49 protein-coding genes, 1 tRNA gene and 1 pseudogene are annotated in these 48,994 nt (G+C 61.9%); 26 read left to right on the plus strand and 25 right to left on the minus strand.

Features of this window, described 5'->3' with window-relative positions; genetic code table 11:
- The 3 genes from B3397_RS14380 to B3397_RS14390 form a co-directional block, all read right to left on the minus strand.
- Positions 1-581, minus strand: a 581-nt coding sequence (locus tag B3397_RS14380) for an SOS response-associated peptidase (RefSeq protein WP_296251196.1), incomplete at its 3' end; no start/stop codon positions are given.
- 22 nt (positions 582-603) lie between these two features.
- Positions 604-864, minus strand: coding sequence for a putative signal transducing protein (locus tag B3397_RS14385; protein ID WP_296251308.1), 261 nt, complete (start codon positions 862-864; stop codon positions 604-606).
- Positions 864-1,046, minus strand: a complete 183-nt coding sequence (locus tag B3397_RS14390; RefSeq protein WP_296251198.1) for a CPXCG motif-containing cysteine-rich protein — start codon at positions 1,044-1,046, stop codon at positions 864-866. Before B3397_RS14390 ends, B3397_RS14385 begins: the two co-directional genes overlap by 1 nt.
- 131 nt (positions 1,047-1,177) lie before the next feature.
- On the opposite strand from B3397_RS14390, the gene B3397_RS14395 reads away from it, so the two are divergent.
- Together B3397_RS14395 and B3397_RS14400 are read left to right on the plus strand one after the other, a co-directional pair.
- Positions 1,178-2,344 carry a 1-acyl-sn-glycerol-3-phosphate acyltransferase gene (locus tag B3397_RS14395; protein WP_296251201.1) on the plus strand — a complete coding sequence of 389 codons (1,167 nt, stop codon included), beginning with the start codon at positions 1,178-1,180 and terminating at the stop codon, positions 2,342-2,344.
- Between the two features lie 117 nt (positions 2,345-2,461).
- A complete protein-coding gene (locus B3397_RS14400; RefSeq protein WP_296251203.1) occupies positions 2,462-2,668 on the plus strand; it encodes a hypothetical protein in 207 nt (68 codons plus the stop codon).
- Positions 2,669-2,777: 109 nt separating this feature from the next.
- Here B3397_RS14400 and B3397_RS14405 read toward each other — a convergent pair whose 3' ends face one another.
- Positions 2,778-3,371 (minus strand): YajG family lipoprotein, encoded by a 594-nt coding sequence (locus B3397_RS14405; protein ID WP_296251205.1) that lies wholly within the window; start codon positions 3,369-3,371, stop codon positions 2,778-2,780.
- 142 nt (positions 3,372-3,513) lie between these two features.
- Here B3397_RS14405 and B3397_RS14410 point away from each other — a divergent pair, with 142 nt between their 5' ends.
- Both B3397_RS14410 and mqo read left to right on the plus strand, forming a co-directional pair.
- A complete protein-coding gene (locus tag B3397_RS14410; protein ID WP_296251206.1) occupies positions 3,514-3,747 on the plus strand; it encodes a hypothetical protein in 234 nt (77 codons plus the stop codon).
- 584 nt (positions 3,748-4,331) lie between these two features.
- Positions 4,332-5,843, plus strand: a complete 1,512-nt coding sequence (gene mqo, locus B3397_RS14415) for a malate dehydrogenase (quinone) (protein ID WP_296251207.1) — start codon at positions 4,332-4,334, stop codon at positions 5,841-5,843.
- Positions 5,844-5,893: 50 nt separating this feature from the next.
- Here mqo and B3397_RS14420 read toward each other — a convergent pair whose 3' ends face one another.
- From B3397_RS14420 to B3397_RS14430, 3 genes are all read right to left on the minus strand, one after another.
- Positions 5,894-6,181, minus strand: coding sequence for a PA4642 family protein (locus B3397_RS14420; RefSeq protein ID WP_296251209.1), 288 nt, complete (start codon positions 6,179-6,181; stop codon positions 5,894-5,896).
- A 69-nt stretch (positions 6,182-6,250) separates the two neighbouring features.
- A complete protein-coding gene (locus B3397_RS14425) occupies positions 6,251-6,721 on the minus strand; it encodes a hypothetical protein (protein WP_296251211.1) in 471 nt (156 codons plus the stop codon).
- 65 nt (positions 6,722-6,786) lie between these two features.
- Entirely contained in the window at positions 6,787-7,344 is a 558-nt protein-coding gene (locus B3397_RS14430; RefSeq protein ID WP_296251213.1) for a hypoxanthine-guanine phosphoribosyltransferase, read from the minus strand.
- Positions 7,345-7,503: 159 nt separating this feature from the next.
- Here B3397_RS14430 and upp point away from each other — a divergent pair, with 159 nt between their 5' ends.
- Both upp and B3397_RS14440 read left to right on the plus strand, forming a co-directional pair.
- Entirely contained in the window at positions 7,504-8,142 is a 639-nt protein-coding gene (gene upp / locus B3397_RS14435) for a uracil phosphoribosyltransferase (protein ID WP_296251214.1), read from the plus strand.
- 3 nt (positions 8,143-8,145) lie between these two features.
- Positions 8,146-9,408 (plus strand): uracil-xanthine permease family protein, encoded by a 1,263-nt coding sequence (locus B3397_RS14440; protein ID WP_296251215.1) that lies wholly within the window; start codon positions 8,146-8,148, stop codon positions 9,406-9,408.
- Positions 9,409-9,522: 114 nt separating this feature from the next.
- On the opposite strand, the gene hemH is transcribed toward B3397_RS14440, so the two are convergent.
- On the minus strand, positions 9,523-10,548 hold the full coding sequence (gene hemH, locus B3397_RS14445) for a ferrochelatase (protein WP_296251217.1): 1,026 nt from the start codon (positions 10,546-10,548) through the stop codon (positions 9,523-9,525).
- A gap of 35 nt (positions 10,549-10,583) precedes the next feature.
- The gene (locus B3397_RS14450; protein WP_296251218.1) at positions 10,584-11,486 is read right to left on the minus strand and encodes a TIGR01777 family oxidoreductase; all 903 of its coding nucleotides are present in this window, start codon (positions 11,484-11,486) and stop codon (positions 10,584-10,586) included.
- Positions 11,487-11,715: 229 nt separating this feature from the next.
- Between B3397_RS14450 and B3397_RS14455 the strand changes: the two genes are divergently transcribed.
- The 5 genes from B3397_RS14455 to phrB all read left to right on the plus strand — a co-directional run bounded on the left by B3397_RS14455 (position 11,716) and on the right by phrB (position 16,379).
- A complete protein-coding gene (locus tag B3397_RS14455) occupies positions 11,716-12,702 on the plus strand; it encodes an NAD(P)/FAD-dependent oxidoreductase (protein WP_296251220.1) in 987 nt (328 codons plus the stop codon).
- Positions 12,699-12,923 carry a TIGR02450 family Trp-rich protein gene (locus tag B3397_RS14460; RefSeq protein WP_296251222.1) on the plus strand — a complete coding sequence of 75 codons (225 nt, stop codon included), beginning with the start codon at positions 12,699-12,701 and terminating at the stop codon, positions 12,921-12,923. Before B3397_RS14455 ends, B3397_RS14460 begins: the two co-directional genes overlap by 4 nt.
- A 145-nt stretch (positions 12,924-13,068) precedes the next feature.
- Positions 13,069-14,031: a YbgA family protein gene (locus B3397_RS14465; protein ID WP_296251225.1), complete on the plus strand. Its 963-nt coding sequence runs from the start codon at positions 13,069-13,071 to the stop codon at positions 14,029-14,031.
- Positions 14,021-14,932, plus strand: coding sequence for a MerR family transcriptional regulator (locus B3397_RS14470; protein WP_296251248.1), 912 nt, complete (start codon positions 14,021-14,023; stop codon positions 14,930-14,932). The genes B3397_RS14465 and B3397_RS14470 overlap by 11 nt, the downstream gene beginning before the upstream one ends.
- Before the next feature lie 19 nt (positions 14,933-14,951).
- Positions 14,952-16,379, plus strand: a complete 1,428-nt coding sequence (gene phrB / locus B3397_RS14475; RefSeq protein WP_296251250.1) for a deoxyribodipyrimidine photo-lyase — start codon at positions 14,952-14,954, stop codon at positions 16,377-16,379.
- 80 nt (positions 16,380-16,459) lie between these two features.
- Here phrB and B3397_RS14480 read toward each other — a convergent pair whose 3' ends face one another.
- The 6 genes from B3397_RS14480 to hemA form a co-directional block, all read right to left on the minus strand.
- On the minus strand, positions 16,460-16,978 hold the full coding sequence (locus B3397_RS14480; RefSeq protein WP_296251252.1) for an acyloxyacyl hydrolase: 519 nt from the start codon (positions 16,976-16,978) through the stop codon (positions 16,460-16,462).
- Positions 16,979-17,094: 116 nt separating this feature from the next.
- Positions 17,095-17,886, minus strand: coding sequence for a glutamate racemase (gene murI / locus B3397_RS14485; RefSeq protein ID WP_296251254.1), 792 nt, complete (start codon positions 17,884-17,886; stop codon positions 17,095-17,097).
- Positions 17,879-18,634 (minus strand): molybdopterin-synthase adenylyltransferase MoeB, encoded by a 756-nt coding sequence (locus tag B3397_RS14490; RefSeq protein ID WP_296251257.1) that lies wholly within the window; start codon positions 18,632-18,634, stop codon positions 17,879-17,881. The genes murI and B3397_RS14490 overlap by 8 nt, the downstream gene beginning before the upstream one ends.
- Positions 18,628-19,458, minus strand: coding sequence for a peptide chain release factor N(5)-glutamine methyltransferase (gene prmC / locus B3397_RS14495; protein WP_296251259.1), 831 nt, complete (start codon positions 19,456-19,458; stop codon positions 18,628-18,630). Before prmC ends, B3397_RS14490 begins: the two co-directional genes overlap by 7 nt.
- 3 nt (positions 19,459-19,461) lie before the next feature.
- Positions 19,462-20,544, minus strand: coding sequence for a peptide chain release factor 1 (gene prfA / locus B3397_RS14500; protein ID WP_296251261.1), 1,083 nt, complete (start codon positions 20,542-20,544; stop codon positions 19,462-19,464).
- Positions 20,541-21,818 carry a glutamyl-tRNA reductase gene (gene hemA, locus B3397_RS14505; RefSeq protein ID WP_296251262.1) on the minus strand — a complete coding sequence of 426 codons (1,278 nt, stop codon included), beginning with the start codon at positions 21,816-21,818 and terminating at the stop codon, positions 20,541-20,543. The genes prfA and hemA overlap by 4 nt, the downstream gene beginning before the upstream one ends.
- 163 nt (positions 21,819-21,981) lie before the next feature.
- On the opposite strand from hemA, the gene B3397_RS14510 reads away from it, so the two are divergent.
- The 10 genes from B3397_RS14510 (at position 21,982) to B3397_RS14555 (ending at position 31,453) form a co-directional block, all read left to right on the plus strand.
- Entirely contained in the window at positions 21,982-23,709 is a 1,728-nt protein-coding gene (locus B3397_RS14510; protein WP_296251264.1) for a tetratricopeptide repeat protein, read from the plus strand.
- A gap of 3 nt (positions 23,710-23,712) precedes the next feature.
- The gene (gene lolB / locus B3397_RS14515; RefSeq protein WP_296251265.1) at positions 23,713-24,348 is read left to right on the plus strand and encodes a lipoprotein insertase outer membrane protein LolB; all 636 of its coding nucleotides are present in this window, start codon (positions 23,713-23,715) and stop codon (positions 24,346-24,348) included.
- A gap of 13 nt (positions 24,349-24,361) precedes the next feature.
- The gene (gene ispE / locus B3397_RS14520; RefSeq protein ID WP_296251267.1) at positions 24,362-25,210 is read left to right on the plus strand and encodes a 4-(cytidine 5'-diphospho)-2-C-methyl-D-erythritol kinase; all 849 of its coding nucleotides are present in this window, start codon (positions 24,362-24,364) and stop codon (positions 25,208-25,210) included.
- Positions 25,211-25,246: 36 nt separating this feature from the next.
- A tRNA-Gln gene (locus tag B3397_RS14525) sits at positions 25,247-25,321 on the plus strand.
- A 47-nt stretch (positions 25,322-25,368) separates the two neighbouring features.
- Positions 25,369-26,310 (plus strand): ribose-phosphate pyrophosphokinase, encoded by a 942-nt coding sequence (locus B3397_RS14530; protein ID WP_296251269.1) that lies wholly within the window; start codon positions 25,369-25,371, stop codon positions 26,308-26,310.
- A 138-nt stretch (positions 26,311-26,448) separates the two neighbouring features.
- Positions 26,449-27,054 carry a 50S ribosomal protein L25/general stress protein Ctc gene (locus B3397_RS14535; RefSeq protein WP_296251270.1) on the plus strand — a complete coding sequence of 202 codons (606 nt, stop codon included), beginning with the start codon at positions 26,449-26,451 and terminating at the stop codon, positions 27,052-27,054.
- Between the two features lie 79 nt (positions 27,055-27,133).
- Positions 27,134-27,718, plus strand: coding sequence for an aminoacyl-tRNA hydrolase (gene pth / locus B3397_RS14540; RefSeq protein ID WP_296251271.1), 585 nt, complete (start codon positions 27,134-27,136; stop codon positions 27,716-27,718).
- A gap of 21 nt (positions 27,719-27,739) precedes the next feature.
- Entirely contained in the window at positions 27,740-28,840 is a 1,101-nt protein-coding gene (ychF, locus tag B3397_RS14545) for a redox-regulated ATPase YchF (RefSeq protein WP_296251273.1), read from the plus strand.
- A gap of 230 nt (positions 28,841-29,070) precedes the next feature.
- Positions 29,071-29,940, plus strand: a complete 870-nt coding sequence (locus B3397_RS14550; RefSeq protein WP_296251275.1) for an isocitrate lyase/PEP mutase family protein — start codon at positions 29,071-29,073, stop codon at positions 29,938-29,940.
- A gap of 349 nt (positions 29,941-30,289) precedes the next feature.
- Complete coding sequence (locus B3397_RS14555; RefSeq protein ID WP_296251277.1) at positions 30,290-31,453, plus strand: type III PLP-dependent enzyme; 1,164 nt, start codon at positions 30,290-30,292, stop codon at positions 31,451-31,453.
- A 220-nt stretch (positions 31,454-31,673) separates the two neighbouring features.
- On the opposite strand, the gene B3397_RS14560 is transcribed toward B3397_RS14555, so the two are convergent.
- Together B3397_RS14560 and B3397_RS14565 are read right to left on the minus strand one after the other, a co-directional pair.
- Complete coding sequence (locus B3397_RS14560) at positions 31,674-32,429, minus strand: tetratricopeptide repeat protein (RefSeq protein ID WP_296251310.1); 756 nt, start codon at positions 32,427-32,429, stop codon at positions 31,674-31,676.
- Positions 32,430-32,431: 2 nt separating this feature from the next.
- The gene (locus B3397_RS14565; protein WP_296251279.1) at positions 32,432-33,112 is read right to left on the minus strand and encodes a Fe2+-dependent dioxygenase; all 681 of its coding nucleotides are present in this window, start codon (positions 33,110-33,112) and stop codon (positions 32,432-32,434) included.
- Between the two features lie 207 nt (positions 33,113-33,319).
- Here B3397_RS14565 and B3397_RS14570 point away from each other — a divergent pair, with 207 nt between their 5' ends.
- Together B3397_RS14570 and B3397_RS14575 are read left to right on the plus strand one after the other, a co-directional pair.
- Positions 33,320-35,632, plus strand: coding sequence for a TonB-dependent receptor (locus tag B3397_RS14570; RefSeq protein WP_296251281.1), 2,313 nt, complete (start codon positions 33,320-33,322; stop codon positions 35,630-35,632).
- Positions 35,633-35,836: 204 nt separating this feature from the next.
- Positions 35,837-38,365, plus strand: a complete 2,529-nt coding sequence (locus B3397_RS14575) for a sulfite reductase flavoprotein subunit alpha (RefSeq protein WP_296251283.1) — start codon at positions 35,837-35,839, stop codon at positions 38,363-38,365.
- 114 nt (positions 38,366-38,479) lie between these two features.
- Here the strand turns inward: B3397_RS14575 and B3397_RS14580 are convergent, their stop codons facing one another.
- Complete coding sequence (locus B3397_RS14580; RefSeq protein WP_043186365.1) at positions 38,480-38,761, minus strand: HU family DNA-binding protein; 282 nt, start codon at positions 38,759-38,761, stop codon at positions 38,480-38,482.
- Between the two features lie 412 nt (positions 38,762-39,173).
- On the opposite strand from B3397_RS14580, the gene yejK reads away from it, so the two are divergent.
- The gene (gene yejK, locus B3397_RS14585) at positions 39,174-40,181 is read left to right on the plus strand and encodes a nucleoid-associated protein YejK (protein WP_296251288.1); all 1,008 of its coding nucleotides are present in this window, start codon (positions 39,174-39,176) and stop codon (positions 40,179-40,181) included.
- A 259-nt stretch (positions 40,182-40,440) separates the two neighbouring features.
- On the opposite strand, the gene B3397_RS14590 is transcribed toward yejK, so the two are convergent.
- The 7 genes from B3397_RS14590 to B3397_RS14620 form a co-directional block, all read right to left on the minus strand.
- Positions 40,441-41,376, minus strand: a complete 936-nt coding sequence (locus B3397_RS14590; RefSeq protein ID WP_296251289.1) for a glutathione S-transferase family protein — start codon at positions 41,374-41,376, stop codon at positions 40,441-40,443.
- A 128-nt stretch (positions 41,377-41,504) separates the two neighbouring features.
- Positions 41,505-41,777, minus strand: coding sequence for a GIY-YIG nuclease family protein (locus tag B3397_RS14595; protein ID WP_296251291.1), 273 nt, complete (start codon positions 41,775-41,777; stop codon positions 41,505-41,507).
- 193 nt (positions 41,778-41,970) lie between these two features.
- Positions 41,971-43,194 carry a CynX/NimT family MFS transporter gene (locus tag B3397_RS14600; protein ID WP_296251292.1) on the minus strand — a complete coding sequence of 408 codons (1,224 nt, stop codon included), beginning with the start codon at positions 43,192-43,194 and terminating at the stop codon, positions 41,971-41,973.
- Between the two features lie 234 nt (positions 43,195-43,428).
- On the minus strand, positions 43,429-44,193 hold the full coding sequence (locus B3397_RS14605; protein ID WP_049861820.1) for an amino acid ABC transporter ATP-binding protein: 765 nt from the start codon (positions 44,191-44,193) through the stop codon (positions 43,429-43,431).
- 10 nt (positions 44,194-44,203) lie between these two features.
- Entirely contained in the window at positions 44,204-45,301 is a 1,098-nt protein-coding gene (locus tag B3397_RS14610) for an amino acid ABC transporter permease (protein ID WP_296251293.1), read from the minus strand.
- 10 nt (positions 45,302-45,311) lie between these two features.
- Positions 45,312-46,493 (minus strand): amino acid ABC transporter permease, encoded by a 1,182-nt coding sequence (locus tag B3397_RS14615; protein ID WP_296251294.1) that lies wholly within the window; start codon positions 46,491-46,493, stop codon positions 45,312-45,314.
- 64 nt (positions 46,494-46,557) lie between these two features.
- Positions 46,558-47,586: an amino acid ABC transporter substrate-binding protein gene (locus B3397_RS14620; RefSeq protein ID WP_296251295.1), complete on the minus strand. Its 1,029-nt coding sequence runs from the start codon at positions 47,584-47,586 to the stop codon at positions 46,558-46,560.
- A 469-nt stretch (positions 47,587-48,055) separates the two neighbouring features.
- Here B3397_RS14620 and B3397_RS14625 point away from each other — a divergent pair, with 469 nt between their 5' ends.
- Positions 48,056-48,712: an alpha/beta hydrolase gene (locus B3397_RS14625; protein ID WP_296251296.1), complete on the plus strand. Its 657-nt coding sequence runs from the start codon at positions 48,056-48,058 to the stop codon at positions 48,710-48,712.
- A gap of 97 nt (positions 48,713-48,809) precedes the next feature.
- A pseudogene (locus B3397_RS14630) lies at positions 48,810-48,994 on the plus strand (ATP-dependent RNA helicase RhlB); the annotation flags it as partial.

The following is a 48,994-nucleotide window of genomic DNA, read 5'->3' on the forward strand; positions in this document are numbered from 1 at the left end:
TCGTTGACCAGGTTGGCCAGGGGGCGCTCGCGCAGCGGGGGCTGGGGTGCCGCCAGCAACGATTGCAGCACGGCAAGGGGCGTTTCGGGGTCCAGCCAGGCCTGCTGGCCGGCCGTATCGAGAATCAACGGCCGACGTTGATTCATCGCCGCCTGAGTCACCACAGCGGTGCTGAGCCACACCTGCTCCTGCACCGGATACGCTTCCCACACGGCGGCAAAGAACAGCGATGAGCCCTCCCCCGGCGTCAGCCAATAGGGCCGCTTGCGCACATTGCCGCGCCATTCATAGAAACCGTTCGCCGGAATCAGGCAGCGCCGCAGGCGCAGGGCTTCACGAAACATCGGCTGCTCGGCCAGGGTTTCGGCACGGGCATGGGCCGGGGTTCGCGACAGGTCGGTGAGCCAGGGCGGCGTCAGCCCCCAGCGCGCGCGGGCCAGGGTAGAGGCACCCTGCTCCAGACGCTGGATAAGCACCGAGTCCCCCGGCGAAATATTCCACTGGGCACGCTGGTCGGCGGGAAAACCGGCCTGCGCGGCGAAGGCCGGCGACCAGCGAAACAAGGCAAAACGTCCACACATCAGGCAAAGACTCTTGAGGGGCCTAACACAGCAAGACCCCGGGAACACTGTCGGGCTCGTCGCCCGGCATCGGCAGCGCAGCATTGTACTCACCGATCAACTGACGTGCGTAGTCGGCCTGGTCATTGTCCACCAGAACACCGAGCAAACCCATGGCCGGCAGTTCGCCCATGCCCCCGACCAGATCACGGCCCGCCAGGTGCGCCACAATGCCTTCGCTCTCCAGCATACCCAGCAACATCTGGGCCTCGAGCAGGCTGCCCGGTTCATAGACCCGCTGCATCATTCGTTCTCGCTGCGTACGACCAGCGACCAGTCCTGGCCATCGGTGTCCAGGCTGAACACGATGGGACGGCAGCACACCGGGCAGTCTTCTATATACTGCTGATCCCCGCCGGACAGGTCGAGCACGGCTTCGGCAGGCTCGCCACAGTAAGGGCAATCGTAAGACTCGGTTTCCAGCATCGCGGCCTCCAACGGGTGACTTGTGCGTATAATCGGCGGTCTGTTTGCAGGTGTCCTGCGGCGCCGGCCATCGGCGCTGGCGCAGATTTTCGAACCTGCACCTTTACCCTAGCCGTTTCCTACAAGAGAGCATGATGGGCGAATTCGATGCCATCCGACCCTATGACGACGCCGAAGTACCTGCCGTTCTGGCACGGTTGCTCAGCGATCCGGCATTTCTGGATATCCTCACCCACTTTCGCTTCCCGCGACAGGCCAAGGCCCTGGGCTGGCTGCTCAAGCCGCTGATCGCGCGCCGCCTGCGCCGTGAGTTCAAAGACGTGACCGACGTCGCCAGCCTGCAGGACAAGGTCGAGTTCTACGTCGACCACACCATCGATCGCGCCACCGACGGTGTGACCTACACGGGCGTCGAGCAGTTCAAGTCCGGCAGTGCTTACCTGTTCCTGGCCAACCACCGCGACATCGTGATGGACCCGGCCTTCGTCAACTATGCCGTGTACCATGCCGGCCTGCCGACGCCGCGCATCGCCATCGGCGACAATCTGCTGCAGAAGCCCTTCGTCAGCGACCTGATGCGCCTGAACAAGAGCTTCATCGTTCACCGCTCGCTGGTCGGCCGTCGCGAGAAGCTCGCCTCCTACCAGCTGCTGTCGGCCTACATCAATCACTCGATCCGCAACGACGTGGCGTCTATCTGGATCGCCCAGGCCGAAGGACGCGCCAAGGACGGCGACGATCGCACCGATTCGGCGATCCTCAAGATGTTCCACATGAGCCGCAAGGACGAACCGTTCGGCGAAGTCATCCGCAGCCTCAACCTCACGCCCGTGTCGATCAGCTACGAGTATGACCCTTGCGACCAGGCCAAGGCGCGCGAGCTGTACATCCGCGCCACCAAGGGCGCCTACAACAAGGCGCCGGGTGAAGACGACGTCAGCATCGCCCAGGGCATCACCGGCTACAAGGGCCGGGTGCACGTCAATTTTGCCGCGCCCATCGCTGCGCTGTTCGAGGACACCAAGCAGTTGGCCATCGAAGTCGACCGGCAGATCCTCGGCGGCTATCGCCTGTTCCCGGTGCACTACCTGGCCTACGCGCAGTGGGCCGACGCCGACCCTGAGCTGCACGTGCCGGCCGCCGCCGAGCTGTTTCCCGCCGATGAGTTGGAAAAGGCCCGCGCCGAATGGCTGCGGCGCCTGCGCGAGTGCCCGGTGGAACAACGCCCGTACCTCATCGTGCAGTACGCCACCCCGGTGCGAAATCAGTATCGAGTCAAGGCTGGACTGCCGCTCTGACCGTTCGGATGACCAACGGCGCCTCAAGGGCGCCGTTTTTCATTAAAGCCCGGCGTCACACGCTCGTCATACAAACACGCCATTGTGTTGCACCTTCACACACCACGGATGTTTGTCATGCTGCATGCCCAGAACCAGGACCGCCTCTATCTCATTGCCGCCAGCGACGAACAGGAAGCGCTGATCGATGCCCTGGCGTTCAATGTGCAAGATCGTCAGTGGCTGGTGTACTGCGCGCTGGGTGGGCATCAGCATGGCGACTGGCCGGAGCTTGATGTGGCGACGGGGATAAGCGTGCTGGAGTTCTATTCTCAGGCGGCTTGAGGTATTCGGTGAATGGACTGCTCACCTCAACCCCCTCTGCCCCACCCAACCCGATCCATGAAAAAAGCCCGCGTTCAACGCGGGCTTTTCTTCGATGACCAACGAAAAATCAGAAACTACCCCGAGCCAGCGTCTGGCCGATGGTCGCGTCCTTGAACACACGCGTCAGGGCGTCGCTCAATACATCGCTGACCAGCTTGGTGTTGGTTTCCTGATTCGGCGCCATGCCGAAACGCTGGTTCAGCGAAGCGCCGTAGCGACCGCTGTAGTGACGACCGCCATTGGCGACATCCGCCTTGAAGGTGGCGCCGATGTTGGCTTCGGTCACGTACATCTTGTCTTTGGGCGACTGATACTTGAGCTCCGCCAGGGTGATGGTCAGGGTCGGCGCGCTGCCAGCACTGCCGGTGGGGGTGAAGCCCAGCAGTCGCACGGCGGCTTCGGCCTGAGCCTGCAGCTTGGGGATCACATCATTGGCCGCGACGCTGACAGCGCTGGTCTCGGGGTACAGGCCACCGCGCGTACCCAGGGTAGGCGATCCGCGACCGTCGACCACGCGCACCACCACCGGCTGGCCCTGGCCGACCGCGGCCAATTGCGACGTCAGGCGCGGCTGCGGGCTGAGTTGCTGCGGGCTGTTGGCACAACCGACCAACGTCAGACTGGTCACAGCGATCATAGCGAACAACAGGCGTTGCAACATGCTCATCTCTCCGGGGGAACAGGCATTCGATGGGGAGGGAGTATAGCGGGGGCGGGACGCAACGGACCAGCGCTCCATGTCATCACCTTGTCACCCAAGCCTGCCACGCTCTGCCCTACATCAAGCCCACGGTGAACCGCTCATGCGCCTGCTCAAATCCCTGTTCGGTACCCGCCAGCCCTATCGTTGCTACGTGGCCCTCGACGGCCAGGGCCATTGCCGCGCCTTCAAGCAGTGCCAGCAACCTCCGCAAGGCGAAGGCTGGGTCGAAGTGAACGATATTCGCCCACAATGGCTCGGCCAGGCATTGCCCGCCCATGCACGCGTCAGCTCCCATGCCACGGGCGTTAGCGCCGTTCGGGCTGCGCACGCGTGACCGACGAGTCAGTAAAAGCCATTTAAATAACGATCAATTCCCCGCGTTTCATCGCTATAATCTCCCCCCGATTATAAGGACGTCTCCTGATCGGGCCTCGCATTACCGCCAACGCAATCGCCTTGGCCTTCGCACCGCCCCCAGAGAGCCGCCCACGCAGGTCATGTACAGGCGTGCTCCCTCGCCTGCGTGAACCTGGCGCTGCCGGTTTCCAAGCAGCCTTCTTGAGGTTCACGACTCCAAAAGAGCGTGAAAAAACGGGTTTTCACAACTTCACAAGAGTGTGGCGAGCAAAATGAAAAGTCTTGCATCTGTACCAGCACCATCCGCGTCCCGAACGGCCCGAAGAAGAAGGATCGAACGCTTTCATTGAGGCGTTTCATCGCTGCTGGGGGCATTGACCATGGTCGCATTGCCCATCGGGGTCGAACGTGAGTTCATGGGCTCTGGCCTGACACCCGGTCGCGCACGCGCCGCTGCAGCGAAGCAATTGTGAAGATTCGGACATGGCGACCCAGGCCTGCACAAACTTACCGGGGTCCTATGCTGTCAATTGGGTGCTGAAGATTTTGGAGACGCGTTAAATGGCGCAAAACGAAGCAGTCGACGTGGTATTGGTAGGGGCAGGCATCATGAGTGCCACCCTGGCCGTACTGCTCAAGGAACTCGATCCGGCACTGAAGCTGGAAGTCGTCGAGCTGATGGATTCCGGTGCTGCCGAGAGTTCCAACCCATGGAACAACGCCGGCACCGGCCACGCCGGACTGTGCGAGCTGAACTACACGCCTCAGGCGGCCGATGGTTCCATCGACATCAAGAAGGCTGTGCAGATCAACACCCAGTTCGAGGTGTCGAAACAGTTCTGGGCCTACCTCACCAAACAGAGCAGCTTCGGCTCGGCCAGGTCTTTCATCAGCCCGGTACCCCATCTGAGCTATGTGGAAGGTGACAAGGGCGTCGCGTTCCTCAAGAAACGCTTCGAGATGCTCAAGCAGCATCACGCCTTCGCCGACATGGAATACACCGAAGACAAGGCGAAGATGACCGAGTGGATGCCACTGATGATGCCCGGCCGCCCTGCCGACCAGCACATCAGCGCCACGCGGGTGATGGGCGGTACCGACGTCAACTTCGGCGCGCTCACCAACAAGCTGCTGGCCCACCTGTCCAACGCGCCCGGCGCCCAGGTCAAGTACTGCAAGAAAGTCACCGGCCTGACCCGCAAGGGCAAGGGCTGGTCGGTCAGCATCAAGGACGTCAACAGCGGCAGTACCCGCGAAATCGATGCCAGCTTCGTGTTCCTGGGTGCCGGCGGCGCAGCGCTGCCGCTGCTGCAGATGTCGGGCATCGAGGAAGGCAAGGGCTTCGGCGGCTTCCCGGTCAGCGGCCAGTGGCTGCGCTGCGACAACCCCGAAGTGGTCAAGCGCCACCAGGCCAAGGTCTACAGCCAGGCGGCAGTGGGCTCGCCACCAATGTCGGTACCGCATCTGGACACCCGCGTGGTCGATGGCAAGAAATCGCTGCTGTTCGGACCCTACGCCGGCTTCACCACCAAGTTCCTCAAGCACGGCTCGTTCCTCGACCTGCCGCTGTCGGTACGCGCCGCCAACATCGGCCCGATGCTGGCCGTGGCGCGGGACAACATGGACCTCACCAAGTACCTGATGAGCGAAGTCCGCCAGTCCATGGAACAACGCCTGGATTCGCTGCGCCGCTTCTACCCTGAAGCCAAGGCTGAAGACTGGCGCCTGGAAGTGGCTGGCCAACGCGTGCAGATCATCAAGAAAGACCGGAACAAAGGCGGTGTGCTGCAATTCGGTACCGAGCTGGTGTCGGCTGCCGACGGTTCGCTGGCCGCCTTGCTGGGGGCCTCGCCGGGTGCATCGGTCACCGTGTCGATCATGCTCGATCTGCTGGAACGTTGCTTCCCCGAACAGACCCGTTCGGCCGCCTGGACGGCCAAGCTGGGCGAGATCTTCCCGGCGCGGGAAAAGGCTCTGGCAGAAGATGCCGAGCTCTATCGTCGGGTCAGCAGCGAAAGCGATGTCGCGCTCGAACTGGTGGAAAAACCCAGCGGTGCGCAGCATTACGCCTGATCCAGCCAATAAAAAAACGCCCCGAGGGGCGTTTTTTTTGGACTGATGAATCAGCCGCGGGCTTTGTCGATCAGCTCGATGTAGTCCGCCGCGTTGCGCTGATCACGGATCAGGGTAACGAAATCATTGCCGTGTTCGTCCTTGCCATCCAGGTCGTAGCCGGCCTCCTTGAAGAACACCAGGAAACGCTCGAAGTCATCGACACGCAGGCCGCGGTAGGCCTTGACCAGTTTATGCAGCGACGGCGAAGTGGCATCGACCGGTTCGAAATCCAGGAACAACTTGATCTGCGCGTCGCCGATCTCGTCACCAATCAACTGCTTCTTGTCTTTACGCATTACCGACTCCAACTCGCTATCACGGCTATTCCACGGGGCAGGCAGTTTACCCCCGTGCAAGGCTCGGGCTCAACGCGCGCGTACGCTGCCCGTGTGCAGGTCGGCCCAGATGTGACCGTTGGCGTAGGTGAGGAACTGCACATACACGGTGTCGTTGCGCAACAGGTCCAGCAGGATCCGGTACTGGTTCAACGGGTAGGTGAGCGTGAGGGTTTTGCTGGCTTCGTCGAATGTCGGCTTCTTCAAGCTTTTGCTTTCACCATCGAAGGTGATCAACACCTGGGCCAGGCTGGCGCCCTTGTTCAAGGTCTTGCCCTTGAGGCGCAGCAACATCGGCGCGGTGACCGGAATGGGCTGCTGGTTGGAATGACGTTGGTTGCCCATCACCACCGAGTAATCGGTGACCTGCAGCAGCTGTTGCTGCTCGGGATTGCCGTCGCGCAGAGTCTGCTCGTCGGGCGGTAGAAACTGCCCGTGCATCGGTGCGGCCGCGAGCGGCAAGCTCATCGACAGGGCTAAAGCAGCAACGGTCAGGCGCATGGCATGGTTCCTCAGGGGAAATATCAATGTAGCACCGGCGTAAGCCGGGTCCGGGACCGACGCGATCAGAGCCCTTTCACCGCATAAATCCCTGCCGCATTGCGCCAGTAACCCTTGTAATCCATACCATACCCAAAGATATACCGATCGATGCACGGCAACCCCACGAAGTCGGCCTTGAGGTCCGGGCTGGCCTTGCGGTCATGGTCCTTGTCGATCAGCACCGCGGTATGCACCGCACGCGCGCCGGCATGCTTGCAGAAGTCAATGATGGCGCTGAGGGTATGACCCTCGTCGAGAATGTCATCGATGATCAGCACATCGCGGTCGATGAACGATATCTCCGGCTTGGCCTTCCAGAACAGATCACCGCCGCGGGTCTCGTTGCGGTAGCGGGTGGCGTGCAGGTAGGACGCTTCCAGCGGGAAATTCAGATGCGTGAGCAGTTTGCCGGAGAAGATCAGCCCGCCGTTCATCACGCAGAACACCACCGGGTTGCGCTCGGCCAGTTCGGCGTTGATCTGTGCGCCGACCTTGGCAATCGCCGCTTCGACTTCGGCTTCGGTATACAGGCAGTCAGCTTCGCGCATGACTTGACGGATGTGCTCGAGATCAGCGGACATGGCGCTCTCCAGGGGGGCGGTGCGAGAAAAGCGGGCAAAGGTACGCACACAGCGGGGACGAATCAAGCATTTGTGGACTAACGTGCAGTATGTCTATAGGACAGCCCGACACAATAGATTAATCTAGCGCGGTTTTTTGCCCGCCCGGAGCCATTCCCCATGCCAACACGTGAGATCCGCCACCCGCTGATCCGTCATAAGCTCGGCCTCATGCGCCGTGCCGATATCAGCACGAAGAACTTCCGCGAACTCGCGCAGGAAGTCGGAGCCTTGCTCACTTACGAGGCAACCAAGGATCTGCCCCTGGAAAACTACGAAATCCCAGGCTGGGCAGGACCGGTGCAGGTCGAGAAAATCGCCGGCAAGAAAATCACCGTGGTGCCGATCCTGCGGGCCGGCATCGGCATGCTCGACGGCGTCCTCAGCTTGATCCCCGGGGCCAAGGTCAGCGCCGTCGGCGTAGCCCGCAACGAAGACACCCTGGAAGCCCACACCTACCTGGAAAAGCTGGTGCCCGAAATCGACGAGCGCCTGGCGATGATCATCGATCCGATGCTGGCCACCGGCGCCTCCATGGTTGCCACCATCGACCTGCTGAAAAAAGCCGGCTGCAAGGAAATCCGCGCCATGGTGCTGGTGGCCGCGCCCGAAGGCATCGCCGCAGTGGAAACCGCCCACCCCGACGTGCAGATCTACACGGCCTCCATCGACGAGTGCCTGAACGAACATGGCTACATCATCCCAGGCCTGGGCGATGCCGGGGACAAGATCTTCGGCACCAAGCAGAAGGACGCCTGACCCATGCAGGATGAGTTCAACGATCCGCTCTGGCGACAGGTGCTGTCCGGCGCGCAGATGCTTTTCGTGGCCTTCGGCGCGTTGGTGCTGATGCCTCTGATCACCGGCCTGGACCCCAACGTGGCGCTGTTCACCGCAGGCCTGGGCACCCTGTTGTTCCAAGTGGTGACGGGGCGTCAGGTGCCGGTGTTCCTGGCCTCCAGCTTCGCCTTCATCACGCCGATCATCCTGGCCAAGGGTCAGTTCGGCCTGGCCGAAACCATGGGCGGGGTGATGGCGGCAGGTTTCGTCTACACCTTCCTGGGTCTGGCAGTGAAGATCAAGGGTACCGGCTTCATCGACCGCCTGCTGCCGCCGGTGGTGATCGGGCCGGTAGTGATCTCGATCGGCCTGGCCATGGCCCCGATCGCGGCCAACATGGCCATGGGCAAGGCCGGCGACGGCGCTGAACTGATCCCCTACACCACCGCCATGTGGATCTCCATGCCAGCGTTGCTCACCACGGTAGTGGTAGCGGTGTTCGGCAAAGGCATCTTCCGTCTGGTGCCGATCATCGCCGGGGTACTGGTGGGCTTTGGCCTGTCCTTCGCTTTCGGCGTGGTCGATACCGCGAAGATTGCCGCCGCGCCGTGGTTGGCGTTCCCACACTTCACTGCACCGGCTTTCAATTGGCAGGCAATCCTGTTCATCGTGCCCGTGGCACTGGCTCCGGCCATCGAGCATATCGGCGGGGTGATCGCGGTGGGCAGCGTGACCGGACGCGACTACCTGAAAACACCTGGCCTGCACCGCACACTGCTGGGCGACGGCATCGCCACGACCACTGCCGGCCTGTTCGGCGGACCGCCCAACACCACCTACGCCGAAGTCACGGGCGCCGTGATGCTGACCAAGAACTACAACCCGAAGATCATGACCTGGGCGGCGATCTTCGCCATCACCCTGGCGTTCATCGGCAAGTTCGGCGCGCTGTTGCAGAGCATCCCGGTACCGGTCATGGGCGGCATTCTTTGCCTGCTGTTCGGCTCCATCGCCGCAGTCGGCTTGAACACCATGATTCGGCACAAGGTGGACCTGGGCGAAGCGCGCAACCTGGTGATCGTTTCCGTGACACTGGTGTTCGGCATCGGCGGCGTGCTGGTCGGCTCCGGCACCGGGCCGGACGATTTCGGGCTCAAGGGTATTGCGCTGTGCGCGGTAGTGGCGATCGCGCTGAATCTGCTGCTGCCAGGGCACACGGATTGGAAGAAGACATCGCAGGATTGATCGTGGCTGGCCTATCAGCCCCACCACAACCCGCTTTTGCCCCCTCTCCCTCAGGGAGAGGGCTGGGGTGAGGGGACCATCCCCCCCCATCTCCGATCCCTCCCTCGCACAACATCACAACATCACCGGCGCCCGCTCACACAACGTATTCAACGCCACCCCCCACTGCGGGTGATCGTTCAAACAAGGCACCAACACCAACTCCTCCCCGCCCGCCTCGCGAAACTGCTCCTGCCCGCGATCGCCAATTTCCTCCAACGTTTCGATGCAATCGGCAACGAACGCCGGGCACATCACCATTAGCTTCCTGACCCCCTGCTCCGCCAACTCGTGCAGCCTGACTTCGGTATAGGGCTCGATCCACTTCGCGCGGCCCAGCCGCGACTGGAACGACACCGACCAACTGCCCTCGGCCAAGCCCATGCGCTCGGCAAAGGCACTGGCGGTGCGCAGGCACTGGGCGCGGTAGCACGTGGCCAGGACTTCAGGCGAGGCCGTCTTGCAGCAGTCGGCATTGCGCAAGCAATGCTTGCCGGTCGGGTCGATCTTGGTCAGGTGCCGTTCCGGCAGACCATGAAAACTCATCAGCAGATGATCATGGGGCTGCTCCAGGTAAGGCCTGGCACTGGCTACCAACGCATCGATGTATTCAGGTTGATCGTAGAACGGTTGCAGCACGCTGAACTGAATCGGCAGCTTCCGCTCGCGCACCACCTTCCTGGCCTGCTCGATCACCGTGGTCACGGTGCTTTGTGCAAACTGCGGGTACAGCGGCGCCAAGGTCACTTTGCCCACACCCTGCCCCGCCAGGCGCGTCAGCACCGTATCCAGCGATGGCTCGCCGTAACGCATGGCCATCTCTACCGGACCATGGCTCCATTGTTGCGTCATCAGCGCATGCAGGCGACGGGTCAGTACCACCAGCGGTGAGCCGTCCTCCCACCAGATCGAGGCGTAGGCGTGGGCCGACTGCTCGGGCCGTTTGATCAGAATCAGAGACACCAGCAAGCGCCGCACCGGCCAGGGCAGGTCGATGACATAGGGGTCCATGAGAAATTGATTGAGGTAGCGGCGCACGTCGGCCACCTCGGTAGAAGCCGGTGATCCCAGGTTGACCAGCAGCAGGGCGTGATCGGTCATGCAACGTCCTATTTCAAAGGTTCGACGATTGACGCTCAAAGCCGCCTGGAGAGTTCTGCCAGGGCAGCGGGTAATTCGGTGTAGCGAAAGTTGAAGCCTGCGGCCTGTAGCTTCGCGGGCCGCGCCCGCTGTCCGCCCAGCAGCAACCCCGACAGCTCGCCCAGGCCGGCGCGCAACAACAGCGATGGCAATGGCATGAAGGCAGGTCGGTGCAGCGCCTTGCCCAGCAGGCTGGCGAACTCGCGATTGCGCACCGGTTCGGGCGCGCAGGCATTATAGGGACCTTGGCAGTCACGCTGCTGCAAGAGAAAATCAATCAGCGCGATTTGATCGCTGATGTGCACCCACGGCATCCACTGGCGACCGTTGCCGATGGGGCCGCCCAGGCCCAGCTTGAACGGCAGTGCCAGGCGCTTGAGAAAACCACCCTCACTGGCCAGTACCAGGCCGGTACGCACCAGCACCACGCGGATGCCCAGGGCCTCGGCGCGCTGGGCGGCTTCCTCCCAGGCAATGCACAAATGGCTGGCGAAGTCTTCCTTGACCGGCTGCGACGCTTCGGTCAATTCACGTTCGCCGCCGTCACCGTACCAGCCCACCGCAGAGCCGGAAATCAGCACCTCCGGACGCTGCTCACGGCTTTCCAGCCAGGCCAGCAGACGCTCGGTCAGGGTGATCCGGCTACTCCACAACAATGCCTTGCGCCTGGCAGTCCACGGCCGGTCGGCAATGGGCGCACCCGCCAGGTTCACGACAGCATCCAGAGCCCCATCACCGAACGCCTCGAGGCGCTCGATACCGCGCACGCTGGCACCACACAGGTGCCTGACCTGGTCCGGTCGTCGGCTCAACACGGTAATATCGTGCCCCTGCCCTACCCAGTACTGGCAGAGCTTGCGGCCAATCAGACCAGTACCGCCGGTCAGCAATATGTGCATGAGGTCTTCTCCATGTGGCGTTGCCCTTGCATCGCTAGTCTATTTTTATGAGAGAGGCACTTTCTGCCATGACTGCTCTCAGATGAACCATAGGACACCTGAGCAAAAAGGATCCCGCTAACTTATACTGATTGAGTGTTTTGTACAGGTTTGTTTCGCAGGGCGCATGCTTCATCACTGAAAAACGCCCGCAACGAGCCTGAAAACAAACAGTAGTTACGAGGGCACTATGACTGTACCTATCGCAATCATCGGCACCGGCATCGCCGGCCTTTCCGCGGCCCAGGCGCTGCTCAAGGCCGGACATGCCGTCCACCTCTTCGATAAGGCTCGCGGCGTCGGCGGACGGATGTCCAGCAAGCGCAGCGACGTCGGCTCCATCGACCTTGGCGCCCAGTATTTCACCGCTCGCGACCGGCGCTTCGTTGCTCAGGTGCAGCAATGGCAGGCCGCAGGCTGCGTCGAACAATGGGCACCCCTGCTATACAACGCCAAAGACGGGCGCCTGAGCCCCTCGCCCGACGAGCAGGTGCGCTGGGTTGGCACGCCACGCATGAGTTCGATCCCCAAGGCCATGGCCGCCGAACTGACCACTGTGTTGAGCTGCCGGATCACCGAAGTGTTCAAGGGCAAGGAGTTCTGGCACCTGCTCGACGCCGAAGGCGCCAGCCATGGCCCGTTCAGCCAGGTGGTGATTGCCGTGCCGGCACCCCAGGCAACGCCGCTATTGGCCAGCGCGCCCAAACTGGCCGCAGTGGTCGCGGGCGTGCAGATGGAACCTACGTGGGCTGTGGCATTGGCTTTCGACACTGCCTTGAGCACGCCCATGCAAGGGTGCTTCGTGCAGGACAGCCCGCTCGATTGGCTGGCCCGAAGTGACAGCAAACCTGGGCGCGACGGCAGCGTCGACACCTGGGTGCTGCACGCCACCAGCGCCTGGAGCAAGCAGCACATCGACCTGTCCAGAGAGGAAGTCATCGATCACCTGCACGGTGCTTTCGCCGAACTGGTCAACTGCCCGATGCCTGCGCCGACGCTGAGCATCGCCCATCGCTGGCTCTATGCTCGCCCGGCGGGTGCCCATGAGTGGGGCGCTTTGGCCGATGCCGATCTGGGTCTGTACGTGTGCGGCGACTGGTGCTTGTCCGGCCGCGTCGAAGGCGCCTGGCTCAGCGGCCAGGATGCCGCCCGGCGCTTGATCGAGCACCTGCAATGACCGCGCGCCATCGGCTCAATCCGCGCAAGCTGCTGCTGTCCAAATGGACCGCAGCCCAGCCGCTCAATCGCGAGAAGCATTTTCTGGTGAGCGACGTGCTCTGTGACGAGGAAGGCGTGGTGCTGGAAGTGGAATTGCAAGCCGTCCTGACCCACCGCTGCCAGCGGCTGCCCTGGCAGTCACTTCAGGATGCGCAGACTTGGAAAATGGGCTGGCAATGATCCGGGCACGCCAAGTGCCCTCGCCCGACAGCACTGCCCGCCCCAAATAACTGTACAAAATATTTGACTTGTACATATACGCACCTATGATGAATCCAGGCTGTACGGAAATTCATGCCCGTACAGCTTTGAGCAGAGGTCGGCCATGTACCAAGCCCTTTCTACCAAGCCCAAAATCGGCATCAGTGCCTGCCTGCTGGGCGCCGAAGTGCGCTTCAACGCGGGGCACAAGGAATCTCGCTGGTGCAGCCGCGTTCTCAGCGAACACTTCGACTTCGTGCCGGTGTGCCCTGAAGTGGCTATCGGCCTGGGCATTCCCCGCGAGCCTATCCGCCTGATCGGCGACAAGGATCACACCCAGGCCGTCGGCACGGTGCACCCGGACATCAATGTCACTGAACCGCTGGCCGAATACGGCGCCCGTATGGCCGGCGAACTGACCGATCTGTGCGGCTATATCTTCATGCAGAAGTCGCCTTCCTGCGGGCTGGAACGGGTCAAGATCTATCGCGACAACGGCGCCCCGCAACGCGAGGGCGGTCGCGGCATCTATGCCCAGGCCTTCTGCGAACGCCATCCCAACCTGCCGGTGGAAGAAGAAGGCCGACTGTGTGACCCCGTGCTGCGTGAGAACTTCCTGGTGCGCGTTGGCGCCTATGCGCAGTGGCAGGCGCTGCTCCAGGCAGGCCTGACCCGGCGCAGCCTCATGGAGTATCACTCCCGCTTCAAGTACCAGCTGATGGCCAATAATCCCCTGCAGTACAAGGTGCTGGGCAAAATGCTCGGCAGCATGGGCCGCGGCGACGCCGAAGAAGTCGGCCCGCGCTACTTCGGTGAACTGATGACCGCTCTCAAGCGATGCGCTACACGGGGCACCCATACCAACGTGTTGCTGCACATCAGCGGCTACCTGAAACAAGCCATCGACGCTCAGGACAAGCAGGAACTGCAGCAGCTGATCAGCCAATACCGCGAGGGCATCGTACCCCTGGTGGTACCGATGACGCTGCTCAAGCACCTCTTTCGTCTGCACCCCGACCCTTACATCGCTCAGCAAACCTACCTGCAACCGCATCCGGAAAACCTGAGCCTGCGCAATGCCATTTGAGCCCCAGGCAGCCGACTGGCTACCCATCCGGGAAGTGACCCGCCTGACCGGGGTCCACCCGGTGACCCTGCGCGCCTGGGAGCGTCGTTATGGCCTGGTGGTGCCGCACCGCACCGCCAAGGGTCATCGGCTCTACGATTCGCAGCATATCGCGCGTATTCAGCAGGTATTGACCTGGCTCAATCGTGGCGTCGCCGTCAGCCAGGTCAAGCATCTGCTGGATACCCCGGAGGCGTCGCCCCAGGCGCTGGACAACGACTGGCAGCAGCTGCGCCAGACCCTGATCGGCGCCATTGCCGAACTGGCCGAGCGCAGGCTCGACGACAGTCTGAACCAGGCCATGGCGCTCTACCCTCCCAACACCCTCTGCGAACTGTTGTTGCTGCCATTGCTGGCTGAACTGGAACATCGCTGGCAGGGCCAATTCGGCGCACAGATGGAGCGCGTGTTTTTCTACTCCTGGCTGCGCAGCAAGCTGGGCGCGCGCATCTATCACAACAACCGACAGGTCAGCGGTCCGCCGGTGTTGCTGGTCAACCAGTCCGATCGACCCATGGAACCTCACCTGTGGATAACCGCCTGGCTGATCAGCAGCTCCAACCATGGGGTGCAGGTGTTCGACTGGCCGCTGCCACCCGGCGAACTGGCATTGGCCTGTGACACGTTGCAGGCGCGGGCTGTGTTGTTGTGTGCCAGCACCGCCCTCAACGTGGCCGGGCTGCGCAAGCTGCTGAGCGGCTGCCAGTGCCCCAAATGGCTGATCGGCCCGGCGGTGCGAATCCATCATCCCGCCCTTGCCGCACTCGCCGAACAGCTTGGCGACCTGCAACTGGCCGAAAGCCCGCTGATGGCCCAGCAGGCATTGCAGCACTTCACCGCTCCTGTCACACGCACCCCATGAACATTTGGAAGTCTTCCCCATGCAATTGATCTGGCTGCGCAGCGACCTGCGTGTGCATGACAACACCGCCCTGGCGGCCGCCTGCGCCAAAGGCCCTACCCTGGCCTTGTACTTGCTCAGCCCCGGCCAGTGGCAAGCCCACGACGATTCGCCAAACAAGGTGGATTTCTGGCTGCGTAACCTCAAGCAGCTCAGTGCCGCCTTGAAAAAACTGCATATTCCCCTGTTGATTCGCGAAGCCGACACCTGGGACAAAGCACCCAAGGTGATCGCCCAGCTGTGCAAGGAACACGGCATCGAGGCGGTGCACTGCAATGAGGAATACGGGGTCAACGAAACCCGGCGCGACGACGCCGTGGCAGCGCTGCTCGATGAACAAGGCATCACCCTGGAGCGCTACCTGGACCAGTTGCTGTTCAAACCCGGCAGCGTACTGACCAAGGGCGGCACCTATTTCCAGGTGTTCAGTCAGTTTCGCAAGGTGTGCTACGAACGCCTGCACCACTCACCGCCGGCACTGGTGGCCACGCCGAAGGCACAGAAACCGGTACACGTGGCGGCCGACAAGGTGCCTGACCACGTCAAAGGCTTCGCCACGCCCAGCAAGACCCTCCAGCAGATGTGGCCAGCGGGCGAAGACGAAGCCAGCCAGCGCCTGAAGGTTTTTACCGATCAGCCTATAGAACATTACAAGGTCGAGCGTGACCTGCCTGCCCGCCCCGGCACCAGCCAGATTTCCGCGTACCTGGCAGCCGGCGTGGTCTCGCCCCGCCAATGCCTGCATAGCGCCCTGAACAGCAACCGCGGCGAATTCGAAAGCGGCAACGTTGGCGTGGTGACCTGGATCAGCGAATTGATCTGGCGGGAATTCTACAAGCACATTCTGGTGGGCTATCCACGGGTCTCGATGCACCGTGCCTTCCGCCTGGAGTACGAAGCCCTGCCCTGGCGCAATGCGCCCAAGGACCTGCAAGCCTGGCAGGAAGGCCGCACCGGCATTCCGATTGTCGACGCCGCCATGCGCCAGTTGGTAGCCACCGGCTGGATGCATAACCGCCTGCGCATGATTGCCGCAATGTTCTTGAGCAAGAACCTGTTGATCGACTGGAGGGAGGGTGAGCGCTTCTTCATGCAGCACCTGATCGACGGCGATCTGGCGTCCAACAATGGTGGCTGGCAGTGGAGTGCTTCGACCGGAACCGATTCGGTGCCGTACTTTCGCATTTTCAACCCCGTCAGCCAGTCGATGCGCTTCGATGAACAAGGGGTTTTTCTCAAGCAATGGCTACCTGAGCTCAAGCATTTGGACAGCAAGCAGGTGCATGCACCGCCCGCGGGTGATTTGTTCGCGGATGGAGACTACCCGGCGCCAATCGTGGATCTGAAGGAAGGTCGCGAACGTGCACTGGCAGCCTTCAAGAACCTGCCATCACGCAAGACAAAATAAGCAGATACGCCGCCGCCCCCACCCTGTAGGAGCGGCGTACAGCCGCGAAGGCACCCTCCCGGGCGCCCCCACCATCAGCCTTACAAAGGCATCCGATAATTCAAGGTATATGCCTCGATCCCATCGTTTGGCTCTTTGATGCCGGCGTTGGAATAATGGATCGCTCTCACACCCAGCTCATGCCCACCACCGAAGCGCAGGCCGAAACCGATGCGGTCTTCGAAGTTGAACGAGGAGCCCAGCTTGTTGCCCTCGATCTGGGTATGGGCGAATGCGGCCACGCCGATACCCGCCTCGATGTACGGCTTCACCGAACCGCTGCCGAACTCGTAAACGAAGACCGGTGCGAACGACAGGCTGTGGTTATCCTTGAAGTCCTTGCCGTCCCAGTAGGTGTAGCCTGCATCCCAGTAGCCGGTCAGATGGCCGACACTGGTTTGAAACCAGCTCTTGTCCCAATTGGACTGAACACCAATACGGTAGACCTGGGAAGATTCGCCGGTTTCACCCGCCGAAAACGACAGATCAACCGCTTGTGCGGAAATGCTGTGCCCCAACAACACGGCTGCAAGCGCAGCCAAAGAGAACAATCTCTTCATGAGAAACATCCTAGGGAATTCAGTTGTAAGAATTTTTGTCGCCTCAGCAGACAAGCTATAGAAATCTCGGCTTGCGTGTAAGTTCAGTGACACAAAGCTTTTATTTCACATTTTTTTTACAAATGGAATCTTTGCACACTATCAGACGATTTACCCAGCATAGGTAGGACATTTCTGAAATTTTCCGGACTGCCACTCGTCCAGAATCGCACCGGGCGAGCTTCGCCCGTCGCCAGCGCATGCTGCTCCGCCAGCAGGCGTTGCAACTGCCGCGCTACCGCCGCGCCGGTATCGACCAGCACCACCTCACGGGGCACCATGGCCAGCAGCAGGGGCTTGAGGAAGGGGTAATGCGTGCAGCCCAGAATCAGCGTGTCGCAGCCGGCTGCCAGCAACGGCTCGACATAACTCCGCAACAGACTGCGCAAGGCGGGGCTGTGCAGGTCACCGGTCTCGATCAGTTCCACCAGGCCAGGACAGGGCTGAGTAATCACCTGCACGTCACTGGCGAAACGGTCGAGTAATGCGGCGAACTTGGCGCTTTGCAGGGTGCCGGTGGTAGCCAGCACGCCCACCACGCCGCTGCGGGTCGCTGCCGCCGCGGGTTTGACCGCAGGCTCCATGCCAACGATCGGCCACTCGGGATAACGTTGACGCAAGTCCGCCACGGCCGCCACGGTCGCCGTGTTGCAGGCCAGCACCAGCGCCTTGGCGCCTTGCTCACGAAAGAATCGCGCCACCTGCAGGCAGCGCTCGCGAATGAATTCGGGGGTTTTCTCGCCATACGGGATGTGCCCGCAATCCGCGACGTACAGCAAGGATTCTCGGGGCAGCAGGCGTTCGATTTCGTGCAGCACCGACAGACCGCCGACGCCCGAATCGAAAACGCCGACCGGCGCCTCAGACACGTCGACTGCCACAGACGCCGCACTGCGGGTCACGCTTGACTCGCAGTTCACGAAACCGCGTGCCCAACGCATCGATCAACAGCAAACGCCCGATCAGCGGATCGCCGAACTCAGCCAGCAGCTTCAGCGCTTCCAGCGCCTGCAGACTGCCCACCAGCCCTACCAGCGGCCCGACCACACCGGCTTCGCTGCAGGTCAACTCGGTCTCGCTGCCGTGGCCGTAGAGGCAGTGGTAGCACGGGCTCTCGGGGCGGCGGGGGTCGAACACCGAAAGCTGCCCTTCCAGGCGAATCGCCGCGCCACTGACCAGGGGCTTGCCCGCCGCGAAGCAGGCGGCGTTCACCGCTTCGCGCGTAGCGAAATTATCGGAGCAGTCGAGCACCAGATCCACCGAAGCGACGGCAGCGTCCAATGAATCGGCATCCAGCGCGCTGCGATGAGCGATCAGCGCGATCTCGGGGTTGATCGCGCCCAGGCGCTGGATCGCCGAGTCGACCTTGCTGGTGCCCACCGATGCGCTGTCGTGCATGACCTGACGCTGCAGGTTGGTCAGGTCCACCGTGTCGAAGTCCGCTAGGTGCAGTTCGCCCACGCCCGCGGCCGCCAGGTACATGGCCACTGGCGAACCCAGCCCACCCAGGCCGATGATCAGCGCACGGCTGTTCTTCAATCGCAGCTGCCCGGCGATATCGACCTGAGCCAGCAGCACCTGACGGCTGTAGCGCAGCAGCTCCTGATCGGTCAGCACAGCAGCCGCCCGAAGGTGATGCGCTGATGCCCGCCGAGGTCGACGCGACTTTCGATCTGTTCGAAGTCGTGTCGGGCAAGCAGCTCGCGCACCGCGGCGGCCTGATCGTAACCGTGCTCCAGCAGCAGCCAGCCGGCAGGCGCCAGATGCTGAGGCGCCCGCTGCACGATGTGACGTATGTCATCGAGACCGTCGATGCCCGCTACCAACGCGCTGGCCGGTTCAAAGCGCACATCGCCGGCACTCAGGTGCGGATCGGCGGCGGCAATGTACGGCGGGTTGCTGACGATCAGGTCGAATCGTTCACCGTCCAGCGCGCTGAACCAGTGGCTTTCCAACACACGGGCGTTGCCAAGCTCAAGACGCACCCGGTTGCGCTCGGCCAACGCCACGGCTTCGGCTATCCGGTCCACCGCTGTCACCTGCCAGGCGCCGCACTCGCTGGCCAGCGCCAGGGCAATCGCGCCTGTGCCGGTGCCCAGGTCCAGCACCCGTGCCGACCCTCTGGGCAGCAATTGCAAGGCCGTTTCCACCAGCAGTTCTGTATCGGGACGCGGGATCAGGGTATGCGCCGCGACTTCGAGGTCGAGTTTCCAGAAGCCCTGATGACCCAGGATATAAGCCACCGGTTCACCCCTTCGGCGGCGCTCGATGAAACCGGCAAACGCTGCGGCCGCCTCACTGGTGACGATCCGCTCCGGCCAGGTGTGCAGGTAGCTGCGCGCTTTGCCCAGGGCCGCGGCGAGCAACAGTTCGGCGTCCAGTCGGGCCGTGGGCGAGTCGGGAAGTTCGGCACTGCGTAACAGTGTGGCAATGATGGTCATGTGTCATTCACCCAACGCGGCCAACTGATCGGCCTGGTATTCGGCCAGAAGTGGCTCTATCACTGCATCGACGGCGCCGGCCAACACTTCATCCAGCGAATAAAGCGTGAGGTTGACCCGGTGGTCGGTCACCCTGCCCTGGGGAAAATTGTAGGTACGGATGCGCTCGGAACGATCCCCGGAGCCCACCAGCAGCTTGCGTTCGCTGGCAATGGCATTGGCCGCGGCGCTGGTCTGCATGTCGTTGAGCTTGGCCGACAGCCAGCTCATGGCTCGGGCGCGGTTCTTGTGCTGGGAACGCTCTTCCTGACACTCGACGACGATGCCGGTGGGCAGGTGGGTAATACGGATCGCCGAGTCGGTCTTGTTGACGTGCTGGCCACCGGCGCCGGATGAGCGGTAGGTGTCTACGCGCAGATCCGCCGGGTTGATCTCGATCGCCACATGCTCGTCGGGTTCGGGCAACACCGCCACGGTGCAGGCGGACGTATGGATACGGCCCTGGGACTCGGTTTCCGGTACGCGTTGCACCCGGTGCGCGCCGGATTCGAACTTGAGCTTGCCGTAGACGTTGTCGCCCTCGACCCGGGCAATGACTTCTTTATAGCCGCCGTGCTCGCCCTCGTTTTCGGACAGGATCTCGACCCGCCAGCCACGCCGCTCGGCATAGCGTGAATACATGCGAAACAGATCACCGGAGAAGATCGCCGCCTCGTCGCCACCGGTACCGGCACGAATCTCCAGGAACACGTTGCGGCCATCGTTCGGGTCCTTGGGCAGCAGCATGCGCTGCAGGGCACCCTCGAGCACCACCAGTTGCTCCTTGGCTTCGCGCACTTCTTCGGCGGCCATGTCGCGCATGTCCGGGTCATTGTCCTTGAGCAGCGCCTGGGCGCCTTCGAGGTCGGCATTGACCTTGGCCCACTGCTGGTAGCCGACGACGACCGGCTCCAGCTCGGCGTACTCCTTGGAGTAGGCGCGGAAACGGGTTTGCTCGGAAATGACTTCGGCATCGCCCAGCAAGGCGGTCAATTCCTCGAAACGGTCCTGGATCGTGTCCAGTTTATTGAGCAGTGACGCTTTCATTGCGGCGGTTTATCCGTAGAGCCCTCGTTGAGGGCAAAGAGTTCCTGGGCCATGGCCAGCGCATCGACGCGGCCTTCGGCGGAGAGCTTTTTCATGTGCACGCTGGGCGCATGCAGCAGCTTGTTGGTCAACCCGCGGGCCAGTTGGGCCAACACGTCTTCGGCGTTACCGCCGTTGGCCAACAGGCGCAGGGCTTTTTGCAATTCCTCGTCGCGCAAGCGCTCGCCCTGTTGGCGGTAGGCCTTGAGCACGTCCACTGCCGCCAGCTCGCGCAGGCGCAGCATGAAATCATCGGCACCGACGCTGACCAGCTCTTCGGCGGCCTGCGCCGCACCTTGGCGGCTTTTGAGGTTTTCCGCCACCACTTCGTGGAGGTCATCCACGGTGTACAGGTAAACATCGTCCAGCTCGCCCACCTCAGGCTCGATATCCCGCGGCACGGCGATGTCGACCATGAATATCGGCTTGTGCTTGCGCAGCTTCAGCGCGCTTTCCACCGCACCTTTACCCAGAATGGGCAACTGGCTGGCGGTGGAGCTGATGACGATATCGCTGTTGACCAGTTCCTGGGGAATGTCGGCCAGCAGTACCGCGTGCGCGCCGAACTGTTCGGCCAAGCTGCTGGCACGCTCCAGGGTACGATTCGCCACCACGATACGCTTGACGCCCTGCTCGTGCAGGTGGCGGGCGACCAGGGTAATGGTTTCGCCGGCGCCGATCAGCAGCGCCTGGCTGCGCTGCAGGTCGCTGAAGATCTGCTTGGCCAGGCTGACTGCGGCAAAGGCCACCGACACCGGGTTTTCGCCAATGGCGGTGTCGGTGCGCACCTGCTTGGCGGCACTGAACGTCGCCTGGAACAGCCTGCCCAGCAGCGGCCCGATGGTGCCGGCCTCGCGCGCCACGGCGTAGGCCGACTTCATCTGGCCAAGGATCTGCGGCTCGCCCAACACCAGCGAATCGAGGCCCGAGGCCACCCGCATCATGTGACGAACGGCCGCATCTTCCTCGTGCACATAAGCACTGGCGCGCAGTTCGTCGACGCTCAAACGGTGGTAATCGGCCAGCCAGCGCAGCACCGCATCGGCACCCAGGAGATCCTGTTCGATGTACAGCTCGCTGCGATTGCAGGTCGAGAGGATCGCTGCTTCGCGGCTGTGAGTCAGCCGGCAAAGCTGCTGCAAGGCCTCAACCAGCTGCTCAGGCGTAAACGCCACGCGCTCGCGTACGTCTACCGAAGCAGTCTTATGGTTGATACCGAGGGCAAGGAAGGCCATTCAAGGTCGCTGATGATGTCGAGAAGCCGACAATTGTCCTACTTCGACAGATCGAGAACAACCACCGCTATCTATTGTCCTAATAGGCAACCTCGAGTTATGGGTTTGACCTGTGGCTTGTGTCATGATGATCCGACCGCAGGTAAGTCGCCAAAACCCCTCTATGAATAGAACCTCCGCGTTGTTCCTCGCCGTTGCCTTGCTCCAGGGTTGCCAATCGTGGTCTCCCCAGCAACAGGCAGCCCCCGTACCCGTGGCTCAGCCGGCGCCGACGCCGGACGCCGAACCACAGGTGTACGGCTCGTTCACCGAGGAGACCGTGTTCAGCCTGCTCAGTGCAGAGCTGGCCGGGCAGCGCAATCGTTTCGATATTGCGCTGGACAACTATGTCGACCAGGCCCGCAAGACCCAGGACCCGGCTGTGGCCGAGCGGGCGTTTCGCATTGCCGAGTACCTGGGCGCCGATCCGTCGGCCCTGGAAACCTCGTTGCTGTGGGCCAAAAATGCCCCCACCGACCTCGATGCCCAGCGCGCCGCGGCCATCCAACTGGCCCGCAATGGCGACTACGACGAATCCCTGCAGTACATGGAAAAAGTCCTCCAGGGCCAGGGCGACACCCATTTCGATTTCCTTGCACTGTCGGCCGCCGATACCGACGAGAGCACTCGCCAGGGCCTGTTGCAGAGTTTCGAGCGCCTGCTGCAGAAGTATCCCGGCAACGGCCAGTTGATCTTTGGCAAGGCCCTGCTGCTGCAACAGGGCGGCGACGGCCAGGGCGCCTTGGCGCTGCTCGAGAGCAACCCGCCTCAGGATGGCGAAATCGCACCGATCCTGTTGCGTGCACGGCTGCTGGCCAGCCTTGACCGGGGCAGCGAAGCCTTGCCCCTGCTGGAGAAGAACCTCAAGAAATACCCCGAGGACAAGCGCCTGCGCCTGACCTACGCGCGCATGCTGGTGGAACAGAACCGCATGGACGACGCCAAGGTGCAGTTTTCCACTCTGGTTCAGCAGTACCCGGACGACGATGAGCTGCGCTACTCCCTGGCACTGGTATGCCTGGAGGCCAAAGCCTGGGACGAGGCCTACAGCTACCTGCAGGAACTGGTGGAACGTGGCAGCCATGTCGATTCCGCGCACTTGAATCTGGGCCGCATCGCCGAAGAGCGAGGCAACCCTCAAGCGGCCCTGGATGAATACACCCAGGTGGGCCCCGGCACCGACTTCCTGCCCGCCCAATTGCGCCAGGCCGACATTCTGATCGCCAATGGCCGCGCCGTGGAAGCCTCCCGCCGCCTGGCCGAGGCCCGTAGCAATCAGCCTGATTACGCCATCCAGCTGTACTTGATCGAGGCCGAAACCCTGGCCAACAACGACAAGACCCAGGACGCCTGGCTGGTGCTGCAGAATGCCATCAAGCAGAACCCCGACGACTTGAATCTGCTGTATACCCGCTCGATGCTGGCGGAAAAGCGCAACGATCTGGTGCAGATGGAAAAAGACCTGCGCGCGATTCTTGCCCGCGAGCCGAACAATGCCATGGCGCTCAACGCCTTGGGCTACACCCTCTCGGACCGCACCACGCGGTTCGAGGAGGCCCGCACGCTGATCGAAAAGGCCCACAGCCTGAACCCCGAAGACCCGGCAGTGCTCGACAGCCTGGGCTGGGTCAATTATCGCCTGGGCAACCTCGATGCAGCCGAGCGCTACCTGCGCAGCGCCCTGGAGCGTTTCCCCGATCACGAAGTCGCCGCGCACCTGGGCGAAGTCCTGTGGGCCAACGGCAAGCAGCGCGAAGCGAAGAAAATCTGGGGCAAGGCCCTGCAAGAACAACCTGACAGCCCTATCCTGCGCAGCACCATTCTGCGCCTGACCGGTTCCGAGACCCTTTAATATATGCGTTTTTGTAATACAGCTTTCGTCCGCAATCTCTCTACGTTCGCCTTGATCGCCCTGCTGGCCGGCTGTGCCGGCATCGGCTCGCGCGAGGCGCTGCAAGGCCAGGGCAACCCGCAGCAGTGGCAAGCCCACAAACAGCAGTTGAGCCAGCTCGACGGCTGGGAAATCAACGGCAAGATCGGCATCCGCGCGCCGAAAGATTCGGGCTCCGGCACCCTGTACTGGCTGCAACGCCAGGATTACTACGACATCCGCCTGTCCGGCCCCCTCGGCCGAGGCGCCGCCCGACTGACCGGCCGCCCCGGCCAGGTCAGCCTGGAGGTCGCCAATCAGGGTCGCTATGAGGCCGCCACCCCTGAGGAGCTGCTGGAGCAGCAGTTGGGCTGGAAACTTCCCGTGTCCCATCTGTCCTGGTGGGTCCGCGGCCTGCCGGCACCCGACAGCAAGAGTCAGCTGACCCTGGACGGCGACAGCCGTCTGGCGGGGCTGGATCAGGATGGGTGGAAGGTCGAGTACCTGAGTTACGCCGAGCAGAACGGCTACTGGCTGCCGGAGCGGATCAAGCTGCATGGCCAGGACCTGGACGTGACCCTCGTGGTCAAGGATTGGCAGCCGCGCCGACTGGGCCAGTGATCGAGCACCTACCATGAGTGAATTGCTGACCCTGCCCGCCCCGGCCAAGCTCAACCTGATGTTGCACATTCTGGGCCGCCGCCCCGACGGCTACCACGAACTGCAGACGGTGTTTCAGTTTGTCGACCACGGCGACGAGCTGGACTTCGCCGTGCGCACCGATGGCGTGATCAAGCTGCATACGGACATCGCCGACGTGCCTCACGACAGCAACCTCATCGTCAAGGCCGCGCGCAGGCTCCAGGCCCTGACCGGCACCGAGCTGGGCGCCGACATCTGGCTGCGCAAGGTGCTGCCCATGGGCGGCGGCATCGGCGGCGGCAGCTCGGATGCGGCCACCACATTGCTGGGCCTGGACCACCTGTGGCAAACCCGCTGCAGCGAAGATCAGCTGGCCGAACTGGGCCTGTCCCTGGGTGCCGACGTACCGGTATTCGTACGCGGGCGCGCTGCTTTCGCCGAAGGTGTGGGCGAGAAACTCACTCCTGTGCAGCCGCCTGAACCCTGGTATCTCGTGCTCGTTCCGCAAGTCTCTGTAAGTACAGCAGAAATTTTTTCAGATCCTTTGTTGACACGTGACTCGGCGCCCATTAAAGTGCGCCCCGTTCTCGAGGGAAACAGTCGTAATGACTGTCAAGCGGTAGTCGAGCGTCGTTACCCAGATGTACGTAACGCTTTGAATTTACTGGATAAATTCACTGAAGCAAGGCTCACCGGAACTGGAAGTTGTGTGTTTGGGGCCTTCCCAAGCAAAGCGGAAGCTGATAGAGTTTCGCACCTTCTTGCAGACACCCTTACAGGGTTCGTAGCCAAGGGAAGCAACGTTTCGATGTTGCATCGCAAGCTGCAAAGTCTGTTCTGAGAAACGAGTGCTGGGCACTCGGTTGTTTCAAGCTACAGGGGCGTCGCCAAGCGGTAAGGCAGCAGGTTTTGATCCTGCCATGCGTTGGTTCGAATCCAGCCGCCCCTGCCATTTTCCTATACTCATCCAGGTATACCCTCAGCCGGCAGGTACTGCGCGTGTCCAAGATGATGGTCTTTGCGGGGAACGCCAACCCCGATCTGGCTCGGCGCGTTGTGCGTCAGCTGCATATCCCACTGGGTGATGTCTCTGTCGGCAAGTTCTCCGACGGTGAAATCAGCACTGAGATCAATGAAAACGTCCGCGGTAAAGACGTCTTCATTATTCAGCCAACGTGCGCGCCGACCAACGATAACCTGATGGAACTGGTGCTGATGGCCGACGCCTTCCGCCGCTCCTCAGCATCGCGAATCACCGCCGTGATCCCCTGCTTCGGTTACGCTCGTCAGGACCGCCGTCCGCGCTCTGCCCGTGTGGCAATCAGCGCCAAGGTCGTTGCCGACATGCTCACCGTGGTAGGTATCGACCGTGTTCTCACCGTCGATCTTCACGCCGATCAGATTCAAGGTTTCTTCGATATTCCTGTAGATAACATCTATGGCTCCCCAGTACTGGTGGATGACATCGAAGACCAACGCTTCGAAAACCTGATGATCGTATCCCCGGATATTGGTGGTGTCGTGCGTGCACGTGCCGTTGCCAAGTCCCTGGGCGTGGATCTCGGGATCATCGACAAGCGCCGTGAGAAAGCCAATCACTCCGAAGTGATGCACATCATCGGCGACGTCGAAGGGCGTACCTGTATTCTGGTCGACGACATGGTCGACACCGCTGGCACCTTGTGCCACGCAGCCAAGGCCTTGAAAGAACACGGCGCGGCCAAGGTGTTCGCCTATTGCACCCACCCAGTTCTGTCGGGCCGTGCAATCGAGAACATCGAAAAATCCGTGCTGGACGAGCTAGTGGTGACCAACACCATTCCGCTGTCCGCCGCCGCACAAGCCTGTGCGCGTATCCGTCAACTGGATATCGCACCGGTCGTTGCAGAAGCGATGCGTCGCATCAGCAATGAAGAATCGATCAGCGCGATGTTCCGCTGAGGGCCCTGCCCTTCGCGAACACCGCTCTGACGAAAAGCGCCCCGGCCCGACACTCTTGTCGGGCCGGGGCTTTTTTGCCCGTATCGCCTTGGCGCTGGTCGCAAACGCTGGGCGAACGTGGTTATTTTGGAGAAACACATGAACGATTTTACCCTGAATGCTGAATCGCGTTCCGACCTGGGGAAAGGTGCGAGCCGCCGCCTGCGTCGTCTCGCAAGCCTGGTTCCAGCTGTTGTCTACGGTGGCGACAAAGCCCCTGAGTCCATCAGCATGCTGGCCAAGGAAGTTGCCAAACTGCTCGAAAACGAAGCGGCTTTCAGCCACGTTATCGAACTGAACGTTGGCGGCACCAAGCAGAACGTCCTGATCAAGGCGCTGCAACGTCACCCAGCCAAGGGTCACGTCCTGCACGCTGACTTCGTACGCGTGATCGCCGGCCAGAAACTGACCGCCATCGTGCCTCTGCACTTCATGAACCAGGAACCGGCTGTCAAGAAAGGCGGCGAGATCTCGCACACCGAGACCGAGCTGGAAGTAACCTGCCTGCCTAAAGACCTGCCTGAGTTCATCGAAGTCGACATGGCTGAAGCTGAAATCGGCACCATCATCCACCTGTCCGACCTCAAAGCCCCTAAAGGCGTCGAGTTCGTGGCACTGGCTCATGGCACCGACCTGGCAATCGCCAACGTTCACGCTCCGCGTATCGTTGCCGACGAAACTCCGGAAGAAGGCGCTGCCGAGTAATTTTTTTACTCGCACGTCGAGTTGGGGATAACATCGCAGCGCTTTGTTATCCCTGCCTCAAAAAGGAAGAGCCCCTACCGTGACCGCCATACAACTGATCGTTGGCCTGGGTAACCCCGGCCCCGAATACGAACAGACCCGGCATAACGCAGGGGCTCTTTTCGTTGAGCGCATCGCCCAGGCACACCGCGTGAACCTGGTTGCCGATCGCAAGTATTTTGGCCTGACGGCGCGTTTCAGCCATCAGGGCCACGATGTTCGTCTGCTCATCCCCACCACGTACATGAACCGCAGCGGCCAGTCCGTGGCAGCGTTGGCGAATTTCTTTCGCATCCCGCCGCAAGCGATTCTGGTGGCGCACGACGAACTCGATCTGCCCCCCGGCGTCGCCAAGCTCAAACTGGGCGGCGGGCACGGCGGGCATAACGGGTTGCGCGACATCATTGCGCAGCTCGGCAACGACAACGGCTTCTACCGCCTGCGGCTTGGCATCGGCCACCCGGGTGACAGCAAGTTGGTGTCCAATTTCGTCCTGGGTCGTGCGCCGCGCGCCGAGCAGGAGAAGCTGGACGCCAGTATCGATTTTGCCCTCGGTGTGCTGCCGGATATCTTCGCCGGCGAGTGGAATCGCGCGATGAAAAACCTGCACAGCCAAAAGGCCTGACTCTTCGAAGAGGGAATCACCATGGGATTCAACTGCGGCATCGTCGGCCTGCCCAACGTCGGCAAGTCCACTCTGTTCAATGCGCTGACCAAATCCGGCATTGCGGCGGAGAACTTCCCGTTCTGCACCATCGAGCCGAACAGCGGCATCGTGCCAATGCCTGATGTGCGCCTGGAAGCCTTGGCGGCCATCGTCAATCCCAAGCGCATCCTGCCGACCACCATGGAGTTCGTCGACATCGCAGGCCTGGTGGCCGGCGCCTCGAAAGGTGAAGGCCTGGGCAACAAGTTCCTGGCCAACATCCGCGAAACCGACGCCATCGCCCACGTGGTGCGCTGCTTCGAAGACGAGAACGTGATCCACGTTTCCAACAGCGTCGACCCCAAGCGTGACATCGAGATCATCGACCTGGAGCTGATCTTCGCCGACCTGGACAGCTGCGAGAAACAACTGCAGAAAGTCGCACGCAACGCCAAGGGTGGTGACAAGGACGCCGTGGTGCAAAAGGGCCTGCTGGAGCAGCTGATTGCCCACTTCACCTTGGGCAAGCCGGCACGCAGCCTGATGAAGAACATGGGTAACGACGAAAAAGCCGTGATCCGTGGCTTCCACCTGCTCACCACCAAGCCTGTGATGTACATCGCCAACGTGGCTGAAGACGGCTTCGAAGATAACCCGCTGCTGGATATCGTGCGCGCCATCGCCGAAGAAGAAGGCGCTATCGTGGTGCCGGTGTGCAACAAGATCGAAGCGGAAATCGCCGAGCTCGACGACGGTGAAGAGAAGGACATGTTCCTCGAGGCCCTGGGCCTGGAAGAGCCGGGTCTGAACCGCGTGATCCGCGCGGGCTACGACCTGCTCAACCTGCAGACCTACTTCACCGCCGGTGTCGAAGAAGTGCGTGCCTGGACCGTGAAGATCGGCGCCACCGCCCCTCAGGCGGCCGGCGTGATCCACACCGACTTCGAAAAGGGCTTCATCCGCGCCGAAGTCATCGCCTACAACGACTTCATCCAGTACAACGGCGAAGCCGGTACCAAGGAAGCCGGCAAGTGGCGCCTGGAAGGCAAGGAGTACATCGTCAAGGACGGCGATGTGATGCACTTCCGCTTCAACGTCTGAGTCGCCAGGCTGGCACTGGGCGAGATGCCCTTTCTGAAAAACCGCGCTGAATGCGCGGTTTTTTTTTGGCTACGCCAACACCCAGTCCTCTACCAGCAGCCCAACATCTCCCCCCGCCCGGTTGCCCAGTGATAAACTGGCGTCAGTCACTAAAAACCCATGAAGAATCGATAAAGTTCCAGAAACCCTCCGCGACAGGCATCGGGGTTTCGCCAGAATCAGGAGCGTTTATGCCAACCGTGTCCCATACGGCACTGCGTCGTCAGTTCCGTGAATTGCTTGCCTCCAAAAACTGCTATCACACCGCTTCGGTATTCGACCCGATGTCGGCACGCATCGCCGCCGACCTGGGTTTCGAAGTGGGTATCCTCGGTGGCTCGGTCGCCTCGCTGCAGGTGCTGGCGGCGCCCGACTTTGCCCTGATCACCTTGTCCGAGTTCGCCGAACAGGCGACCCGGATCGGTCGCGTTGCCCAACTGCCAGTCATCGCCGACGCCGACCACGGCTACGGCAACGCGTTGAACGTGATGCGCACCGTGGTTGAACTGGAACGTGCCGGCATCGGCGCGCTGACCATCGAAGACACCCTGCTGCCCGCGCAATTCGGCCGTCGTTCCACCGACCTGATCTCGGTGGCCGAAGGCGTCGGCAAGATCCGCGCGGCGCTGGAAGCGCGCGTCGATCCCGAACTGACCATCATCGCCCGAACCCATGCCGGCGTGCTGTCCACCCAGGAGGTCATCAGCCGCACCCTCGCCTACCAGAACGCCGGTGCGGACGGGATCTGCATGGTCGGCGTGAAAGACTTCGACCATCTGGAGCAGATTGCCGAGAACCTCACCGTGCCGTTGATGCTGGTGACCTACGGCAATCCGGCGCTGCACGACGATGTGCGCCTGGCTGAACTCGGTGTGCGTATCGTCGTCGACGGTCATGGCGCGTACTTCGCTGCGATCAAGGCCACCTACGATTCACTTCGCGAACAGCGACAATTGCTGAGCAAAAGCTCGGACCTGAGCGCCACGGAACTGACCCACACCTACACCCTGCCGGAGAGCTACGTGGCCTGGGCCAAGGAGTTCATGAACGTGAAGGAATAACCGACGGGGCGTGTTAGGGGAACATCAGGCTGTCATATCGGTCGGTTACACAAGGGGTCGCGCCGTGCGCACATGGCGGACCGCAACGATCACGTATGAAAACGCGACATTTTTAGTTGATCTCAAGCCCTCCACACCCTAAAGTTCGCGCCGACCGTCCATGCTGGAAACGATCCATCCGGCTCAAGTACTGACGACGGGACAGCAAGGCCATCGGGGAGCACTCTACCAATGGCCTTTTTGCTTTCGGCGACATGCCTTGGGAAGTAGGCGAACCAAAGTGGGGATACGGAGGACGGTCATTTGAGCCCATTTAAATTCACCATGTTTGCCACCAGGAGTCCCTAGCATGTCGATCAACGTCGAAGACTACTTCGCACGCGATACCTTCAACAAAATGAAGGCGTTTGCCGACAAGCAAGAAACCCCCTTCGTGCTCATCGACACGGCCATGATCAGCAAGGCCTACGATGACCTGCGCGCCGGTTTTGAATTTGCCAAGGTGTATTACGCGGTCAAGGCCAACCCGGCCGTGGAAATCATCGACCTGTTGCGCGACAAGGGTTCGAGCTTCGACATCGCCTCCATCTACGAGCTGGACAAGGTGATGGGCCAGGGCGTCGGCCCGGATCGCATCAGCTACGGCAACACCATCAAGAAGTCCAAGGACATCCGCTACTTCTACGACAAGGGCGTGCGCCTGTTCGCCACCGACTCCGAAGCCGACCTGCGTAACATCGCCAAGGCCGCGCCGGGCTCGAAAGTCTACGTGCGTATCCTCACCGAAGGCTCCACCACCGCCGACTGGCCGCTGTCACGCAAGTTCGGCTGCCAGACCGACATGGCCATGGACCTGCTGATCCTGGCCCGCGACCTGGGCCTGGTGCCTTATGGCATCTCCTTCCACGTGGGCTCCCAGCAGCGCGACATCAGCGTATGGGATGCGGCCATCGCCAAGGTCAAGGTGATCTTCGAGCGTCTCAAGGAAGAAGACGGCATCGTGCTCAAGCTGATCAACATGGGCGGTGGCTTCCCGGCCAACTACATCACCCGCACCAACAGCCTGGAAACCTATGCCGAGGAAATCATTCGTTTCCTGAAGGAAGACTTCGGCGACGACCTGCCCGAAATCATTCTGGAGCCGGGCCGCTCGCTGATTGCCAACGCCGGCATCCTGGTCAGCGAAGTGGTGCTGGTAGCACGCAAGTCGCGCACGGCGGTCGAGCGCTGGGTCTACACCGACGTGGGCAAATTCAGCGGTTTGATCGAAACCATGGACGAGTCCATCAAGTTCCCGATCTGGACCGAGAAGAAAGGCGAGATGGAAGAAGTGGTCATCGCCGGCCCTACCTGTGACAGCGCCGACATCATGTACGAGCACTACAAGTACGGCCTGCCGTTGAACCTGGCCATCGGTGATCGCCTGTACTGGCTGTCCACCGGTGCCTACACCACCAGCTACAGTGCGGTGGAATTCAATGGCTTCCCGCCGCTGAAATCCTTCTACATCTGAGGTTTGGATGCGTGAAGAAACCGGGCCTCTGTGCCCGGTTTTTTTATGGAGTACCGGGTAGTACGCCATCGCGGGCGGAGCCCGCTCCCACACCGCATCTCCCAACCCCTCACATGGGAGCAGGCTTCTGCATGATCAGGACCTTGTGAGAGTCAGCCCTTGTGAGAGTCGCCCCTTGTGGGAGCGGGTTCTACCCGCGATGAGGCCCTCCGGTCGAGCACTAAGCCGCAGTAAGCGCCTCCAACCGCGCCTGATACAAAACCCCCATCCCCCGCACCCGTTCATCCGCCGCCTGTGCCAGCACCGGCGCACTGGCCCGCAGGAAATTGGCATTGCCGCCCCCCAGCGCCCGCTGCAACCACAGCAACGCGCCGTCGACATCGCCCTGCTCCACCAACATCGCGGCATGGCTGAACTGACCGCGAAAGTCTCCCGCTTCGGCCGAACGCAGATACCAGACCGCCGGCCTGGGCAAATCCGCCCCGGCCACCAGGCCCTGCTCCAGATAGCGCCCCACCAGGTTCATCGACTTGGCGTGACCCATGGTGGCGGCTTGCAAGTAACACGCGAACGCCTGCTGATGATCCAACGGCACACCTCTACCGGTACCGAGCAGATTGGCCAGGTTGTACAGCCCCCAATCCAGCCCAGCCTTGGCCGCGTGCCGGTAGTGGCGGGCAGCTTCGGCAGCATCGGCCGGGCAACCCCAGCCATGCTCGTGGCAGCGTCCGAGCATGTTGCGCGCCATCAGATGACCGCGCCGTGCGGCAATGCCGAACCACTTCACGGCCAAGGCCGGGTCTCGCTCGATACCGCGGCCATCGAGCAGTATCTGGCCCAGCAGCGCCTGTGCTTCGAGCACGCCCTGCCCCGCCGCCATCAATACCGCCTGGGCCGCCTTTGCGGGGTTGGCGGTCAGCATGGCCTTGAGTTGCTCGCCATCGAGCAGCTCCTTGCGGCGCAGGTCCCACCCCACGCTCATACATCCACCCAGCGGCGCAGCAAGTTGTGGTACGTGCCGGTGAGCTGGATCAGCGATGGATGATCGGGCACGTCCCGGCTCAATTGCTGGATGGCGGCATCCATCTCGAACAGCAGCGCACGCTGACTGTCCTCACGCACCAGGCTCTGGGTCCAGAAGAAGGAGGCATAGCGCGCGCCACGACTGACCGCGCGAACCTTGTGCAGGCTGGTGGCGGGATACAACAGCAGATCACCGGCCGGCAATTTCACCTCGCGGGTGCCGAAGGTGTCCTGGATCACCAGCTCACCACCGTCGTAGTCATCCGGATCACTGAAAAACAGCGTGGAGGAAAGATCGGTGCGCACCCGTTCGACGCTGCCCTTGGCCTGGCGCACGGCATTGTCGATGTGAAAGTCGAAGTTGCCGCCGGCGGTATAGCAATTGAGCAGCGGCGGGAACACCTTGTTCGGTAACGCCGCCGACATGAACAGCGGGTTGGCCCACAACCGCTCGAGCAGTGCTGCGCCGATTTCCAGCGCCAGGGGATGCCCCTCGGGCAGTTGCAGGTTGTGCTTGGCTTTGGCCGATTGGTGGCCCGCCGTCAGCTTGCCATCGGCCCAATCGGCTTGCTCCAGGGCCTGGCGAATACGCAGCACCTCATCGGCGGTGAACACGGCGGGAATGTGCAGAAGCATGATGGCAAATACCGAAGGGCAAAAGGTGGCCAATGGTATTGATTCCCATTGCCCCTGTATAGGCGACCAATTGTATGTAGACGTACGAACTGTCGGGAGAAATTGTAAAGATCGTAAAGGCGATGCAAATAATAATCTGTCTCAATTGATACAAATATGCAGTTACATTATGCTCCGCCGCCTCACACCTTGGGGAAGGTTCATATCATGTCGCGCCAAAACACATTCATACCGGTCAGCTCGCCTCGTCTGCTGGCTTCCGCCATCGGCATGGCCATCGGCGCCGCGTCCGTCTCGCACATGGCACAGGCTGCCGACGACACAGATACCAAAAAGAGCTCGGTATCCCTGGGCGCCACCAGCATCACCGGCGAAGCCGGCCAGGACCAGACCTCCTACCAGGTAGAAAAGGCGTCTTCGCCCAAATACACCGCACCGCTGGTGGACACGCCACGCTCGGTGACCGTGGTACCGCAGCAGGTGCTCAAGGACACCGCTGCGCTGAACCTGCAGGATGCCCTGCGCACCGTGCCGGGTATCACGTTCGGTGCCGGCGAAGGCGGCAACCCACAAGGCGATCGGCCTTTCATCCGTGGTTTCGACGCTCAAGGCGACACCTACCTGGACGGCGTACGCGATGCAGGCGCCCAGAGCCGGGAAATCTTCGCCGTAGAATCCATCGAGGTCAGCAAGGGCCCGAACTCCGCCATTGGCGGCCGTGGCGCTGCCGGCGGCACGATCAACCTGGTGAGCAAGAAGGCTCACCTGGGCAATTCTTTCGATGGCGGCTTCACCTGGGGCTCGGATCAGACCCAGCGCTACACCCTGGATGGCAATTACCAGTTCACCGACACCGCGGCTGGCCGGCTGAACCTGATGAGCCACGAAAGCAATGTGGCCGGTCGCGACAAGGTCGACTACGACCGCTGGGGCATCGCTCCCTCGCTGGCCTTCGGCCTGGGCACCGACACTCGCGTCAACCTCGATTACTACCACATGGAAAGCAATGATCTGCCGGACTCCGGCATTCCATACAGCATTCCTGCCGCGGGTAGCGCCGCACGTACCTCGGCCAATCCGGACAAACCCAACGACGGCGGCGACAGCAGCAACTTCTACGGCTTGAGCGACCGCGACTTCCGCAAGACGCGCAGCGACATCGCCACCTTTGCCATCGAGCATGACCTGACCGACTCGTTGACGATCAAGAACACGCTGCGCCACGGCAACACCCTGCAGGACTATATCCTCACCCAGCCCGATGACAGTCAGCGCAACGTCAACAACGGCAGTGTCTGGCGCCGGGCCAACACCCGTGTGGGTAACACCGCGACTACCACCAACCAGACCGATCTGTTTGGCGACTTCTATGTAGCCGGCTTCAAGAACAGCTTCTCCACGGGCATCGAGTTCACCCGCGAAGAGAGCGACCGCAGTTCCTACACCGTGAACACCGACACCACCCCGCTGACCGCCGCGTCCACCAGCACGTGCACGCCGGGCACGATCGTCTCCAGCGGCTACAACTGCACCTCACTGGCCAACCCCAACCCGGATGATCCGTGGAACGGCGCGATCTCGCGCAACTATGCCGGGACCGACACCTCCAGCAAGACGCGCGCGATCTATGTGTTCGACACCCTCGAGCTGAGCCCGCAATGGCAGGTGAACGCCGGGTTGCGCTACGACCACTTCGAAACCGATTACCGCACCCACACCGCCGTCGGCGCCACCACGGCCAAAGGCGATGACACCAGCGAGTTCGTTACCGGTCAGATCGGCCTGGTCTGGAAACCCGCCGAAAACGGCAGCATCTACGCCTCCTACGCCACGTCGGCCACACCCCCAGGCTCGATGCTGGGTGAGGGCATCGAAGGCAACCCGCTGGGCGGCACCCCAGACCGCAGTGGCAACCTGCTGAGCAGCGACCTGGAGCCGGAAGAAACCACCAACTACGAAATCGGCACCAAATGGGACCTGCTCGACCAGCGGCTCTCGCTGACCGCGGCGATCTTCCGTACCGAAAAAGAAAATACCCGCGTACAGACCAGCACCTTCGGTTACGAGAACGCTGGCAAGACCCGTGTCGACGGCCTCGAACTGTCGGCATCGGGCAAGATCACCGACCAATGGCAGGTGTTCGCCGGCTATAGCTACCTGGAAGCTCGCGTCGTCGACAACGGCCCACTGGGCGCCGCCAATGACGGCAACCAGATGCCCAACACGCCGAACAACAGCGCCAGCCTGTGGACCACGTACGCCCTCACCCCGAAGCTGACGGTCGGCGGCGGCGCGTTCTACATGGATGACGTGTTCGGCAGCGTGGCCAACACCACCATGGTCGACAGCTACGTGCGCTACGACGCCATGGCCAGCTACAAGATCAGCAAGAACTTCGATGTCCAGCTCAACGTACAGAACCTGACCGACAAGACCTACTACGACCGGGCCTTCACCACCCACTTTGCCAACCAGGCGGCGGGGCGTACCGCGCTGTTGAGCACCAACTTCCACTTCTGAAGATCGCGCATCGATCTTTGCGCCCCGCTCACCTTGGTGATGCGGGGCTTTTTGTGTGAAGCGCTTGGGTCATGGGAGTGACGGGCCCCTGCACCGTCATCCCCGGCCCGATAGGCAACACCCAGAAAAGCACCTGAGATTCATTCTCACGATAATCCGGCATAATGCCGCCCGTCCCACCCAGACCGCATGCCAAGGTGATCCGTGTTCAAGAAAGTCCTCTTCCAGTTGCACTGGTTCTTTGGCATCACTGGCGGCCTGGTGCTGGCCCTGATGGGGATCACTGGCGCCAGCTACTCGTTCGAAGAGGAAATTCTGCGTGCCATCAATCCCCAGTCGCTCACGGTCGATGTGCGCGACACGGGCATCCTGCCTGCGGCAGAACTGGTGCGAATCCTGGAGCAACGGCAACACTCCAAGGTCACCGCGCTGCGCATCGACCTGGTCGACGGGCACGCCGCGCGGGTGTTCTTCACCCCGCCTCCCGGCCAACGGCGCGGGCCGGCAGAGTACTTCGACCCGTACACCGGCGATCTGCAAGGCGACGTGGTGGGCGAAGGTTTTTTCGACCTCATGCTCGAACTGCATCGATTCCTGGCCATGGGCGGCACCGGTCGGCAGATCACCGCCGCCTGCACCTTGATGCTGGTGTTCTTCTGCCTCTCGGGCCTGTACCTGCGCTGGCCCCGCAAAGCCTTGAACTGGAGAGTCTGGCTGACCCTGGATTGGGCCAAGAAAGGCCGAGTCTTCAACTGGGATCTGCACGCAGTGTTCGGTACCTGGTGCCTGCTGTTCTACCTCCTGGCCGCGCTTACCGGCCTGACCTGGTCGTATCAATGGTTCGGCAACGCGGTCAATCAATTACTCTCCGATGCCCCGGCCGCGACCAAGCGGGGTGAACGGCGCCCGCCATCGGCAACCGATGTGCCGCCAACCGTGGACTACGACGCCGTGTGGTCGACCATCCGCAACACCGCTGGCCCTGAGCTGAGCCTGGTCAATCTGCGCCTGCCCCCCAATGCCGCACAGCCGGCCACAGTGTTCTACCTGCTCAAGGATTCACCCCACGACCGCGCATTCGGCGTCATCAACCTGGACCCCACCACCGGGACCCTCAAGGATGTGCAGCGCTACGAAGACAAGTCTTTCAAAGCCCAATTGCTCACCAGCATCTATGCGCTGCACGTAGGCAGTTACTTCGGCCTGGTCGGGCGCATCCTGATGATGCTTGCCAGCCTGACCATGCCATTGTTCCTGATCACAGGCTGGCTGCTGTACCTGGACCGGCGCGCCAAGAAGCGCCAGGTGCGCCTGGCCCGTGCCGAGCTTGGCCAGCCCCTGAGCGATCAGCCGGCCTGGCTGATCGGTTTCGCCAGCCAGAGCGGCTTCGCCGAGCGCCTGGCCTGGCAGACCGCCGGGCAGTTGCAGGCGGCGGGCCAGGCAGTGCGCGTGCAGGCCCTGGCCAGCCTGGATGCGGCTGACCTGCGCGAGGCCCGCAGGGCCCTGTTTGTGGTCAGCACCTTTGGTGACGGCGAAGCCCCGGACAGTGCTCGGCGTTTCGAGCGCAAGGTGCTGGGGCAGCCCGGGGCACTGGACGGGCTGAGCTATGGCCTGCTGGCCCTGGGCGACCGGCAATACGCACAGTTTTGCGGCTTCGCTCGGCGCTTGGACACCTGGCTGATCGGCCAGGGCGCCCACGGGCTGTTCGCCCCGGTGGAAGTGGACAACGACGATCCAGCCGCCTTGCAGCATTGGCAACAGCAACTGGGCCACCTGACCGGTGTAGCGCCCCAAGGGCTGTGGCAAGCCCCGACCTTCGCCCACTGGACCCTGACCCGACGCCAATGGTTGAACCCCGGCAGCCAGGGTGCGCCGGTTTACCTGATCGGCCTGCACAACACCGAGCACCCGGCCTGGGAAGCGGGTGACCTGGTCGATATCCTGCCGCGTAACAGCGCCCAGAGCGTCACTCAACTGCTTCAAGGCCTGGGTCTGGATACCGAGGCCCGCGTCCAGGTCGACGGTCTCAGCGAAACGCTTGGCCAGGCCCTGGCCAGCCGGCACCTGCCCCAAAGCCGTGAGCACCTGGTGGGCCTGCACGCCCAGGCGCTGGTCGACGCACTCATTCCCATCACGGCCCGTGAATACTCCATCGCTTCGATCCCGGAAGATGGCAGCCTGGAGCTTATCGTGCGTCAGGAACGTCACGCCGACGGTAGTCTGGGCCTCGGCTCAGGTTGGCTCACCGAGCATGCGCCGGTAGAGGGTGCGATCAGCGTGCGACTGCACCGCAACAGCGGTTTCCACCTGCCAGAGCAAGACCTTCCCGTCATCCTGCTGGGCAACGGCACGGGCCTGGCGGGCCTGCGCAGCCTGCTCAAGCAACGCATTGCCCAGGGCCAGCGGCGTAACTGGCTGCTGTTCGGCGAACGCAATCAGGCCCATGACTACTACTGCCGTCAAGAGCTTGAAAGCTGGCTGCGAACCGGCGAGCTGGCACGCCTGGACCTGGCATTCTCCCGTGATCAGGCAACCAGGATCTACGTTCAGGACCGCTTGCGCGAGGCGGCTGAGGAACTGAAGCACTGGCTTGCCGACGGCGCCGTGATCTATGTCTGCGGCAGCCTGGAAGGGATGGCGAGCGGTGTGGATCAGGCGTTGCTGGATATTCTGGGGGCTGATGGGGTTGAGGGGTTGCTGGAGAGCGGGCGGTATCGGCGGGATGTTTATTGAGGGGCTAAGCGAGGGTGGTTTGGGGGAGTGGGTAGGAGGGGGACGCGGCTTACGCCGCTGCTACGGGAACCGCGCCCGGGTTGACCGCGGCACGGTTCGTCGAGCCGTTTACAATTACTTGTTGACGGAATCGGTCAGCACTTTGGCTGGGACGAACTTGACGACTTTCTTGGCAGCGATTTCGATGGCAGCGCCAGTCGAAGGGTTGCGGCCGGTACGGGCTGGACGCTCGGTGATTTTCAGCTTGCCGATACCTGGCAGGGTGATTTCGCTGCCATTTTCCAATTGATCGGCAACGATCTGGCCCAGCTGCTCGATGGCGTTACGCGCGGTAGTCTTTGGCGCGTCGATAGCTTCAGCGATATCGGCGATCAGTTGGTCTTTGGTTAATGCCATGGTGGTGTACCTTCCCTATCAAATTCAATTGGATTGCAGAGTGCAGCGTCTGTCATCGAGCCGGGCCTGCACGTGAGGCCGGGGCTCGTGTTTCGGTCATGCCAATCGCCAATGGTAGATGCACAAAAAGGCGTTTGGTTCGACGCGAAAGCCGCCCACTGCGGGCTTTACGGCCTCGTGGGCCGCAAGACCGGGCAAAACTAGCACAGAGCCAGACAAATATCCGCCACTAGCTGGGCATTTGTTCAGGTTTATCATGGGATTGGCCGAAAAATGGAAGATTTCGTCGTTTCAGCTGCGCCAACAGGCCCCGATAAGCCTGCAAATGCCCATCTACGTTACACTTGGCGCCTTTGCCGGGCGGCCAGCCACACGCCGTCGCGCATGCCCTTTTGACCCAGCCGAGAAGCCCATGCCGATCCGTCATTGCATCGTCCACCTGATCGACAAGAAACCCGACGGCACCCCAGCCGTGCTCCACGCGCGTGACAGCGAACTGGCCGAGTCCGCCGCCATCGAGAACCTGCTCGCCGACCTCAACGACAGCTACAACGCCAAGCAAGGCAAGGCCTGGGGGTTCTTCCACGCCGAGTCCGGCGCGCATCCGTTCAGCGGCTGGCTCAAGGAATACCTGGACGAAGGCACCGACTTCACCGCCTTCAGCCGGGTCGCGGTGGAGCACCTGCAGAAGCTGATGGAGGAATCGAACCTGTCCACCGGCGGGCATATTCTGTTTGCCCATTATCAGCAGGGCATGACCGATTACCTGGCCATCGCGCTGCTGCACCACAGCGAGGGCGTGGCGGTCACTTCGGAACTGGACGTCATGCCGTCGCGGCACCTGGACCTGGGTCAGTTACACCTGGCAGCGCGCATCAACCTGTCCGAATGGCAGAACAACAAACAGTCCAAGCAGTACATTTCGTTCATCAAAGGCAAGAATGGCAAGAAAGTCTCGGAGTACTTCCGCGACTTCATCGGCTGCCAGGAAGGCGTCGACGGCCCGGGGGAAACCCGTACGCTGCTCAAGGCGTTCAGCGACTTCGTCGAGAGCGAGGACCTGCCCGAAGAAGCCGCCCGCGAGAAAACCCAGACATTGGTGGAATACGCCACCAGCCAGACCAAGATGGGCGAGCCGGTGACCTTGCAGGAGCTATCCGGGTTGATCGACGAAGAGCGTCCGCGGGCGTTTTACGACCACATTCGCAACAAGGACTACGGCCTGTCCCCGGAAATCCCGGCTGACAAACGCACACTCAACCAGTTTCGCCGTTTCACCGGCCGTGCCGAAGGGCTGTCGATCAGCTTCGAAGCACACCTGCTGGGCTCCAAGATCGAATACGACGAGGAGGCCGGCACCCTGATCATCAAGGGCCTGCCCACCCAACTCACCGACCAGCTCAAGCGGCGCAAGGACTGACACCGCCTTCGCGGCTGTACGCGGCTCCTACAGGGTGCACGCGGCGGTGGGGCTGATGGCCCCTTCGCGGCTGTACGCCGCTCCTACGGGGTGCACGCGGCGGTGGGCTGACGGGCCCCTTCGCGGCTGTACGCCGCTCCTACAGGGGTGTGCGCGGCGCGGGGTACGTGCTATGGGGGAACACGATTCCCCTGTAGGAGCGGCGTGAAGCCGCGAAGGGGCCTTCAGCACCGCACATCACTCACTGCTTCACCACCACTCACTGCTTCACCACCGCAAACCCCACCCGCGGAAAGTGTACGTGGACCTCGCCTGCACGCTCGTCGACGCGCTTGAGAATCAACGCCTCCACCCCTGCAAACACCAACTCCCCCTGCACCGGGTCAACACCGTAATCCACTGCCGAAATCGCCACGCGATCGCCGGCCTTCAACCCGTTGAGGTCTTCGAAACGCTCATCCGGCAAGGCCGCCGGCGACGCCTCTTTGGCGATGGCAATGGCATCCTCGGCACTCAGCTCACTGTAGGTCCCGTGCCCGAAGCCCAGCACACGGCCCAACCAGGCATGGATGGCCGGATAGGCGTCCACCAACGGCGATGTCACCGGCGTGCCCTTGAGGAACCACAGCGGATGGGCCATGGCAAAGTCGGCCAACGATGCTGCGCCGAACAGATAGTCCCCCTCCTCGCGCTGCAATTGCTGCTCCAGCCGCGCCATGAACGTAGGCCACTGGTGTTTGGCCTGTTCGGCGGACAGGCGCGTGGCGCTGCCGCCCTGGAACAATGCCATGCGATCGGCCATGAACGCCTTCACCGCCTCCGGGGGCAGCCTGGCGAAACGCACCGCCACGGATTCCGGTTGGAACACCAGGCTTACGGCATGCTGGAACAACACCGAGTCGGCCCACGCAGCAAACGTGGCAACAGTCAACTCCTGCCCCTCGGGCAGAAACGCCGGCAGCGCTTTTTCCTGTTCCAGGCGCCGGGCAATCATGGCCGTATCACAATAGATGTCCGCACCCACCTGCAACACCGGTGTCTTGCGATAACCACCGGTCAAGGCAGTCAAGTCGGGTTTGGGCATGATCGGCGAGATCAGCACCGAACGCCACGCCAGCCCCTTGAAGCCAAGCATCAGGCGCGCTTTTTCGGCAAACGGCGAGGTGGGATAGTGATGCAGGATCAAATCAGACATATCAGCTCCAGCGGGCGATGGAAAAGCCACAGCTTAGCCCAAACCCGTAGCAGCGACGTAAGCCCCGTCCCCCCCGACATGGTGTATCTGACAGAATCCGGTAGCGCTGGACGCGGCTTACGCCGCTGCTACGGGGTGAAGGAGGTGACCAGGTGTTCCTTGGCGGTTTTGCGCAGTGCCTTGATCAGGCGCTCATGACGCAAGGCCTCGCTCTTGCTGGGCCAGGTCTCGTAATACACCAGCGCCACTGCGGGGCTGGATTGGAAGAAACGAGCGCCCTTGCCACGTTGGTGTTGGGCAAAGCGGCGGTGCGGATCATCGCTGATGCCACAATAGAGCGAACCATTGGCGGCACGGACCAAGTACACATACCAGGGTTTGCTTGCGCTGGAGTCGCTCACGGCATCGTACGAAGTAGAAAGACAGCCGCAATGTTATCACCGCCACGGCTAGCCTGCGGCATCGCGACCGGCCTGGAAACGGCGCAGGTTACTCAACGCCTGGGCGCGGATCTCGCCCTGCACCATGGGCGTCCATCCCAGCAGCACGCCGTTGATACCCCACGCCAAACTTATAGACCGCCTGAATGACAACTCAATCTACCGCTGTAGCGGTAGCGCGAACATGCAACGCTCTGCCGGCGCCCATCCCTGCAGCAGTGGCGGTGATACCGATGAACGCGAACACCCACCCGACAGCCTCCCAGCCGCCGGTCATGTCATGCACCAAGCCCACCGCAAACGGTCCCATCGAGGCGATGGTGTAACCGAAGCCTTGAGCCATGCTCGACAGGTTTGCCGCCACGTGAGCATCCCTGGAGCGCAGCACAATCAAGGTCAGCGCCACGGCAAACACCCCGCCCTGCCCCACGCCCAGAACCGCCGCCCAACCCCAGGCCCCGCTCATGGGCGCGTACAGCAACCCGAACAGGCCGGCCAGGCTCAGGGCCATCACGATCAATATGGCGAGCCGCTGATCTTTGCCACGGGTGGCCAGCCACGGCACGGTCAGCGCGCTGGGCAGCTGCACGATGATGGAGAACGACATCAACAGCCCCGCTTGCGCTGGCGACAATCCACGGCCGATCAAGATCGACGGCAGCCAGCCAAACACGATATACGCCAGCGACGACTGCAAGCCCATGAACAAGGTCACCTGCCACGCCAAGGGGTCACGCAGCAGCCCGGTGACCCGATAGCGAGTGCGCTGAACGCCATGCTTGCTGCGCGTCTGGGGCATCCAGAACAGAGCCGCCAGCAGTGCAGGTACCAGCCAGAAGCCCAGGCCGATGCGCCAGCTATCGTCGAAATACTGCGCCAACGGCACGCTGGAACCTGCCGCCAAGGCCGCGCCCAGGCACAGCGCCATGGTGTAGACGCCGGTCATGGCACCGGCATGGCCGGCAAAATCACGCTTGACGATGCCTGGCAGCAACACGCCGATGATACCGATGCTGGCCCCGGCCACCAGGCTGCCCATGAACATGCCCCAAGTGCCCAGTTGGCTGCGCAGGGTGATACCGGCCGCCAGCACGATCAGCACACCCAGCACCACGCGCTCGGCATCGAAGCGCCGCGCCAGAATCGGCGCCAACGGTGCGAACAGGCCCAGGCACAGCACGGGCAGAGTGGTCAGCAAGCCCGCAGTGGAGCCGCTCAGCCCCAGACTGGCCGAGACCTGGCCCAAGAGAGGCGCCATGCTCGACAGGGCCGGACGCAGGTTCAGGGCCACCAGCACCAGGCCGAGGATCAATAACCAGGGTTTGTGCAGCGCCGGCGCGGCGCTGGCTTGCGATTCGGTACAGCTGGCAGTTGTCATAAAGAATCCAGAAACAGGAAGGCGGACCATTGCCATGACGCGGGGGTCTGGAGGTCTCTTGGGTACGGCTTTGAAGGGGCAAGGTTAGGGGGTATTGCTAGCAATGGCAAATCGGCGGGATTGATGGTGGGCCGCGCCAAGGCCGTGTGGGGTGAAGAGTCCGCGACTCGAATGAACCACAGCAAAAAAAAACCCGGACCAAAGCCCGGGTTTCTCTTCAACACGCAACCACAATCAATGCAGGATCTGGCTCAGGAACATTCTGGTCCGATCACTTTGCGGATTGTCGAAGAAGTCGTTCGGCGCGGCCTGCTCGACGATCTCGCCTTTGTCCATGAAGATCACCCGGTTCGCCACAGTCCGCGCAAAGCCCATTTCGTGGGTCACGCAGAGCATGGTCATGCCGTCTTCGGCCAGGCCGATCATGGTGTCGAGCACTTCCTTCACCATTTCCGGGTCAAGCGCCGACGTCGGTTCGTCGAACAGCATGATCTTGGGCTTCATGCACAACGCACGTGCGATGGCCACACGCTGCTGCTGTCCGCCGGACAACTGGCCGGGAAACTTGTGCGCCTGCTCTGGAATGCGTACGCGTTCCAGGTAGTGCATGGCGATTTCCTCGGCCTGGCGCTTGGGCATCTTGCGGACCCACATCGGCGCCAGGGTGCAGTTCTGCAGAATGGTCAGATGAGGGAACAGGTTGAAGTGCTGGAACACCATGCCCACTTCGCGGCGCACCGTCTCGATCTGTTTCAGATCGTTGGTCAGTTCGACGCCATCGACAATGATGGTGCCCTTCTGGTGCTCTTCCAACCGGTTCAGGCAGCGAATGGTCGTGGACTTGCCCGAACCCGAAGGCCCGCACAACACGATACGCTCGCCCTGGGTCACGTTCAGGTTGATGTCCTTGAGCACGTGGAACTGGCCGTACCATTTGTTCACGCCCTGCATCTGGATGATACCGGGAGCGCCCGCGGGCTTCTTGATCGCTTCACTCATGATTAAGCTCCTAACGCTTGTGGCCAGTGTCCAGCTTGCGCTCCAGATGCATGGAGTAGCGGGACATACCGAAACAGAAGATCCAGAACACCAGGGCCGCGAATACGTAGCCCTCGGTTGCCATGCCCAGCCAGGCCGGGTCGGCCGCTGCCTGCTTGACGCTGTTGAGCAGGTCGAACAGGCCGATGATGATCACCAGGCTGGTGTCCTTGAACAGTGCGATGAACGTGTTGACGATACCGGGAATCACCATCTTCAGGGCTTGCGGCAGAATCACCAGGCCCATGCTGCGCCAGTAGCCCAGCGCCATGGCGGATGCCGCTTCGTACTGGCCCTTGGGGATGGCCTGCATGCCGCCGCGAACCACTTCGGCCACATAGGCCGACTGGAACAGGATCACGCCGATCAGGGCGCGCAGCAGCTTGTCGAAGTTCATGCCTTCAGGGAGGAACAACGGCAGCATCACCGAAGACATGAACAACACGGTGATCAACGGCACGCCGCGCCAGAACTCGATGAAGGTTACACAGACCACCTTCACCGCCGGCATTTTCGAGCGCCGCCCCAACGCCAGCAGAATCCCCAGCGGCAACGCGCCGGCGATACCGACGGTGGCGATCACCAGGGTCAGCATCAGGCCGCCCCATTGGCTGGTCGCCACGTTTTCCATGCCGAACGCGCCGCCATGCAGCAGGAAGTAGGCAATGATCGGGTACAGCACCAGGAAGCCGATGCCGTACATGGCCTTGCGCGGGAACCTGGAGATGAACAGCGGCGCTACGCCAAGAATCGCCAGCCACACGGTCAGGTCCACGCGCCAGCGCAGTTCCGGCGGGTAGTAGCCGTACATGAACTGGCCGAAACGCTGCTGGATGAACACCCAGCATGCGCCTTCCTTGGTGCAGTCGGCGCGGGTGGTGCCGACCCAGTTGGCGTCGAAGATCGACCAACTGAGCAGCGGCGGCACGATCAACCAGATCAGGTACAGCGCCAACAGCGTCAGCAGCGTGTTCATCCAGCTGGAGAACAGGTTCTGCCGCATCCACGCCACCGGCCCGAACACTTTGCTCGGTGGTGGCTGGTCAGGTTTGAAAATATGGGTACTCATGCGCTCATCCTCACCGTTCGATCAGCGCAATGCGCTTGTTGTACCAGTTCATCAGCAGGGAAATGCTGATACTGATCGCCAGGTACACACTCATGGTGATGGCGATGACTTCGATGGCCTGACCGGTCTGGTTCAGCACGGTACCGGCGAACAGCGAAACCATCTCCGGGTAACCGATACCGGCCGCCAGCGAGGAGTTCTTCGCCAGGTTCAGGTATTGGCTGGTCAGTGGCGGGATGATCACGCGCAGGGCTTGCGGGATGATCACCTTGCGCAGGGTCGGACCATTGCGCAGACCCAGCGAATGAGCCGCTTCGGTCTGGCCATGGCTGACCGACTTGATGCCCGAACGCACGATCTCGGCGATGAACGCCGCGGTGTACACCGTCAGTGCCAGGGTCAACGCCAGCAGCTCGGGGATCAACACCCAGCCACCGACGAAGTTGAAACCTTTGAGCTCAGGTTTCTCCCAGTGCACGGGAGCACCGAAGATCAGCGAGCACAGCGCCGGCACCAGGATCATGATCGCCAGACCGGCCCAGAACTTGTGGAACGGCTCGCCGGTGGCTTCGAAGCGCTTGGTCGCCCACTTGGACATCACCACGGTGGCTGCAATGGCCACGATGACGCTGATCACGAACGGCCAGAAACCCGGTGCCGTCAGTGCGGCCGGCATGTTCAGGCCACGACTGCTGACGTAGAAGCTGTCCATGAAACCGTGCGCGGCACGCGGGCCAGGCAGGGTCAGAAAGACCGCGAAATACCAGAACAGGATTTGCAGCAACGGCGGAATGTTGCGGAACACCTCGATGTAGACCGTGGCCAGCTTGTTGACCATGAAGTTCGGCGACAGCCTGGCCACGCCGATGATGAAGCCGAGCAAGGTAGCCAGCACGATGCCGATGAAGGACACCAGCAAGGTATTGAGCAGGCCGATCAGGAACACGCGGGCATAGCTGTCCGCTTCGGTGTAGTCGATCAGGTGTTGGGCAATGCCGAAGCCGGCACTGCGCTCGAGGAAATCGAAGCCGGAGGTGATACCCCGGTGTTGCAGGTTGGTTTGCGTATTGTGAAACAGAAACCAGCCCATACCGACCACCGCCACAATGGTGATGATCTGGAAAAGCCACGCACGCACACGTGGATCGCTCAGGGAAAGCCCTTGCTTGGGTGCGCCGATTTGATTTTGCATGGAAAGCCCCAGGAGAGATGGAGAACAGCGCCTGACAGCGAAAAGCTGTCAGGCGCCGGGCCGATCAGCGCACCGGAGGTGCGTACTGGATACCGCCGTTGTTCCACAGAGCGTTCTGACCACGATCGATTTTCAGCGGGGTGTTGGCACCCAGGTTACGTTCGAACATTTCGCCGTAGTTACCCACTTGCTTGACGATCTGTACCACCCAATCCTTGCGCAGTTTCAGGTCCTTGCCGTATTCGCCGTCAGCGCCCAGCAGACGAGCGACGTCCGGGTTCTTGGTCGACTTGGCTTCGGCTTCGACGTTCTTGGAGGTCACGCCTGCTTCTTCAGCGTTCAGCTGAGCGAACAGGGTCCACTTGACGATGGCCAGCCAGTCTTCATCACCGCGGCGTACCACTGGGCCCAGAGGCTCCTTGGAGATGGTTTCCGGCAGTACCACGTAGTCGTTCGGCGCGGCCAGCTTGCTGCGCTGTGCGAACAGCTGCGACTTGTCGGAGGTCAGCACGTCGCAACGACCGCCTTCCAGCGACTTGGCGCTTTCGTCGGAGGTGTCGAAGGTGATCGGGGTGTACTTCAGACCGTTGCCACGGAAGTAGTCGGACACGTTCAGTTCGGTGGTGGTACCGGCCTGGATGCAGATGGTCGCGCCATCCAGTTCCTTGGCACTCTTCACGCCCAGCTTGTTGTTCACCAGGAAGCCGATACCGTCGTAGTAGGTCACGCCGGCGAAGACCATGCCCATGCCCGCGTCGCGGGAGCTGGTCCAGGTGGTGTTACGCGACAGGATGTCGATTTCGCCGGATTGCAGGGCGGTGAAGCGCTCCTTGGCGTTCAGCTGGCTGAACTTGACCTTGGTGGCGTCGCCGAACACGGCAGCAGCTACGGCGCGGCAGACGTCGGCGTCGATACCGACGATCTTGCCCGAAGCATCAGGAACGGAGAAACCTGGCAGGCCGTCGGAGACGCCGCACTGTACGAAACCTTTCTTCTGGATGGCGTCCAGAGTGGCACCCGCCTGAGCGAAGCTGCTCACGCCCAGGACGGTCGCAGCGGTCAGTACAGCCAGGGTGGATTTCAACATCTTCATTCAAAACCTCCAGTTGCTCTTGTTGTGTCCGAGCTTGAAATGCTCCGCACCCTTTTGAGGCAGTGTCGACCCGTGCTGGCTTTTTTTTGGGTCAAGCAGCGTTGCAAACCAAGTGATGAATCCAGTCGACCTGATGACCGACCAGGTGTTAAAACTTGTCGCCTGCCGCCCGCTGGAACCAATCGCACCCAGCGCAACGGGCGTGATGTGTTCGACGTTCGGTAGACTTACTGCAGGACTGTTGTCCGCTCTGCCGCACCCGCCAACCCCATTACAGTGTTACCGGTGCAGAGCGTGCCTTCATTACGCCAGTTACATAGCAAAGCCCGTACCACAGTGGCTCGCAGAAGCGTTTCAGTGCACGTCAATAGAAAAACTTGTAGCCTTGCGACATCTTCTTCACAGATCGCACCAGCGCGCCCCTTTGCAATGCACTTATAAAGAGCGGGCGCCCCACAACGGAGCAACCATGACCGATCCCCTCGTGATTCACCCCCCCAAGACCGCCGATGCCTGCGTTATCTGGCTGCATGGCCTGGGTGCCGACCGCTACGACTTCCTGCCCGTGGCCGAGGCGCTGCAGCAGCGCCTGCAGAGCACGCGCTTCGTCTTGCCTCAGGCGCCGACCCGGGCGGTGACCATCAATGGCGGCTACGAAATGCCGAGCTGGTACAACATCATCGCCCTGAACCCGGCCCGGGCAATCGACCAGGGCCAGCTGGAAGGCTCGGCGCAGATGCTGTGTGATCTGATCGAGGCGCAGCAGGCCGACGGGATTGCGCCGGAGCGCATTTTCATTGCCGGTTTCTCGCAAGGCGGTGCGGTGGCCTACCACACCGCCTACATCAAGTGGCAAGGCCCGCTGGGCGGGGTGCTGGCGCTGTCCACCTACGCGCCCACCTTCGGTGACGAGATCGAGCTGCTGGCCAGCCAGCAACGTATCCCGGCCTTGTGCCTGCATGGTCAGAACGATGAGGTGGTGATCAATGCCATGGGTCGCAGCGCCTATGAGCATCTCAAAGCGTGGGGCGTGGATGTAGCGTGGCGGGAATACCCCATGGGTCACCAAGTGTTACCGCAGGAGATCGGGGATATCGGAGATTGGTTGGCGCAGCGGTTGCAATAAACGGCCCGGGATTCGCCAATCCACACTTCTACCTTCGCGCCCGATTCTTGCATTACACTGCCGGGCGTACATTCCTTAACCAATCGATGAGAAGACCGTGCTCAAAGCACTCAAGAAGATGTTCGGCAAAAGCGAGGCTGAGCCGCTCGCAGTCGACAGCGGCGCCTCGCGCGCTCTGCCCGTCGGCACCGGCGCGGTTGTGCCTCCGGCGGTTGGCGCAGCCTCCTCCTCCGGCGACCTCAACGCAGCACCCGCGCCCGCGCCCGGGCCTCCCGCTGCGGC

Source organism: Pseudomonas sp. UBA4194, assembly GCF_002379585.1.
GTDB lineage: Bacteria > Pseudomonadota > Gammaproteobacteria > Pseudomonadales > Pseudomonadaceae > Aquipseudomonas.

Bases quoted from the DNA above. Each gene is read 5' to 3' on its own strand.
- B3397_RS14440 (WP_296251215.1), top strand. From the start codon at position 8,146: ATGCAGGATGAGTTCAACGATCCGCTCTGGCGACAGGTGCTGTCCGGC.
- B3397_RS14405 (WP_296251205.1), bottom strand. From the start codon at position 3,371: ATGTTGCAACGCCTGTTGTTCGCTATGATCGCTGTGACCAGTCTGACG.
- B3397_RS14620 (WP_296251295.1), bottom strand. From the start codon at position 47,586: ATGAAGATGTTGAAATCCACCCTGGCTGTACTGACCGCTGCGACCGTC.
- B3397_RS14510 (WP_296251264.1), top strand. From the start codon at position 21,982: ATGAATAGAACCTCCGCGTTGTTCCTCGCCGTTGCCTTGCTCCAGGGT.
- B3397_RS14395 (WP_296251201.1), top strand. From the start codon at position 1,178: ATGATGGGCGAATTCGATGCCATCCGACCCTATGACGACGCCGAAGTA.
- B3397_RS14410 (WP_296251206.1), top strand. From the start codon at position 3,514: ATGCGCCTGCTCAAATCCCTGTTCGGTACCCGCCAGCCCTATCGTTGC.
- upp (WP_296251214.1), top strand. From the start codon at position 7,504: ATGCCAACACGTGAGATCCGCCACCCGCTGATCCGTCATAAGCTCGGC.
- B3397_RS14420 (WP_296251209.1), bottom strand. From the start codon at position 6,181: ATGCGTAAAGACAAGAAGCAGTTGATTGGTGACGAGATCGGCGACGCG.
- B3397_RS14385 (WP_296251308.1), bottom strand. From the start codon at position 864: ATGCAGCGGGTCTATGAACCGGGCAGCCTGCTCGAGGCCCAGATGTTG.
- B3397_RS14535 (WP_296251270.1), top strand. From the start codon at position 26,449: ATGAACGATTTTACCCTGAATGCTGAATCGCGTTCCGACCTGGGGAAA.
- mqo (WP_296251207.1), top strand. From the start codon at position 4,332: ATGGCGCAAAACGAAGCAGTCGACGTGGTATTGGTAGGGGCAGGCATC.
- prfA (WP_296251261.1), bottom strand. From the start codon at position 20,544: ATGAAAGCGTCACTGCTCAATAAACTGGACACGATCCAGGACCGTTTC.
- B3397_RS14390 (WP_296251198.1), bottom strand. From the start codon at position 1,046: ATGCTGGAAACCGAGTCTTACGATTGCCCTTACTGTGGCGAGCCTGCC.
- ispE (WP_296251267.1), top strand. From the start codon at position 24,362: ATGAGTGAATTGCTGACCCTGCCCGCCCCGGCCAAGCTCAACCTGATG.
- ychF (WP_296251273.1), top strand. From the start codon at position 27,740: ATGGGATTCAACTGCGGCATCGTCGGCCTGCCCAACGTCGGCAAGTCC.
- B3397_RS14470 (WP_296251248.1), top strand. From the start codon at position 14,021: ATGCCATTTGAGCCCCAGGCAGCCGACTGGCTACCCATCCGGGAAGTG.
- B3397_RS14550 (WP_296251275.1), top strand. From the start codon at position 29,071: ATGCCAACCGTGTCCCATACGGCACTGCGTCGTCAGTTCCGTGAATTG.
- B3397_RS14555 (WP_296251277.1), top strand. From the start codon at position 30,290: ATGTCGATCAACGTCGAAGACTACTTCGCACGCGATACCTTCAACAAA.
- B3397_RS14615 (WP_296251294.1), bottom strand. From the start codon at position 46,493: ATGCAAAATCAAATCGGCGCACCCAAGCAAGGGCTTTCCCTGAGCGAT.
- B3397_RS14465 (WP_296251225.1), top strand. From the start codon at position 13,069: ATGTACCAAGCCCTTTCTACCAAGCCCAAAATCGGCATCAGTGCCTGC.
- B3397_RS14425 (WP_296251211.1), bottom strand. From the start codon at position 6,721: ATGCGCCTGACCGTTGCTGCTTTAGCCCTGTCGATGAGCTTGCCGCTC.
- B3397_RS14605 (WP_049861820.1), bottom strand. From the start codon at position 44,193: ATGAGTGAAGCGATCAAGAAGCCCGCGGGCGCTCCCGGTATCATCCAG.
- B3397_RS14580 (WP_043186365.1), bottom strand. From the start codon at position 38,761: ATGGCATTAACCAAAGACCAACTGATCGCCGATATCGCTGAAGCTATC.
- B3397_RS14460 (WP_296251222.1), top strand. From the start codon at position 12,699: ATGACCGCGCGCCATCGGCTCAATCCGCGCAAGCTGCTGCTGTCCAAA.
- B3397_RS14480 (WP_296251252.1), bottom strand. From the start codon at position 16,978: ATGAAGAGATTGTTCTCTTTGGCTGCGCTTGCAGCCGTGTTGTTGGGG.
- hemA (WP_296251262.1), bottom strand. From the start codon at position 21,818: ATGGCCTTCCTTGCCCTCGGTATCAACCATAAGACTGCTTCGGTAGAC.
- hemH (WP_296251217.1), bottom strand. From the start codon at position 10,548: ATGACCGATCACGCCCTGCTGCTGGTCAACCTGGGATCACCGGCTTCT.
- B3397_RS14430 (WP_296251213.1), bottom strand. From the start codon at position 7,344: ATGTCCGCTGATCTCGAGCACATCCGTCAAGTCATGCGCGAAGCTGAC.
- B3397_RS14570 (WP_296251281.1), top strand. From the start codon at position 33,320: ATGTCGCGCCAAAACACATTCATACCGGTCAGCTCGCCTCGTCTGCTG.
- B3397_RS14400 (WP_296251203.1), top strand. From the start codon at position 2,462: ATGCTGCATGCCCAGAACCAGGACCGCCTCTATCTCATTGCCGCCAGC.
- B3397_RS14600 (WP_296251292.1), bottom strand. From the start codon at position 43,194: ATGACAACTGCCAGCTGTACCGAATCGCAAGCCAGCGCCGCGCCGGCG.
- B3397_RS14450 (WP_296251218.1), bottom strand. From the start codon at position 11,486: ATGCACATATTGCTGACCGGCGGTACTGGTCTGATTGGCCGCAAGCTC.
- phrB (WP_296251250.1), top strand. From the start codon at position 14,952: ATGCAATTGATCTGGCTGCGCAGCGACCTGCGTGTGCATGACAACACC.
- B3397_RS14625 (WP_296251296.1), top strand. From the start codon at position 48,056: ATGACCGATCCCCTCGTGATTCACCCCCCCAAGACCGCCGATGCCTGC.
- yejK (WP_296251288.1), top strand. From the start codon at position 39,174: ATGCCGATCCGTCATTGCATCGTCCACCTGATCGACAAGAAACCCGAC.
- B3397_RS14565 (WP_296251279.1), bottom strand. From the start codon at position 33,112: ATGCTTCTGCACATTCCCGCCGTGTTCACCGCCGATGAGGTGCTGCGT.
- B3397_RS14610 (WP_296251293.1), bottom strand. From the start codon at position 45,301: ATGAGTACCCATATTTTCAAACCTGACCAGCCACCACCGAGCAAAGTG.
- prmC (WP_296251259.1), bottom strand. From the start codon at position 19,458: ATGACCATCATTGCCACACTGTTACGCAGTGCCGAACTTCCCGACTCG.
- lolB (WP_296251265.1), top strand. From the start codon at position 23,713: ATGCGTTTTTGTAATACAGCTTTCGTCCGCAATCTCTCTACGTTCGCC.
- B3397_RS14590 (WP_296251289.1), bottom strand. From the start codon at position 41,376: ATGTCTGATTTGATCCTGCATCACTATCCCACCTCGCCGTTTGCCGAA.
- B3397_RS14455 (WP_296251220.1), top strand. From the start codon at position 11,716: ATGACTGTACCTATCGCAATCATCGGCACCGGCATCGCCGGCCTTTCC.